The organism is Rothia sp. P5766, from assembly GCF_048513555.1.
Lineage (GTDB): Bacteria > Actinomycetota > Actinomycetes > Actinomycetales > Micrococcaceae > Rothia.
This window is the reverse complement of record NZ_JBLXXS010000005.1, coordinates 57458-115128: the sequence shown is the minus strand read 5'-3', so window position 1 is coordinate 115128 and position 57671 is coordinate 57458. Positions and strand designations below refer to the sequence as shown.

The 57671-nt window shown below is 58.7% G+C and carries 44 protein-coding genes and 1 tRNA gene (2 of these 45 running past the window's edge); 29 read left to right on the top strand and 16 right to left on the bottom strand.

Translation table 11 applies throughout. The features are described from left to right. Together ACN08V_RS03985 and ACN08V_RS03980 are read right to left on the bottom strand one after the other, a co-directional pair. On the bottom strand, positions 1-855 hold the 5' portion of the coding sequence (locus ACN08V_RS03985; RefSeq protein WP_419100575.1) for a threonine/serine ThrE exporter family protein. The gene continues 483 nt to the left of window position 1, outside the view; 855 of the gene's 1338 nt are visible here — the first part of the coding sequence; it begins with the start codon at positions 853-855; its stop codon lies off the left edge, out of view. Positions 856-1048: 193 nt separating this feature from the next. Further along, positions 1049-1738: a 3'-5' exonuclease gene (locus tag ACN08V_RS03980; protein WP_419104625.1), complete on the bottom strand. Its 690-nt coding sequence runs from the start codon at positions 1736-1738 to the stop codon at positions 1049-1051. 144 nt (positions 1739-1882) lie between these two features. Here ACN08V_RS03980 and ACN08V_RS03975 point away from each other — a divergent pair, with 144 nt between their 5' ends. Together ACN08V_RS03975 and ACN08V_RS03970 are read left to right on the top strand one after the other, a co-directional pair. Further along, the gene (locus ACN08V_RS03975) at positions 1883-5473 is read left to right on the top strand and encodes a PD-(D/E)XK nuclease family protein (protein WP_419104624.1); all 3591 of its coding nucleotides are present in this window, start codon (positions 1883-1885) and stop codon (positions 5471-5473) included. Positions 5474-5487: 14 nt separating this feature from the next. Further along, on the top strand, positions 5488-9153 hold the full coding sequence (locus tag ACN08V_RS03970) for a UvrD-helicase domain-containing protein (protein ID WP_419104623.1): 3666 nt from the start codon (positions 5488-5490) through the stop codon (positions 9151-9153). Between the two features lie 2 nt (positions 9154-9155). Here ACN08V_RS03970 and ACN08V_RS03965 read toward each other — a convergent pair whose 3' ends face one another. Further along, positions 9156-10139: a phosphotransferase gene (locus ACN08V_RS03965; RefSeq protein WP_419104622.1), complete on the bottom strand. Its 984-nt coding sequence runs from the start codon at positions 10137-10139 to the stop codon at positions 9156-9158. A 38-nt stretch (positions 10140-10177) separates the two neighbouring features. Here ACN08V_RS03965 and nudC point away from each other — a divergent pair, with 38 nt between their 5' ends. The 3 genes from nudC (at position 10178) to ACN08V_RS03950 (ending at position 13875) form a co-directional block, all read left to right on the top strand. Further along, entirely contained in the window at positions 10178-11404 is a 1227-nt protein-coding gene (nudC, locus tag ACN08V_RS03960) for an NAD(+) diphosphatase (protein ID WP_419104621.1), read from the top strand. A gap of 62 nt (positions 11405-11466) precedes the next feature. Next, positions 11467-13293 (top strand): ATP-dependent helicase, encoded by a 1827-nt coding sequence (locus ACN08V_RS03955; RefSeq protein ID WP_419104620.1) that lies wholly within the window; start codon positions 11467-11469, stop codon positions 13291-13293. Beyond that, complete coding sequence (locus tag ACN08V_RS03950) at positions 13294-13875, top strand: M48 family metallopeptidase (protein WP_419104619.1); 582 nt, start codon at positions 13294-13296, stop codon at positions 13873-13875. Between the two features lie 100 nt (positions 13876-13975). On the opposite strand, the gene ACN08V_RS03945 is transcribed toward ACN08V_RS03950, so the two are convergent. Next, complete coding sequence (locus ACN08V_RS03945) at positions 13976-15382, bottom strand: zinc-dependent metalloprotease (RefSeq protein ID WP_419104618.1); 1407 nt, start codon at positions 15380-15382, stop codon at positions 13976-13978. Between the two features lie 191 nt (positions 15383-15573). Between ACN08V_RS03945 and ACN08V_RS03940 the strand changes: the two genes are divergently transcribed. The 3 genes from ACN08V_RS03940 to ACN08V_RS03930 all read left to right on the top strand — a co-directional run bounded on the left by ACN08V_RS03940 (position 15574) and on the right by ACN08V_RS03930 (position 20181). Further along, positions 15574-16659, top strand: coding sequence for a PDZ domain-containing protein (locus ACN08V_RS03940; protein WP_419104617.1), 1086 nt, complete (start codon positions 15574-15576; stop codon positions 16657-16659). A gap of 138 nt (positions 16660-16797) precedes the next feature. Continuing rightward, a complete protein-coding gene (locus ACN08V_RS03935; RefSeq protein ID WP_419100563.1) occupies positions 16798-19839 on the top strand; it encodes a UPF0182 family protein in 3042 nt (1013 codons plus the stop codon). 265 nt (positions 19840-20104) lie between these two features. After that, positions 20105-20181, top strand: a tRNA-Met gene (locus tag ACN08V_RS03930). 105 nt (positions 20182-20286) lie between these two features. Here ACN08V_RS03930 and ACN08V_RS03925 read toward each other — a convergent pair. Beyond that, a complete protein-coding gene (locus ACN08V_RS03925) occupies positions 20287-20883 on the bottom strand; it encodes a class I SAM-dependent methyltransferase (RefSeq protein ID WP_419104616.1) in 597 nt (198 codons plus the stop codon). 246 nt (positions 20884-21129) lie between these two features. On the opposite strand from ACN08V_RS03925, the gene ACN08V_RS03920 reads away from it, so the two are divergent. Both ACN08V_RS03920 and ACN08V_RS03915 read left to right on the top strand, forming a co-directional pair. Next, positions 21130-21558: a LexA family protein gene (locus ACN08V_RS03920; protein ID WP_419104615.1), complete on the top strand. Its 429-nt coding sequence runs from the start codon at positions 21130-21132 to the stop codon at positions 21556-21558. Further along, positions 21551-22828 carry a Y-family DNA polymerase gene (locus ACN08V_RS03915; protein WP_419104614.1) on the top strand — a complete coding sequence of 426 codons (1278 nt, stop codon included), beginning with the start codon at positions 21551-21553 and terminating at the stop codon, positions 22826-22828. The genes ACN08V_RS03920 and ACN08V_RS03915 overlap by 8 nt, the downstream gene beginning before the upstream one ends. Positions 22829-22903: 75 nt before the next feature. Here the strand turns inward: ACN08V_RS03915 and ACN08V_RS03910 are convergent, their stop codons facing one another. Then, positions 22904-23326 (bottom strand): hypothetical protein, encoded by a 423-nt coding sequence (locus tag ACN08V_RS03910; RefSeq protein ID WP_419104613.1) that lies wholly within the window; start codon positions 23324-23326, stop codon positions 22904-22906. Between the two features lie 381 nt (positions 23327-23707). Here ACN08V_RS03910 and udk point away from each other — a divergent pair, with 381 nt between their 5' ends. Further along, positions 23708-24325, top strand: coding sequence for a uridine kinase (udk, locus tag ACN08V_RS03905; RefSeq protein ID WP_419100558.1), 618 nt, complete (start codon positions 23708-23710; stop codon positions 24323-24325). 116 nt (positions 24326-24441) lie between these two features. Here the strand turns inward: udk and ACN08V_RS03900 are convergent, their stop codons facing one another. Beyond that, entirely contained in the window at positions 24442-25155 is a 714-nt protein-coding gene (locus ACN08V_RS03900; RefSeq protein ID WP_419104612.1) for a PspA/IM30 family protein, read from the bottom strand. Between the two features lie 155 nt (positions 25156-25310). Then, on the bottom strand, positions 25311-27308 hold the full coding sequence (locus ACN08V_RS03895; protein ID WP_419104611.1) for a TPM domain-containing protein: 1998 nt from the start codon (positions 27306-27308) through the stop codon (positions 25311-25313). A 247-nt stretch (positions 27309-27555) separates the two neighbouring features. Here ACN08V_RS03895 and ACN08V_RS03890 point away from each other — a divergent pair, with 247 nt between their 5' ends. Further along, positions 27556-29079, top strand: a complete 1524-nt coding sequence (locus ACN08V_RS03890) for a S1C family serine protease (protein ID WP_419104610.1) — start codon at positions 27556-27558, stop codon at positions 29077-29079. Here the strand turns inward: ACN08V_RS03890 and ACN08V_RS03885 are convergent. Next, positions 29076-29543: a tRNA (cytidine(34)-2'-O)-methyltransferase gene (locus ACN08V_RS03885; protein WP_419100554.1), complete on the bottom strand. Its 468-nt coding sequence runs from the start codon at positions 29541-29543 to the stop codon at positions 29076-29078. The two genes, ACN08V_RS03890 and ACN08V_RS03885, sit on opposite strands and share 4 nt — an antisense overlap. A gap of 119 nt (positions 29544-29662) precedes the next feature. On the opposite strand from ACN08V_RS03885, the gene ACN08V_RS03880 reads away from it, so the two are divergent. The 10 genes from ACN08V_RS03880 (at position 29663) to secA (ending at position 42453) form a co-directional block, all read left to right on the top strand. Beyond that, a complete protein-coding gene (locus ACN08V_RS03880) occupies positions 29663-30895 on the top strand; it encodes a cysteine desulfurase family protein (protein ID WP_419104609.1) in 1233 nt (410 codons plus the stop codon). A gap of 32 nt (positions 30896-30927) precedes the next feature. Further along, positions 30928-32121, top strand: a complete 1194-nt coding sequence (gene mnmA / locus ACN08V_RS03875; RefSeq protein WP_419100552.1) for a tRNA 2-thiouridine(34) synthase MnmA — start codon at positions 30928-30930, stop codon at positions 32119-32121. A 74-nt stretch (positions 32122-32195) separates the two neighbouring features. Beyond that, positions 32196-32588 carry a chorismate mutase gene (locus ACN08V_RS03870; RefSeq protein WP_419104608.1) on the top strand — a complete coding sequence of 131 codons (393 nt, stop codon included), beginning with the start codon at positions 32196-32198 and terminating at the stop codon, positions 32586-32588. 15 nt (positions 32589-32603) lie between these two features. Then, positions 32604-33701, top strand: a complete 1098-nt coding sequence (locus ACN08V_RS03865; RefSeq protein WP_419104607.1) for a hypothetical protein — start codon at positions 32604-32606, stop codon at positions 33699-33701. Positions 33702-33797: 96 nt separating this feature from the next. Further along, on the top strand, positions 33798-34484 hold the full coding sequence (mtrA, locus tag ACN08V_RS03860; protein ID WP_419100549.1) for an MtrAB system response regulator MtrA: 687 nt from the start codon (positions 33798-33800) through the stop codon (positions 34482-34484). Positions 34485-34497: 13 nt separating this feature from the next. Further along, positions 34498-36189, top strand: coding sequence for an MtrAB system histidine kinase MtrB (gene mtrB / locus ACN08V_RS03855; RefSeq protein WP_419100548.1), 1692 nt, complete (start codon positions 34498-34500; stop codon positions 36187-36189). Further along, positions 36182-37873, top strand: coding sequence for an LpqB family beta-propeller domain-containing protein (locus ACN08V_RS03850; RefSeq protein WP_419104606.1), 1692 nt, complete (start codon positions 36182-36184; stop codon positions 37871-37873). The genes mtrB and ACN08V_RS03850 overlap by 8 nt, the downstream gene beginning before the upstream one ends. A gap of 186 nt (positions 37874-38059) precedes the next feature. Next, positions 38060-38749, top strand: a complete 690-nt coding sequence (locus ACN08V_RS03845) for a ComF family protein (protein ID WP_419104605.1) — start codon at positions 38060-38062, stop codon at positions 38747-38749. Between the two features lie 176 nt (positions 38750-38925). Continuing rightward, complete coding sequence (hpf, locus tag ACN08V_RS03840) at positions 38926-39570, top strand: ribosome hibernation-promoting factor, HPF/YfiA family (protein WP_419100545.1); 645 nt, start codon at positions 38926-38928, stop codon at positions 39568-39570. Positions 39571-39804: 234 nt separating this feature from the next. Then, the gene (secA, locus tag ACN08V_RS03835; protein WP_419104604.1) at positions 39805-42453 is read left to right on the top strand and encodes a preprotein translocase subunit SecA; all 2649 of its coding nucleotides are present in this window, start codon (positions 39805-39807) and stop codon (positions 42451-42453) included. Between the two features lie 149 nt (positions 42454-42602). Here the strand turns inward: secA and hisN are convergent, their stop codons facing one another. The 4 genes from hisN to ACN08V_RS03815 form a co-directional block, all read right to left on the bottom strand. Next, on the bottom strand, positions 42603-43397 hold the full coding sequence (gene hisN, locus ACN08V_RS03830) for a histidinol-phosphatase (protein WP_419104603.1): 795 nt from the start codon (positions 43395-43397) through the stop codon (positions 42603-42605). Between the two features lie 27 nt (positions 43398-43424). After that, positions 43425-44513 carry a ribosome small subunit-dependent GTPase A gene (gene rsgA / locus ACN08V_RS03825; RefSeq protein WP_419100542.1) on the bottom strand — a complete coding sequence of 363 codons (1089 nt, stop codon included), beginning with the start codon at positions 44511-44513 and terminating at the stop codon, positions 43425-43427. Beyond that, positions 44513-45880 (bottom strand): 3-phosphoshikimate 1-carboxyvinyltransferase, encoded by a 1368-nt coding sequence (gene aroA / locus ACN08V_RS03820; RefSeq protein WP_419104602.1) that lies wholly within the window; start codon positions 45878-45880, stop codon positions 44513-44515. Before aroA ends, rsgA begins: the two co-directional genes overlap by 1 nt. Positions 45881-46005: 125 nt before the next feature. After that, positions 46006-46539 carry a DoxX family protein gene (locus ACN08V_RS03815; RefSeq protein WP_419104601.1) on the bottom strand — a complete coding sequence of 178 codons (534 nt, stop codon included), beginning with the start codon at positions 46537-46539 and terminating at the stop codon, positions 46006-46008. Between the two features lie 252 nt (positions 46540-46791). Here ACN08V_RS03815 and ACN08V_RS03810 point away from each other — a divergent pair, with 252 nt between their 5' ends. Both ACN08V_RS03810 and rsrA read left to right on the top strand, forming a co-directional pair. After that, positions 46792-47406 carry a sigma-70 family RNA polymerase sigma factor gene (locus ACN08V_RS03810; protein WP_419104646.1) on the top strand — a complete coding sequence of 205 codons (615 nt, stop codon included), beginning with the start codon at positions 46792-46794 and terminating at the stop codon, positions 47404-47406. 13 nt (positions 47407-47419) lie between these two features. Further along, positions 47420-47698, top strand: coding sequence for a mycothiol system anti-sigma-R factor (rsrA, locus tag ACN08V_RS03805; protein ID WP_419100539.1), 279 nt, complete (start codon positions 47420-47422; stop codon positions 47696-47698). Between the two features lie 61 nt (positions 47699-47759). On the opposite strand, the gene ACN08V_RS03800 is transcribed toward rsrA, so the two are convergent. From ACN08V_RS03800 to ACN08V_RS03790, 3 genes are all read right to left on the bottom strand, one after another. Further along, positions 47760-47834 (bottom strand): 50S ribosomal protein bL37, encoded by a 75-nt coding sequence (locus ACN08V_RS03800; RefSeq protein WP_377129465.1) that lies wholly within the window; start codon positions 47832-47834, stop codon positions 47760-47762. Between the two features lie 150 nt (positions 47835-47984). After that, on the bottom strand, positions 47985-48584 hold the full coding sequence (locus ACN08V_RS03795) for a GDSL-type esterase/lipase family protein (protein WP_419100538.1): 600 nt from the start codon (positions 48582-48584) through the stop codon (positions 47985-47987). Positions 48585-48785: 201 nt separating this feature from the next. Next, entirely contained in the window at positions 48786-52502 is a 3717-nt protein-coding gene (locus ACN08V_RS03790; protein ID WP_419104600.1) for a multifunctional oxoglutarate decarboxylase/oxoglutarate dehydrogenase thiamine pyrophosphate-binding subunit/dihydrolipoyllysine-residue succinyltransferase subunit, read from the bottom strand. Positions 52503-53063: 561 nt separating this feature from the next. Here ACN08V_RS03790 and ACN08V_RS03785 point away from each other — a divergent pair. The 5 genes from ACN08V_RS03785 to ACN08V_RS03765 all read left to right on the top strand — a co-directional run. Beyond that, positions 53064-54413 (top strand): hemolysin family protein, encoded by a 1350-nt coding sequence (locus tag ACN08V_RS03785; protein ID WP_419100536.1) that lies wholly within the window; start codon positions 53064-53066, stop codon positions 54411-54413. Continuing rightward, a complete protein-coding gene (locus ACN08V_RS03780; protein ID WP_419100535.1) occupies positions 54410-55498 on the top strand; it encodes a hemolysin family protein in 1089 nt (362 codons plus the stop codon). The genes ACN08V_RS03785 and ACN08V_RS03780 overlap by 4 nt, the downstream gene beginning before the upstream one ends. Positions 55499-55677: 179 nt before the next feature. Beyond that, the gene (locus ACN08V_RS03775; protein ID WP_419104599.1) at positions 55678-56706 is read left to right on the top strand and encodes a metal ABC transporter solute-binding protein, Zn/Mn family; all 1029 of its coding nucleotides are present in this window, start codon (positions 55678-55680) and stop codon (positions 56704-56706) included. Between the two features lie 5 nt (positions 56707-56711). Then, positions 56712-57569, top strand: coding sequence for a metal ABC transporter ATP-binding protein (locus tag ACN08V_RS03770; protein WP_419104598.1), 858 nt, complete (start codon positions 56712-56714; stop codon positions 57567-57569). Further along, positions 57566-57671, top strand: the 5' portion of a protein-coding gene (locus tag ACN08V_RS03765) for a metal ABC transporter permease (RefSeq protein ID WP_419100532.1). 782 nt of this gene lie beyond the right edge of the window; the window shows 106 of its 888 coding nt (coding positions 1-106); it begins with the start codon at positions 57566-57568; its stop codon lies off the right edge, out of view. The genes ACN08V_RS03770 and ACN08V_RS03765 overlap by 4 nt, the downstream gene beginning before the upstream one ends.

Genomic DNA, 57671 nt, shown 5'->3' with positions numbered 1-57671 from the left:
CAGGGGCAGATGAGGTGGCGGAGCCTGTTCCAGGGGCAGACTAAAGAGTAGAGCCACCAGCCAGACTGCACCCGAGGCACTGGTGAGTAGCAGAGTGACGTAGGTGAGCCTAGAGATGCCCGAGGCGAAATCCATGCGGGCTATATCCAAGAGGCCCGTGACCAGGGGGAAGCCCGGAACCAGGTAGAGGACCGAGGAGATAAAGCCGACCAGGTGGTTATCGGCTATCAGCCCCGGCAGAATCAGGGCGTTCATGGTTGCCACATACAGACCAGCCGAGAGTAGGCCGCACAGGAGCCAGACCGCCATATGGTTCATACCCTTGTGCACGAGTTTGGAGCGTAGCAACTGCCCCGCGAAGGCTGAAAGTAGGACCACTGCGCACTCAATGGGCCCGCCCCGGTTAAGGAAGGCGAAGCCGGCACAGGCCAGGCCAGCGGCCAGGGCGAGAAGCCAAGGCGCGTAGAGGGGCTTTTTCTTCTCAATACGGGTCAGTGTGGCTGCGGCTACGGCGGGGTCAATCTGCTCGGGTAGGGAGGACACAAAATCCCCGAGTAGGTCAATCTTGTAGGCGTTGATGCCCTTGGTGCGGGTTTCGGCGATTTCGGTGCGAAAGTGCTCACCGGCGTAGGCGGTGGTGGAGATTTCGGTGAAGGTGATGTGGGCGTGGTGCTCATCCAGCCCCACCGCTTTGGCCAGGCGGGCCATTGAGGCCTTAACCCGGTAAGCGCTAGCGCCCGATTTCATCAAGAGAAGACCTAGCTGCATGACTACCGCCGATTGGGCAACAAGGCGCTGGTGGGCGGTAGGGTTAGCCCCCATATAGATGCCGCCGGTGGGTGCTGGCTCGTTCACGGTCGTCCTTTGGGCTAGTTTGTGGGGTATTTCTCCTCTATCTAATCTAGTTGAGTCCTCCCCCTAAATGGCCTCTCGAAGAGCGTGACGGTGCTTATTTTATGCCCTTGTGCGGGATAGACGGAGGGTGCCGGTGCCCCACATGATCCCGGTAAGGATGAGCAGGCAACCTAGCCCCTGGAGCTGGAAGAGGCTAGGCGTAGGTGCGCACCGGCCATTGGCCGGAAACCTCGGCCTGCTTGCCGATGCGGTTGAAGTAGTCCTGAAGCTCAGCGGCCTGCTCAGCAGCCCAGGTCACCTGGAGCTCGTGCAAGGCGGTTGCGGCTTGCTCAATCTCCGGGTACTCAAGGCTCATAGCGGTCAGGAGACGCTCGGCAGCCAGCGCGTCGTCCTTAGATGTATGCGCGTTTTCCAGGTCCACCCCGTACTCACCGGCCAGCACCTCCAGGGTGCGCTTACCCTTCTTAAACTTGTGAACCCGCTTATTAATAACCAGGGGATCAAGAACCGGGTAGCAGGTCAGAGCTGGGTAGCCGTAGCGGGCCAGCTCCTGGTTAAGGACCGAAAAATCGTAGGAGGCGTTAAAAGCAATCACGGGGACACCATCGGCAAAGAGACCACCAAGTGCCATAGCCACCTCGTAGGCTACTTTTTGGGCGGGTTGGCCGTGCTCACGGGCGTACTCGGTGGTGATGCCGTGGACCGCCGCCGCCTGCTCTGGGATCTCAACCCCGGGGTCAGCTAGCCACTCACCGGCGCGCAGAACCTCGCCCTCCGGGTCAACCAGCACCAAGGAAGCGGTGACGATGCGGGCAGTCTGCGGGTCAACGCCCGTGGTTTCAAGGTCAAAGGTGGCGCGGGGAAGCACGGTCCAAGAAGTCATACTACCGATAGTAGCCGCTCAGCCCGCTCCGGCTAAATATTGGAGGGCACAATAGACGGCATGCTTAAAGTGTCAGCCACCTATGATGGTATGGAAGAAGAATATTCACAGAGCAAGAACCCGCCCGGCCCCAGAAAGACCCCTATGAGTGATAACCTCCCCCCGTCAGGCTCCGCGACCCTGATTTTGGGTGCCCCGGGCACCGGCAAAACCCATAGCTTGCTCGCCCAGGCTGTTGAACATATTGAGTCGGGGGCTGACCCCGCCCGCCTGCTCGTTCTCACCCCAACCCGTGTGAGCGCAACCCGCTTCCGTGAGGCTCTTTCCGCCCGTATCACCGCCACCGTTTCCAGCGCTCCGGTACGCGCCTGGCAGGCCTACGCTTTTGACCTACTCCGCCGCGCCCACATCCAGGGCTACCTGCCCGGGGTTGAGTTTTCTCCCAAGCTCCTGAGCGGGCCGGAACAAGATGTCTTGCTCAAAGAACTTTTGGAGGGGCACCGCCAGGGGCAGGGGAGCGCCCTCACCTGGCCCCATGACCTGCGTGAGGCTCTGGATACTCGGGGCTTCCGCCACGAGATCCGTGACTTCTTTGACCGCATGGCCGAATATGACCTCACCGCTGAGCGGGTGCGGGAACTCGGGGAGAGCCTGAACCGGCCCGAATGGGTGGCGCTTGCCGCTCTCTACACCGAATACCGCCAGGTCCGTGCCCTGCGCGCACCCCACGCCTACGACCCTGCCGGGCTGATCCACGAGGCAGTCAAAGCCCTGGTCGCCAACCCGGCCCTGCTGACCGCTGAGCGGGCGAGGTTTGACCTGGTGCTCATCGACGATATCCAGGAGCTGACCCCCTCAATTTACCGCCTGCTCACGGTGCTGGTGGGGCACGATGCCGCCGGTTTCCTGGCAGAGAGCGCCGGTGCCACGGCTGAGCTAGCCCGCCAACAGGCAGACGACATAACCGCTGCCTTTGCCCACCGGCCAGCCGTCACCCTCACCTCTTGCACGGACACCGTGGTGCAGGGCTTCCGTGGGGCCAGCCCCCACTTAGCCAGCACCCTGCCAGGGGTCTTTGCCGGTCGGCTTGAAACCTGTCACCTAAGCACCAGCTGGCGCATGGCCCCCGAGCTTGCCCAGCGCTGGCAGGCCGTGGCTCAGCGCCTTCCCCTGCTGGCTCATGCCGCCCACACCCGCCAGCTTGACCCGGCACCGCAAGCACCCAGTGAGCAGGCCCTGCTACCCCTGGGCGATGACGGCTCCCTGCTCAACCCCGAAAAGGCGGGCGATAGCCGTCCATCGGTCATGGGCCTGGTGGTGGAGAACCCGCAGCAGGAAAACCAGCTGATTGCCCAAATGATTCTGGAAGACCACCTGTTCAGGGGCAGAGCCTTCAAGCGGAGCGCCATTATTGTGCGTAAGGGCTCCGACGTCACCCGCCTCAAACGAGCTTTGAGTAATCTTGGTATTCCCGTGGCGACCGCCGCTTCGCTGACTCCCGTGCGTGACGAACCGGCGGTACGCCCCTTCCTGGACGCGCTGAGCCTGATTTTGCATACCCGCTCCCTGCGAGAAGCCGAAGCGGAAAACAGCGGGGGCACCGAACCGCAGAGCCCAGATAGCATGGAAACTCCCAGCACAGAAAACTCTGACACCGAGAGACCGCAGGCTGAGGGCCTACCGGCTGGTGCACAACCCACCGGAGCCGGGACCACAGATGCTCTTGCCCGCTGGGGCCTGGGGGCTGACACTGCTGTTGCCCTGCTGACCTCCCGCCTGGGCGGGGCATCCACCATGGAAATCCGTAGGCTCCGCCAGCGGCTTCGTGCCGATGAACTGCGAGCCGGTGGCAACCGCGATAGCGACGCCCTACTGGTAGAAGCCCTGGTCAATCCGCACCTTCTTCCTAGCACAGGGGCCGGGCCGGCCGCCCGCAGACTGGCCGCCGTGCTGACCGCTGGTGATCGCGCTCTTGACCAGGCCGGTGCTACCGCCGAGACCGTGCTGTGGGCACTCTGGGAGGCATCGGGGCTGGGGCCCCTGTGGCAAGAGCAGTCCACCACCGGGGGCAGTGGTGCCGACCGAGCCAGCCGCGACATCGACGCCATGATCGGCCTCTTCGAAGCCGCCGAACGCTACACCGACCAGATGCCCGGCGCTACCGCCGAACAGTTCCTGGCCTACATCGATGCCCAAGACCTGCCCATGGATACCCTGGCCGAGCGCACCAGCTACCGGGACGCACTGGAAATCATGACACCCGCCCTGGCCGCTGGCCGCCAGTGGGACACCGTCTATGTAGCTGGGCTCCAAGACGGCACCTGGCCCAACACCACCGTGCGCGGCTCACTACTGGGCAGTCTTGACCTGGTCGATGCGGCCATCGGCTCCCTGGCAGGTAACCAGCAGAGCGGCGGCCCCCAGCCAGCGCAGGGCGTCAGCCGTGGCCAGCTCCTGACCGAACGCCTGCGCGCCACCCGCTACGACGAAATCCGCATGTTCTCCACCGCCATCTCCCGCGCCAGCGACCGGGTGGTGTGCACCGCCGTCTCGTCCCCGGACCAGGCACCCAGCGAACTGCTCGATATCTTCGCCCCGGCCCCCGGCGGTGAACGGGAACTCACCGAGGTTCGCAGGCCCATGACCCTGCGCTCGCTGATTGCTGAGCTCCGCCAGTGGGCTGAGGCCCAGCATCTTTCACCGGCCAAGGCTGAGGCCGCCGCCCGGCTCCTGCACCGGCTGGCTGACCCCGACCAGACCGCTGGCTTCACCCTACCCGGTGCTTCACCGGCCTCCTGGTGGGGCATGCTCCCGCTGTCCTCGACCAGCCCGGCTTTTGATGGTTCAGGGCCGGTCCCGGTGTCGCCCTCACAGATTGAGAAGATTCACCGGTCGCCCCTGGACTGGTTTGTGGCCGCCTCCCGCGCTGAAGCGGCCACCGACACCTCCCGCTCCCTGGGTACCCTGATTCATGCCATCTGCGAAGAGATGCCCGATGCCAACGGCACCGATTTGCGCGATGAACTGCACCGCCGCCTGCCCCAGCTGGGTCTGCCCGACACCTGGGAGAGTCAGAAACTGGTGGAGCGGGCAGAGAAGATGATTCAGCGCTTTGCCGACTATGTGCGTGAACTCAAATCCAAGGGCCGTTCCCTGGTGGGTGTAGAAGGCTCCTTCAGCGTGCTGGTGCCCGGACCTGCCCGGGACGCCCTGCTCTCGGGCCGCGTGGACCGTATTGAGGTGGACCAGCTGGGGCGTTTCCTGATTCTTGATATAAAGACCGGCAAGCAGAAGCCCACCCGGGCCGAGCTGGAACGCCACCCTCAACTGGCGGCCTACCAGGTCGCCCTCGAAGCCGGTGCCGGTGCCCTCATGCGCCAGGCCCTTGCCCCCGACCGGGAACAAGCCCAGTCCGCTAGCTTGGATCTTCCCACTCAGGAGGTTGGGGGCCGCCAGGTACCGGTGCTAACCGGCCTGCAGGAGCTCTCCGGCGGTGCCCTGCTGCTACAGCTAGGTGGCTCAACTGCCAGCTACAGCGAGCAGGAGCAGGCACCTCTCACCGCAGAGAGCACCTGGGCCGTAGAGCTCATCAACCGGGCCGCCGTCCTGATTGCGGGTCGGGAGCTCCAAGCTCGCCATACCGCCGGTGGCCCCTTCGGCATCGGCTGTGCCCTGCCCGATATCTGCCCGCTGTGTTCACGGGGACGCACCATTACCCACCGCCCTGCCCAGTAAGTTTCAGGAGAATCATGACCAGCTACGACCCCACCGCTGCCCAGCCCTTCCTGACCCCTGAGCAGATAGCCCAAGCCCTGGGGCGGCCAGAACCCACACCTGAACAATCCGCTATCATTTCTTCCCCGCTGGTGCCCCGCCTAGTGGTGGCCGGTGCCGGGTCCGGCAAAACGGCCACCATGGTAGACCGCGTGGTCTGGTTGGTAGCCAACGGCCTGGTGCGGGCTGACCAGGTGCTGGGCGTGACCTTTACCCGCAAGGCCGCCGGTGAGCTACGCGAGCGTATGCGCTCCCGCCTTGAAGAACTGCGCAGACAGGGGCTGGTTCGCCAGGTGCCGGGGGAGCGGGGCGAGAACATGACCTCCGACCCCACCATTTCCACCTACCACTCCTACGCCAATACGCTAGTTTCCCAGTACGGTTTGCGCCTGGGCATTGAGGACGACGCCCAGATGCTCGGCGGGGCGCAGACCTGGCAGCTAGTGGCTCAAATTGTGGAGCACTATGACGGTAAGCTCCCCGAGAAAGAGGTGGCTAAATCCACTATGGTGAAGGCTGTCATTGAGCTTTCGGGCGAGTGCGCCGAGCACCTGGTCAGCCCCGACCAAGTCATTGAGTGGTGCCTGAAGACCCGGGCCTCCATTGCGCCCCTGGGCAAGCCCACAGTCAAAGGGGCTACCGGTGAGCAGAGAGAAATCGTCCAGAACCTTGACCTGCGAATATTCTACGCAGACCTGGTCAAACGCTACTCTGCCATCAAGGCAGGTATGCAGGTCATGGACTACGGTGATCTCATTGCCTACGCCGCCAGGATTGCCCGCGAGGTTCCCCTGGCCGCTGAGACTGAGCGCGAGCGCTACCGGGTTGTTCTGCTTGATGAGTTCCAGGACACCTCCCACGCTCAGATGCAGTTGTTCTCTGACCTTTTTAGTGCTTCTAAGGGGCGTGAGGCCCACCCGGTCATGGCGGTGGGCGACCCCAAACAGTCTATTTATGGTTTCCGTGGGGCATCGGACGGTCAGCTCTTTAGCTTCTACGATTATTTCCCTGCCCAGGACTGCAGCGCCAGCTACCTGACGGTGGCTTGGCGTAACGACCGGGCGATTTTGGATGTGGCCAACTACAGCGCCGCCCCGCTGAGTTCTCAGCCGGAGTGGGTACGTTCGGCCCACCGCATCGAGGTGCCCGCTCTAAAGCCCCGTGAGCAGGCCGACGCTGGCCGTGTGCTGGTGGGCAACTATCCGACCGACCAGCACGAGGCTCGTGCCCTGGCTCAGCAGATCGCCTCAGAACGTGCTCGCTGGGCCCCTGAACCGCTGAGCCAGATGCCCACCATGGCGGTGCTCTGCAAGAAGCGGGCCATGATGGAGCCTATCCGTGAGGCCTTGGACGAGCTGGGCCTTCCCTACCAGGTGGTGGGCCTGGGCGGTCTGCTCGATACCCCCGAGATCGTCGATACGGTAGCCGTCCTGCGCGTGCTCAGTGACCCGGGACGGTCGGATGCGCTCATGCGCCTACTGGCCGGTGCCCGCTGGCGACTGGGTGTTTCTGACCTGCTGGCTTTTGCTGAGTGGTCGGGGGTTCTCAAACGCCAGCGTGAGCTGGAAATCCGCTACGGTATGGCCGCTGAGTATGCCCAGGTGCGGGCTGAACAGGAAATCCTGGACGGCCTGGATAGGGCCCCAAGCCCTGCTACCCAGGGGAAGGAGGAAGAACTAGCACCGGAAGAGGCCTACCGCAGGCTCCTGCAGGCGGCGGCCCCCGATGTCACCGATGGCTCCTCCCTGGTTGAGGCCCTGGAGAATCTGCCCGAGCCGGGGTGGGTATCACCGCGCACCGGGCGGAGTATCACCGATGAGGGCCTGCACCGCCTGCACCTGCTTGCCCAGGAGTTAGAGCACCTGCGCCAGTTCACTGCTGATGACCTGGGCACCCTGCTGACTGAAATTGAGCGCACCCTGCTGCTTGATATTGAGTTGGCCGCCCGCCCCGGCACCCGTTCGGCCCTTGCCCGCCGCCACCTGGACGCTTTCCAGGAGGTCGCGGCCTCCTATGAGGCCAGCGCCCCCCGCGTGAACGCCCTGCTTCTGGCCGCAGCTAAGGGTCTGGAGGCGGAGGAGGGCGAAAACACCGTGCGCTTCTCGCTGAGTTCTAGCGCTTCGTCAGCCTCAGGCATCAGCGGTTTTTTGGCTTGGTTGGATGCCGCCGCTCAGGAAGAGTCCGGGCTGGATATGGCCGCTGAGGCTCCCCGGCACGATGCCGTCCAGCTTCTGACCGTCCACGCTTCTAAGGGCCTGGAATGGGATCAGGTCTATGTGCCCGGTTTGGCGGTCGGAGAGTTCCCCGATGCTAAGGATGAGCGGTGGACTAAGAAGAGTAGTACCCTGCCCTGGCCCCTGCGCGGGGACGCAAACTATCTGCCCGGTTGGCGCGAGGACTTTGAAAACCTGCGTGACCTGGGCGAGTTTACCGCCCTGCTCTCGGAGCAGGCTGTGGAGCACCGCATCGGTGAAGAGCGCCGTTTAGCCTATGTGGGTTTTACCCGTGCGCGTTCCCTGCTTACCCTGACTAGTTCGGCCTGGAAGGGTACCGCAACTAAGCCCCGTGCATTCTCGGAGTTTGTGGAAGAACTTATCCAGGCCCCCACCCCGCTGGTGGAGGTAATCGCCAGGGTGGATGAGGACCAGGTGGGTGTTGCCAACCCGCAGTCGGCTAGCATCACCACCGCCGCCTGGCCTTTTGACCCCTTTGACGGGCCGCAGGTGCGCACCTGGCAGAGCCTAGAAGAACTTGAATCCGCCACCGATGCTCCCCCGCAGGTGGAGCCGGTAGCAGTCGGGTCTGCTACGGGGCTAACTCCCCGGCAGGTGGTGGAGCGGGCGGCCCGGAACGTGGTGCGTGGCGGTCTTGACCCGCAGGAGGGGCCCAGTTCCGAGCAGGCCCTTGCTGAGCTGAGTGCGGAGCAGAGAGCGCAGACCCTTAAAACCCTCGAGGACTGGCAGGAGGAAACCGAGCTTTTGCTGGCTCTGCTTGCTGCACCACCTGCCGAGAGTGACTTTGAACTACCGGGGCATCTTTCTGCCTCCTTGCTGGTGAACCTGGTGGCTTCACCCGAGCAGGTGCTGGCCCAGATTCGCAGGCCCATGCCGCAGAGGCCGGGTATTGCCGCCCGCCAGGGTACCCTCTTCCATAGCTGGGTGGAGGAGCATTTTGGGCAGACCGGCATGCTGGATGTGGATGAAGATTTTGACGATGATTCCGCTGATCAAGAGCTGAACCTTCCCCAGCTTCAAGAGAACTTCTTGGGCAGTGAGTGGGCGGACCGAACCCCTTGGGCGCTGGAGTATCCCCTAGAAACTCCACTGGGTGCTGTGACGGTGCGTGGCCGTATTGACGCGGTCTTTACCACCGTTGATGAGCAGGGGCAGACTGTCTGGGAACTGGTGGACTGGAAGACCGGTCGGCCCCCGCGTACGGAGAAGGAACTTAAAAAGCGGTCGGTTCAGCTTTCGCTTTACCGGCTGGGTTTTGCTCGCCTGCAGGGGATTGCACCGGAGCAGGTCCGGGCCTACTTCTTCTATGCCTCAACGGGCCAAACTAAAGAAATTACCCGTTTTAGTAGTCTGCAAGAGCTGGAGAAGGCCCTAGCCCGGGCCGAGAAGCTGGGGCGGGAAGGCTAGAGCTAGTCCAGGGGCTGGGGTTTTTCCTCGTCCAGGGCCGGGGCAAGCGCCTTGACAGCAAGCAGTTCGGCTTCAAGGTGATTGAGCATGGAGACCGCCTCAGAGATCATGACGCGGTCTTCAAGCTCGGTGCCCCGAATAAGCCACTGAGCCAGGCCGAACTCTGCGTAGAGGCTGGCGCGGGCTTCTAGGTTGCGGTCGGGCTCCTGGGGCATTTCTTTGCGGTAGGTTTCAAAGATCCGCTCCCTAAAGAGGGGGTCTTCGCAGGCGTAGAGCCAGGCAAAGTCTTGGGCAGGGTCGCCTACACAGACCTCGGACCAGCCGGTAATTTCGACGACCTTTTTCTGGTCGAGTACTAGGTTGTCTTCGTTGAGGTCGCCGTGAATCACGCGGGGGCGGAATTGCCACATGGCGGAGTTATTGAGTTGCTGTTCCCAGCGGGTGAGCAGACCTGAGGGGACTTTGCCGGTAGCTACGGCGCGGTCAAGCTCGGCTAGGCGGCGTTCCCGGATCTGTTCGCCGGTGTAGACCGGCAGGTCGGCTTCTTCAACGATGGTGGTGGGGAAGACGTGAATGGTGGCGATGTAGTGGGCGATCTCATCGGCGATGTTGGTCTTGCCATCGCGGGTGGAGTAGGAGATATCGGCTAGCTCGTCGATGTCGCAGTGCTTACCCGGGATATGGGTGTAGATGAAGGCTTGGCGGCCATCGAGCGGTACGGTTCCTACGATGGTGGGTACCAAAAAGGGCAGACGGGCGCGGATACCGGGCGAGAAAGACTGGAGGATAACGTGTTCGGCTTCAAGGCGCACGCTGGCTTCGGGGTGTTTGGGTGCACGCACGCGCCAGCGTTTATCGGCTGAGTCGATGATGATAGCTGAGTCGAAGTCGAGGGCATCGTCGGCTGAGGGCAGTGCGGCTACGGGGTAGAGCCCGGGTACGCCTGCTGATACGATGGCGGCAAGTTGAAGGGGAGTTGAAGTCACACTTCCAAGGGTACAAGAGAAGACGGGATGAATTGGAGATGAACGCTGAGAATTTAACCAATCTCTTAGCCGATGGGGCGGGTAGGGGCCTTGCTCCCGGTGTGCTGAGGCCTTTGGGGCCGCTACCGCTGGTGGCTGATGGGGTGCCTGCCTGTGCAAGGGCGCGGGAGGTCGAGGGCTTTTTCGCAGGTTTGGGGCGGGCACTGGCCGGTGAGCTTGACCCGGCTTTACCTACCTGCTGGCGGGAGCTTTACCCCTGGGCGCAACGGCCCTACCTGGTTGCCGTGGATTCTGGTCGCGTTTTGGTGGGGGAGGGTGAGCGCCCGGTGCCCCTGAATCTAGCAGAGATTTTTGAGCTGAATACTGCTGCCCTGCTGGATTACACGGCAGTGGATAGACACCGGCAGGTTAGTCTGCTCTACGCCGGCAGTCTATGCTCCCGCGCGCAGAACACGAGCGCATCACAGGGGCCGGGTCAACCCCAGCTAGGGCAGGCCCCCGTTCTTGCGCTGACTGATCGGTTTGAAGATTTCTTGTGCCTTGGCCCGATAGTGGCCCAGGGCTTTGAGAACCAAGAAGCAGGCATCGCCCAGGTGCTGGCGGCCCGTGCCGGTGGTCGCTGGGTGGGCATCCGTGACTATGCGGCTTACGGTTACGGCGGGTCGAGCCTGGCCTATGCCTGGGGTCGGGTGCTAGCTTCGGCTGCCTCCTTGACCGCCTGGCACGCTTCGGCAGGTTTTGACCCGGCTACCGGGCAGGCTACATTCGCTACCCGGGCCGGCTGGGTGCGGGTCAGTGAATCGGGCCGCGAGATTTTCCCCCGCACCGATCCGGCGGTGATTAGCGCAGTGACCGCTCGCTGGGAGGGAGCAGAGAAAATTCTGCTGGGCCAGGCCCGCGCCTGGGGGCCGGGGCGCTACTCAACCTTCGCTGGGTTTGTGGAGGGCGGGGAAGCCCTCGAAAGCGCGGTCCTGCGGGAAGTCTACGAAGAGTGCGGCGGTCAGGTAAGCGCCATGCGCTACCTGGGGTCACAGCCCTGGCCTTTTCCGCGCTCGCTCATGTGCGGTTTTATGGCTGAGATTTCTAACCCGCAGGCAGTCAAACCCGACGGCCTGGAAATCGAAAGAATCCGCTGGTTTACCCGCCAGGAGCTGGTCCGGGCCTATAGCTCGGGCGAGGTTCAGCTCCCGGGTACCGGTTCAATCTCCCGCCACCTCATAGAATACTGGCTGGGCGCTCCGCTCCCGGTTAAAGGAGAGCTGTAGACTAGATAACCGGCCCTGCTCGGGGCCCAATGATACACAGCGAGGGCAAGGGGAGTAGCACCATGAACCAGGACAAACTACGGGCACACCCCATTAGCCTGACCGCCCCCGCCGCTGACAGTATTCTGGAGGGCCTTGACCCCGAACAGCGCCGGGTGGCGACCGAGTTGTCTGGCCCCATGTGTGTTATGGCCGGTGCTGGCACTGGTAAGACCCGGGCTATTACCCACCGCATTGCCTACGGCATCGCTATTGGTCGCTACAACCCACGCGCGGTACTGGCCCTAACCTTTACTAACCGGGCCGCCGAAGAGATGAAGGTGCGCCTGCGCCAGCTCGGTGCTACCGGAGTGGTGGCCCGTACCTTCCACTCTGCCGCCCTAAGCCAGCTCCGTTACTTCTGGCCCCAGGCCATTGGGGGGAGCCTGCCCGAAATCATCAAAAACAAGGCCCAGTACATTATTGAGTCGGCCCGCAGGCTGGGCCTGGCAACTGACCGCGCTATCGTCCGCGACCTTGCCAGTGAAATTGAGTGGGCCAAAGTCTCCATGCTGACCGCAGAGACCCTCATGCCCCATCTGGCCCACCGGGAACTACCCGCCGATATCAGCCCTATCGACATGGTCCGCCTGCTGCGCACCTACGAGGAACTCAAAGACGAACGCAACGTCATCGACTTTGAAGATATCCTTCTGCTGACCGTGGCAATTATCGAAGAGAACCCCGAAATCGCCGCCCAGATTCACCAGCAGTACCGGCACTTTGTGGTTGATGAATACCAGGACGTCTCGCCCCTCCAACAGCGGCTTCTGGATGCCTGGCTGGGTGCCCGCGACGACCTGTGCGTGGTGGGCGATGCCTCCCAGACCATCTACTCCTTTGCTGGTGCAACCAGCCGCCACCTGCTGGAATTCCGCAGCCGTTTTGAGCAGGCCACGGTGGTCAAACTGGTGCGCGACTACCGTTCCAGCCCGCAGGTGGTCGGCCTAGCCAACCGCCTGCTGGCCGCCCGCAAACAGCGCCCTGACTCCACCCGCTACTCCTGGGCGCCCCCGCTTCAACTTATTTCCCAGCGTGCGGAAGGGCCGGCGCCCCAGTGGTTCGAGTATGCTGACGATGAGCAAGAAGCGATCGGTATAGCCGAAGACATTAAAGACCTGATAGAAAAGGACGGCATTCCCGCCGCTGACATTGCTGTGCTCTACCGCACCAACTCCCAGTCAGCCGCCCTGGAACAGGCCCTTAACGACCTTGGCATCAACTACCAGTTGCGCGGTGCTGAACAGTTCTTTGACCGGGCTGAGGTGCGCGCCGCTATCAGCATGCTTCAGGGTGCCGCCAAGGGCGCAGAAGAGACCGACTCTATACCCCAGCTGGTACGCGATAACCTCAAAAACTTAGGCTGGTCACCCAAAGCGCCCCAGCGCTCAGGCCAGGAACGCGCCCGCTGGGAGTCCTTGGAAACACTGGTTTCCCTGGCCGACCGGCTGGTTGCTGAGCGCACCTTGGCGCGTGAACAGGCCCAAGCCAACGGTGCAAGCGAACTGCCCCCGGAGCTCACCCTCTACGAGCTAGTAGCTGTCCTCATTCAACGCTCCCAGCACCGCGACGCGCCCTCCCTCAACGGTGTCACCCTGGCCTCTCTGCACTCAGCCAAGGGCTTGGAATGGGAGGCTGTTTTCCTCTGTGGCCTCAATGAGGGGCTCATGCCTATCTCCTTTGCCCAGAGCAGTGACGAGGTGGACGAAGAACGCCGCCTACTCTATGTGGGCATCACTCGCGCCCGCTCCTACCTAACCCTCACCTGGTCGCGCTCGCGTACCCCCGGCGGTAGGGCTGGGCGTAAGCGCTCACGATTCTTGGACGACATCGCCCCTCAGGGAGTTTAAATGGCTAGCATCCGAGAGGTACTGCCGGCCACCGCGCACCGCCCGGAGATTGAGGTGGTGCGCTCCACCCGCCGCAGGCGCACCGTCCAGGCTCAGCCACTTGAGGGCGGGCGGATTCGCCTGATGGTTCCTGCATCCAGCACACCAGAGGACCTTGAGATTTACATAGAGAACCTGCTCCCCAAAATACAGCGCCGCGCGGCTCGAAAGAAACAGAGCCACCGCAGAGCTATTTCCGATGAGCTTTTGGCTCAAAGAGCTGAGAAACTTCGCCGGGCCTACCTCCCGCAGGCACCGTCTGCCTCATCTATCCGCTGGGTCACCAACCAGAAGCACCGCTGGGGGTCAGCAACACCGGCTGAGCGCACTATCCGCATCTCCCACACCTTGCAAGGTGCTCCTGGCTACGTGCTTGATTCCGTGATTTTTCACGAGCTTTGCCACTTTCTAGAACCCAACCACAGCCCGCAATTTAGGGAACTAGAAGCCCTCTACCCGGAACAGGAGAAGGCGCGTGCCTTTCTGGAAGGAGTGACCTTCGGTCAGCGCGTGCCTGGCACCCCACCCCCATCAGGGGAATAAATAAGGAGGATTATTCATAAGGTAGGCCAGCCCCGGCCAGCAAATTCGCTATGAGCCTGCCTTACCTGCCTCGGATCAAATAAACCCCAAGGTTGAGGGCCTAAGCCTTGGGGGAGCCACCACCTTCTGAGCCTTCACCGGGTTCTTCATCGGGCTGGTCGTAGCCACCGGCCAGGAGCTTTTCGAGAGCCGCATCGAACTCATCTTGGCTAGCTGTCAGCAGAGCACGGCGGTAGGCAAAGCCTTCGGGATCATCGAGGTCTTCACTGGTGGGCAGAGTCTCAGGGCCCTGCCAGAGCTGATCACGGGCTTCAAAGCCATGCTGCTCTTCGTAATGCCGCCAGAAAGCCAGGGCTTCGCGCATCTTGCGGGGGCGCAGCTCCAGGCCGACGAGCTGGGCGAAAGCGTGTTCGGCTGGGCCACCGGTTGCACGACGGCGGGCCATAGACTCAGAAAGCTGGGGCGCCATCGGCAGATTCTTGGTGGCCTGCTCGGTAATGAGAGATACCCAGCCCTCAATGAGAGCAAGCAGGGTTTCCAAACGGTCCAGGGCCAGCTGCTGGTCCTCGGTGTGCTGGGGAGCGAACATGTCCCCGGCAAAGACCTCCATCATGGCCTCGGGGTTAGCTGGATCAAAATCAATCTCTTGGGCTGATGCCTGCATACGCTCAATATCAACGCGAATACCGCGTGAGAAGCGCTGAATCAGGCCTATGATGTCCTCGCGTAACCAGGGGTTAGCCTTGTGCAGGCGAATCAGAGTGGCCTCACGCACTGCCAGGTAGAGGATAACCTCCTGGGCCGGGATTTCAAGGCCCTCACTAAAAGCGGCAACACCGCCGGGGAGCAGAGCAGAACGCCCTTGAGCCAGGGGGATCCCGATGTCGGTGGACGAGACAATCTCTTCAGCAAGCTTGCCGATAGCCTGCCCCATTTGCATACCGAACATCATGCCGCCCAGGCCCGCAAAAATATTGCCGCCACCGAGCATGCCGGAAAGTTCTTCGGGCAGCTGCTGCTGTATCGAAGCGTTCATAGCCGAAGTGACCTCAGTAGCTACCGGGCCAGCAATTTCTTTCCAAGTAGCAAACGAGTTCTCCACCCATTCAGCCTTAGACCAGGCTTCGACGCTAAAGGCCGGACGCTCAAAAATGGTGACAGGGTCAAGCCACAAGTCAGCCAGAGCTGCGGCATCTCGTACCGCACCGGTCTGGCTAGAAGTTATCGAAGGGTCCTTGCCCAGGGCCAGTACCTGGCGGGCGTTCTGCTGGGCAAGATCCCAGTTGACCGGCTCATCACTGCTCTGAGCGTTCATCATAGAATTCACCTGGGCAAAAATACCCGAGAACATGGCGGGGTCAAGGGGAAGACCCATCTTGCGCAGGGCATCGGCATCAAAAGCCTGGGCACCGTTCATGGCATTGGGGTCAAAACCCTGCTCACGGAGTTTTTTCAGGAACTCTTCTAGGGGGTCATGACCTGAAGAATCAAAGGGGTGATTCGACACTGCTTGCCTCATTTCCAGAACACGCGGTGGGGCAACAGGAGCGCCGCCCCGCTTTCCCTCTAGCCTACTGGTCTACCTGCCGCAAAAAGTGGCTTTTAGCCCACAGCCAAGTGGGAGTTTGCTGGGTTGAGGGACGGAGCGAATTTTTTACTTGTAATCTTGTTCCTATGGGTTTTTTATCGAGGGAACAGATGGGCCGCCTTGCGCGCAAGCCCCGCATAAATCTATACACGGTAAGCGCAACAGGCCTTACGGGCCTCTCCCTACTATCTTTAGTTATCCCCGTGAACTTTGTCACGGAGTCCCCGGGGCCTACCTTCAACACCATCGGCGAATTCAATAAGAAGCCGCTGATTGAGATTGAGGGCGCAGAGACCTACCCTGTAACCGGCTACCTGGACATGACCACCGTGCAAGTAGCCGGTGGACCCAACTCAACCCTCGGTTCCCTGGGTGCCTTGTCGACCTGGCTGGAGGAATCAACCACGGTGCTCCCCAGCGACCTGGTCTATGACCCCACCGTCACCAGTGAAGAGGTCAGCGCTCGCAATAGCGCCGATATGACCAACTCCCAGGAGGTTGCTCAGGCAGCGGCTCTGACTCAGCTGGGTATCGACTACACCGAGACACTGAATGTTTCTGGCGCGGTGGAGGGTGGCCCGAGTGAAGGCCTGGTTCAGGAGGGCGATATCATCACGGACATCAACGATGAACCCCTCACCAAATATTCCGACTTGACTGACCGGGTTAATGCCTCCGGCGGCCAACCTGTCACCGTGACCCTGAAGCGTGATGCTCAGACTCAGCAGGTAACGGTCACCCCCGTATATAACGATAAGAGCGGTCGCTATGTTCTTGGCCTCTATCTTTCCCGCACTTTTAATTTCCCACTGACCGTCAAGTACGGGCTAGAAGAAGTGGGCGGGCCCTCGGCGGGCATGATGTTCGCGCTAGGTATTATTGACGAGTTGACCGAGGGCGATATGACCGGTGGCGAGCACTTTGCTGGCACCGGCACCATTGAATCTGACGGCACGGTAGGCCCTATCGGCGGCATTGAGCAGAAGATGAAGGGTGCCGCCGATGCCGGTGCCACCGTCTTCCTGGCCCCCGCCAGTAACTGCGATGAGGTGGTGGGCAAGGTCCCCAGCCGCCTGTCGGTGGTTAAGGTGGAGACTCTGGATGAAGCGGTCGAGGCGGTGACGCGTATTGGTCAGGGCCAAGACCCCGCTAACTTCCCGACCTGCACTGCCCCTAAAGTCGGTGCTGAGAGCTGAAAAGGTAAGCCAGCTCTCGTAAGTCACCCTGTTCTTTGGCAAAATGGTTTCTTATTACACAGCGTCCCCGTATTGATTGTGGCGCTGTGGGACCGAGCCGTTCGCGCGGCAGACACACAAGACAACTAAAGGACATCCGTGAGTACCGGAAACACCCCTCCCCGTTCTCCATCACGCAGGCCCCAAGGTAAGAACAAGCCCCTGGGCATGACCGTTGCAATCGTGGCGGTTCTCGTCATTGCTTTTGTTGGGGCCACCCAGATTTACACCGACGTCCTCTGGTATGACCAGTTGGGCTACCTGCAGGTGTTCATTACCCAGAACCTGACTAAGGGTGCTGTCTTCCTAGGCTCAACCTTACTTGCCGGTCTGGCTATCTGGGCTAGTATGCGCTACGCCTACAAACACGGTGTACCGCAGACCCCCGCCCCCCGGCGGGCATCGGCTCCGCGCATTGACGCTAACGGTGACCCTGTTCCTGATCCTTACGCAGATATCCAGGAAGTGTTCAACCAGAACATGGAGCGCTACCGTAAGAGCATCGATAAGATGCGTAAGCTCATGCTCCTGGTGGTTCCCCTGGTGCTGGGTGCCTTTGTGGGCGCGGGTGCTACCAGCCAGTGGGAGTCTGTGCTCCTGTTTATGAACGGTGAGAGCTTCGGCCAGACCGACCCCGAGTTCGGTCTTGATCTGGGGTTCTTCCTTTTTACTCTGCCTTTCCTTAATTTTGGGACCGGTCTGTTGAGCACCTTTATCCTGTTCTCGGCCATGGCTGGCCTGGTGGTGCATTACTTCTACGGTGGAATCATCGTGGGTGAAAAGGGCATCACCACCACAGTCTTCTTCCGCCGTCATCTGGCTCTGCTGGGTGCCGTCTTCATTCTGGTGCGGGCGGCGAGCCTGTGGCTGGCCCGCTATAACGCTACCCAGGATCAGAGCGGTTCGTGGGCCGGTGCCATGTACACCGACGTGAACGCAATCATCCCGGTTAACGCCATTTTGGCTGTTGCCTCACTTCTGGTGGCTGCGCTCTTTGCCGTGGCAATTCTTAAGGGCAATTTCCGCCTGCCCCTTATTGGCACCGTGGTGCTGGTTGTGACCTCTCTGGTGGCAGGCAGTATTTACCCTTGGGTTATTCAGCGTTTCCAGGTTGTGCCCAACGAGCAGGCGACTGAGGCCCCTTACATTCAGCGCAATATTGATGCCACTCGCGCCGCCTATGGCCTTGACGCTATCGAGGTCAAGAACTACGATGCTACGACCTCCACTGCCGCAGGTGCCCTGCGGGGGGAGAGCGAAACGATTTCTAACATTCGCCTGCTTGACCCCAACGTGGTCTCGGGTGCCTTCGCCCAGCTTCAGCAGTTCCGCCCCTACTACCAGTTCGGCAAGAATCTTTCGGTGGACCGCTACTCCATTAACGGGGTAGAAACCGATACCGTGATTGCGGCCCGTGAGCTGAACCCAGCGCAGAACGCCAACTCATCCTGGGTGAACCAGCACGTTGTCTACACGCACGGCTACGGTGTGATTGCCGCCTACGGCAACCAGGTTGAGGCTGACGGTAAGCCCAAGTTTATTCAGTCCGGTATCCGCGCGACCGGTGCTATTAGCGAGGACTATGAGCCGCGCATTTACTTTGGTCAGAGCTCCCCGGAATACTCTATTGTGGGAGGTAGCGCTGAGGACGAGCCACTGGAACTGGACCGCCCACAGACCACCGACGACGCCAGCGGGAATGACGCCAAGTACACCTTTACTGGCAAGGGCGGCCCCAATATCGGTAACGCTTTTAACCGTCTGTCCTACGCTATTAAGTTCCAGTCTTCTGACATTCTGCTTTCAGATGCGGTACGTTCTGAGTCCCAGATCCTCTACGACCGTGACCCGTCAGCCCGGGTTAAGAAGGTCGCCCCCTACCTGACGGTGGATGGGAACCCCTACCCGGCGATTATCGATGGTCAGGTCCAGTGGGTCGTGGATGCCTATACCACCAGTAATCAGTACCCCTACTCGCAGGCAGCTAGCCTTGAGAGCGCTACCGCTGACTCAGAGACAGCTACCGGTGTCGCGCAGGCTCTGCCCAACAAGCAGGTCAACTACATTCGTAACTCCGTCAAGGCTACTGTGAATGCCTACGACGGTTCGGTGACCCTTTACGCCTGGGATGACCAGGACCCGGTTCTGAAGACCTGGCAGAAGGTCTACCCCGGGACGGTGCGCCCCTACAGCGAGATGAGCGCATCACTGATTGGGCATGTGCGCTACCCGCAGGACCTCTTCAAGGTTCAGCGTGAGGTGCTCAACGCCTACCATGTGACCGATGCCTCAAGCCTGTACGCGCGGGATGATATGTGGTCAATCCCGAACGACCCCACCAACAATAGCGGTAAGCCGCTCCCGCCCTATTACCTGTCCCTGCAGATGCCCGGCGAGGATTCCGCTAAGTTCTCGCTGACCACCTCCTTTATCCCTCAGCAGTCGGATAGCAACACCCGTAACGTCATGTACGGCTTCCTCTCTGCTAACGGTGACGCGGGGACCGGTAAGGACGGCGAGAAGGCCGCAGGCTACGGCAAACTGACCCTGCTGGAACTGCCGCGTTCATCGGTGGTTCCTGGCCCCGGCCAGGCGCAGAACGTCTTTAACTCTGATACTGCGGTTTCGACCGAGCTGAACCTGCTCCGCCAGGGCGCTTCGGACGTTATCAACGGCAACCTGCTGACCCTGCCCGTGGGCGGCGGTATTCTCTATGTCCAGCCGGTCTATGTTCAGTCCTCCGGTGATGCGGCCTATCCGTCGCTACGCCGCGTGCTGGTGGGCTTTGGTGAGCAGGTTGGCTTTGCCCCCACCCTGGAGGAGGCCCTGAACGAGCTCTTTAGTGGCTCCTCAGGTGCTCAGACAGCCGCCGACGCCGGTGTCGATGAGTCCGAGGCCACTCAGGCCACCGGCGGCACCGCAAGTGGTGACAGTGGCACCCTGCAGAGCGCGCTACAGGATGCCCGTAAGGCTATGCAGGATTCCGATGCCGCTATGAAGGCCGGTGACTGGACTGCCTACGGTGAAGCTCAGAAGCGTTTGAACGATGCCCTCCAGCGCGCGATTGAGGCTGAGGGTATCGAAGGTCAGGTTTCTGGCGCTAGTCCTTCGGCTAGCCCCTCAGCATCAGCTGGCAACTAGCCTGCTCTAGCTGCCCGGTTTCTTGGGCTAGCTATCCTGGCTTCACCTGAGGGCGCGGTACTCTCCCCTGCGGAGGAGGGCACCGCGCCTTTTGTGCTGGCTAGGTTTCTGGGGGGGGCTGGTTGCCCAGCAGTATGACTGGGCAGATCAGAGAGCCAGGGGCAGGTGAGTTAAGTTTTTGCGGAACTACAAATGTACTCTCACTCACAAATAGTCTTTTCAACTTGCACTGAGGAGTAGGGGTGCGTATAGTTATATGAGTCGCCGCGGGGTGGAGCAGTTCGGTAGCTCGCCGGGCTCATAACCCGGAGGTCACAGGTTCAAATCCTGTCCCCGCAACCAAGACGAAAAGCGTCTCACGGAAGTGAGGCGCTTTTCTTTTTGTCCTTTATCGCGGGAATCCAGCGGGAGAGGGCCTTTTGGGTTATGAACACCCTCCCTATGCAGTTATTCTTTAGTTGCAATAACTGCCCCGTGCGCCCTTGTGCCTGGGTATACCCGGTGCTCTTGTTTGAGGATGCTGAACTCGGTTTCTGTCAGTAGGTTGGTGATGAAGCTATCCGGCCAGTACCAGGCTTGAGTTACTGCGTGATCGAATGGCTCCAAGGCTTCTCCTCGGAAATAGCCAATGAGTAAGCTACCCTTCTTGGGGAGGGCCCAGTGAATCAGCTTGAGTTCCTTCTTGAGGTCATCAGGGGAACAATGAATCAACGAGTACCAAGCGAGAATTCCCTGGTAGTCCCCTGAACAAGTGTCGGCAATGGTTCCTACTTCAAAATTATCGTGAGGATATTTTGCCGAAGCGAGTTCTATAAACAGGGGAGTAGGGTCTACCCCTAGTACAGTTTTGCCCTGAGCTGCAATATAGTGCGTCCAATGTCCTGGGCCGCACCCTAAATCAAGAATTTTCCCTGAGAAAGATCCACACCATTCCGTGATGAGGTCCCTGTCTGGCTCCTGGGTAGCCCTCATGTCTCCAAGGGCTTTAGCATACTCTTTTGCTCTCATTGAGTAGTCGAAAGTAACTTGATCAAGTGATGCCATGATGTGTCTCCGGGGGCGCTGGGGGCGGACTAAAGGTAAGCGCACACCCAGCATGACACAGGGTAGGTAAATCTTGGAATATTCTCTCTAGCTGTCTCTCCGTTTGGTTATGCTCTCTCGACCCACCTTCCAGGAATGATCTGTTCCTGTAGGGCTTATTTAATGCTCCCTGAACAACCCAGCCCAACCTCAATAACTAGTACATATATTCTATAAAACATAGAATATATGTACTATTCTAGGGGTATGAAAGTTACCCTCCTTGCTCGGCTTTGCGCGAGTAGCCCCCTGCTGGTTCCCAGCCCCGATGTTGCTGTGCCAGCCGGCTTTCCCTCACCCGCCCAGGACTACCGGGCCACCAGCATCGACCTCAACGACATCCTAATTAGGGACCGCGCGGCCACCTATATTTTGCGCGTCACCGGCTCCTCTATGGTCGATGCGGGGATCGCAGACGGTGACGAAATTATCGTGGATCGCTCCCTCGAACCGGCAGAAGGCTCCATCGTCGTAGCCGCTATCGATGGCGAGTTCACCATCAAACGTTTCCACACCGACCGGGCAGGTCGCGGCTGGCTGCTGCCCGAGAACCCCGCCTACCCACCCATCCCTATCCCGCAAGAATCTGACTTCCTGATTTTTGGGGTTGTGACCCGCTGCCTGCACCATGTCTAACCTGATCTTTCATATCGATATCAACACCTGCTACGTCTCCTGCGAACGCCTGCTCGACCCTTCCTTGGTGGGCCGGCCGGTACTGGTGCTCTCCAACAACGACGGCTGTGTCATCTCTCTTTCGGCTGAGGCCAAGGCGCTGGGCTATCTTATGGGAACTCCCTGGTATCAGGTGCAAGAGCGCGCAGAAAGCCAAGGGGTCGCTGTGCGCTCCTCAAACTATGAGCTTTATGGCGATATCTCCCAACGGGTTATGTCCGTCCTCCAAGAGCACGCAGCCGACTTTGAGCAGTACTCCATTGATGAGGCCTTCCTGACCGCGCCCGTGACCCAAGACCAGGCGCACCATCTGGCACACGCTATCAAAGCGGATTTAGCCCGCCGGGTGGGCGTCCCCGTGTGTGTTGGGGTAGCCCCCTCCAAAACGCTGGCTAAGCTGGCCAATAAGACCGCTAAAAAGGTGCCTGCCCTCAACGGTGTGTGCGTCTGGGGTCTGCTGCCTGCTGCGCGCAGGCAGGCCCTTCTGGCTGCTCTGCCGGTCTCCGAAGTATGGGGGGTGGGTAGGCGCACAACGGTGCGGCTCGAGAAGATGGGGGTTGCTTCCATCGCAGATCTTGCACAGTCGCCCCCAGAACTCATCCGCAAACGGTTTAGTGTGGTGCTCATGCGTACGGTTCTGGAACTGAATGGGGTCAAGGCTATCGAGCTTGAGCCGGAACGAGCCTTCAAAGAGCAACTGATCTATTCGCGTTCCTTTTCCACCCCCATAACAACCCGTGACCAGATGCACCAGGTACTCAGTATTTACGCTCAGCGGGGTGCTGAACGCCTGGTTGGCCACAGCCAGTTAGCAGGCCTACTCACGGCCTACTGCGGTACAAGCCCCTTTAGGGTGGGTCAGGCTCACTACCCCTCAGTGCAGGTCAAGCTCCCGGGAAAAACCGCTGACCCGCTGGTTCTTACCCGCGCCGCCCTCCGCCTGTTGGAACAGGTAGATACAGGGTATGCCTCCTATGTCCGGGCGGGAATTGTACTCAGTGACCTCGTGCCAGCGGGCCTTAACCTGCCGCTTGAAGGGCTGGCCTATCAGCATGAGGCCCAGGATATCGCCGGCTTAATGAATCGCATACGAGAGCGGTGCGGCCAGGCTGCCGTGGGTCTGGGCCTAGCTGGATTTTCCGCACCCGCAGGCTGGGAAATGAAGCGCGACATGCTCTCACCGCGCGGGACAACTCACTGGGGTGAGTTAGTCCCTGCCAAAATCACCTAAACATGCGGTAGGCACACAACCGGCCCCGCAGGTAAAGGGCGGGGCCGGTTTGAAAATTGCTGTGGGGAAGCCTGGTTAGGCAGCTACTGCCCAGTGTTCTGAGAGCTTTGCAGTCAGCAGGTTGCGCAGAACAGCGACAAAGGGTGCTGGGATACGGCTGAGTCGGTGACCATTAAGGGTGAGAGTATGACCTAGCAACGGGAAATAGCTGAGCTTGGCCTGATCCAGCGTTTGAAGATCAAACGAAAGGCTCTGCCCGGTCTGGAAAGTGTTACGGAGCAGAAGTACACGTTCGTTGGTGATCACCATCAGCGTATCGCCCAAGCCACTGTATTTGCCGACAACAAAGTCCACAACAGTCTCACCGCGAACCATACTGTCCGCCATGTGCAGGGCCTTGTGGAATTTCTTGAGCCCACCGTGAGATGAATGACGCTTGACAGCGGAGCTGAGCGAGACGTTTGAGTACCTGTCGGTAACCCAACTTTCAAAATGCATAGCGGGCTTCCTTGTCTGAGGTGTACGTGTTGTTAGTCCTCTAGACACTATACACACATTATGTCCCCTAAAAGGTGGGTTTTTCTTATTTTTTGTCCCCAAAAGCGAGAGTTTGGTCTAGGTCCTGGGTTATTTTGTGGGGTAGGTAGCCGGGGTGGGTTCCATATGTTTTAGGGTGGGGGTGGCTACTGACAAGGAGATATATATTCAGAATTCTTGGTCAGATTCAGCTAAACCAGCGGCAAATGTCTCTTCTTGGCCTGATGAAAGGTCCCGTAAAAATATGATCAAGCGCTTGACTGTACGGTGTGTAGATAGAGGCAGAACCATGCCACAATAGAAGGCGATGGCAACCTCTCACTTCTAGGGCTGGGCAGATTCATGAAACCACTGATTATCGGTATTGCTGGTGGCACCGGTTCGGGTAAAACAACCCTCACCAACTCCTTACTAGAGCGTTTTGACGGCCAAGTAGGGGTAATCTACCACGATAACTACTACAAGAGGAATGACCACCTCACCTACGATGAACGATGCCTGCTGAACTACGATGCACCGGAGGCTTTCGATAACGACCTGCTGGTGCAGCACCTCAAAACACTGCTGACCGGTCAGAGGATTGAGACGCCGGTCTATGACTTTGCTACCCACAACCGCTCCGATGAGACCATGGAAGTGGCTCCCCAGCCTATCCTTATTCTCGAAGGGATCCTGATTTTTGTGGAGCCCGAAATCAGGGAACTGTGCGATATCAAGATTTTTGTGGACACCGATGCCGATGTTCGCATTCTGCGCAGGCTTCGCCGAGATGTCATCGAGCGTGGCCGCACCATCGAATCGGTCGAGAGCCAGTACCTCACCACGGTCAAGCCTATGCATGAGCTCTACGTGGAGCCGTCCAAGAAGCATGTGGACATGATCATTCCAGAGGGCGTGAACATGGTAGCGCTCGATATGCTCTACCACCGGATTACCGGCCAGATCGAATCTGCACCCTAGAACCAGCGGGGGAGGAGCAACCCAGTACCTGACCCGCCCCGAACACCGAGGGGCCCGGCGGCTCGCACACACGCGAAACCACCGGGCCCCTCTTCACAGCTTGTTATTGTTTAGGCCTACTTGCCTGCCTTGAGGGCAGCCAGACGAGCCTCTAGTTCGGTCTGCTTACCCAAATCTTCAAGGTCATTGAACTGGGCATCAAGTGAGGAAGCCGCCAGTTCCTGCTCACCGCGTACACGAGCTTCTTCGCGGCGAACTTTCTCTTCAAAGCGGGAAATCTCGCTGGTAGGATCCATGACGCTGAAAGACTTGAGCGCGTCATTGACCTGGGTTTGAGCCGCTGCGGACTTCTGACGGGCAGCGAGCTCATCACGCTTACGGGTGATCTCGCTAAGCTTTTCCTTCATCTGGGTCAGACCGGTCTTGAGCTGCTCCACGACCTGGGTCTGAGAGTCAATCTGCGGCTTGATAGAAGAGGCCGTGTTCTCTGCCTGGAGCTGGCGGCCCAGAGCCATCTTGGCCAGATTATCGAACTTATCGGCGTTAACGGTGTCGCCTGCGGCGCGGAACTCATCGGCCTTGTTGGAAGCGGCCAGAGCCTTTGAGCCCCATTCGGCTGCTTCACGGAGGTCTTCGGCGTGGTCCTCTTCCAGCAGGCGCAGGTTGCCGATGGTCTGAGCGACAGCCTGCTCGGCTTCAGCGATATTGTTGCTGTAGTCACGAACCATCTGGTCCAGCATCTTCTGGGGATCTTCAGCCGCATCAATGAGGGAGTTGATGTTTGCTTTGGTGAGCTGGGCGATACGGCTAAAAATGGTTTGCTTGGCCATGGAGTATCTACCTTTCGGTGGAGGGGTAAGCGAGAGCAGGCTTGCTACGCTCTAGTTTCTATTGTGTCAATAACGGTGCCTATTTGGGCCCTGGTGGGTGTGGGTTTTGCTACGTCCTGAGCGAAAACGGGCTGAGCCCGGCGGTGGCAGGAGAGCTAGAAATTACCGCCAGCACCGCCACCGCTACCGAAGCCACCGCCACTGCTAAAGCCGCCGCCGCCGAAGCCGCCGCCGAATGACCCGCCACCCCAGCTACTGCCGGAGCTACCCTGGCTACTTCCACCGCCTAGCAGAGTTCCCAGAAGAATACCGCCCAGCATTGCTGAGTTGGAGGTGTTGCCCCTGTAGCCCCTATTGTTTTGGCTAAAGACATTAACGTCGTTTTCAGCAATACGCTGGGCATCTGTTGCCAGGCGGATCGCATCATTGGCATGGGAGAGGGCTGTGACAGGGTCTGAGGACTGAAGTTCTTGGGCTTCAGCCAGATGACGTTCAGCTTCCCGTAGACGGGTCCGGGCTTCTGCCTTGACCCCGCCCCGGCGAGCCCACACGTATTCACCGGCTGAAGATACCCGAGCCTGGGCGGAGAGAAGCGTATGAGCTAGCTTCTCACGGGCGTTTTGCTCCTGCTCGTGAACCTGACGGACACCTGCTAGGGCCGCATCAAGTTCTGAGCGTACCTCGTGCAGGCGCTGATTGAGCAGGTAGGGGTCAATCAGGCCACCCGCGCGCTCAGCACGAATCTGACCGAGCACAGCCTGCACACCTGCGGCGGCACCCGATAGTTGGCTACTGCTTCCCGCGCCCGTACGAGCTAACTCTTGAGCCTGAGCAACGTCGCGCTCAGCCAGAATGAGGGCATCGTCGAGGGAGGCTGCCATCTTAGCTAGGTCAGTTTCGGCGTGGTGCACAGATTCAAGGAGCCCCTTGGCCTGGCCCAGAGACTCTTCGCCAGCACGGAGCTCCAAGATCGCTTGGCTCCTATCGGTTGCCAAAAGCTCCTGGGCCTTCTGAGCTGAGCTACGGGCAAACTCAAGGCGTGACTGTGCTTCTTCGATGTTGTCGGCTATAGCCCCGTAAGCGCTGGGGGCGTAGAGGCCTTTGAGCCTGCCCAGAGCTGCTTGAGCGGGGGCGAAGAGCGGGTCAGCTGCCCTGATCTGCTCCTTGAGAGTGGTAAGCACCTGGGGCGCATTTTCTTCGAGCTTTCGCAGCTTGGTAAAGTTCTCGACCTGCTCGTTGAGAGAGGCCTGGGCTTGCTGGGTTCTGCTGATAATCTCTGTCAACCAGGCTCGCTGGTCGGCCTCGGTATCGGGGATATCGTCTTCAAGCTGTTTCTGGAGCTGGAAAGACTGCTGCATATGCTCTTTGGCGGCCTTAATAGCGTTCAGGAAGGGCGCTACTTCCTCCTCCCCGTACTGGAGGCGCGCGAATTCAACTTCTTGTAAGGAGTGGGCAATAGCGTCATCGGTGCTCACAAGTTGCTGACCGGCCTGGGTTCGTAGCTCTGCTAGGGAGGGCAGGGGGGCCTGCGGTGCCGCGGTGCCACTTGGCTGACCTGCATGAGGGGTTTTAGACGAACGTTTTCTGCTCCACAGCAGTGCTCCTGCACCGCCCAGAACACCAACGCTAATCAGTGTGGTTGCTCCCACCGCTACAGCCCCGGTGGAGGTGCCCGCGGCCCCGGATCCAAGCTGGGACTTTATCCCGGTGACTGCGGCCTGGGCGGCGGCCTTGTAATCAGATTTTGCTAGCTCAGGGTAGATGTAGTCCTGATAAATTTTTTCTTGCTCTTTGGCGGAGAGTAGCGAAGTTGAGCCTGCTAGGAAGTAGGCTTGGCGGTCCTCAGTAGCGATGACCAGGACAACATCGTTGGTTCCCATGTTGTTGAGAGATGCAAATTTTTCAACCCACTGGCCCGATGAGGTTGGGCTTTCAAAAGCATCAATTGTTACGACGAAAAGGTTGACCTGGTCATCGGTGGCAAGTTGCTGGATAGATTCTTTGAGGGCGGAGGTGTCCCCCAGGGATGAGGTGGTGTCGCTGACTCTTACCCCCGCATCCAAATCGTAGGGGGCGGCTGCGAAAGCGGCGGGCATAATACCTAACCCAAGGGAAGAAACCAGCAGGGCTGTGGCAAGGTGCTTGCGGGGCATGGGAACTCTTTTCCGGGGAACAGGCAAACGGTATGGACTATATTCTATCCTTGGGGCTGCCATCTTGGGCAGAGTTCTGGCTGAGGCTCACAGATGGTACACGGCCCCGCTCTTAGGTTTTCTCTATGGAACCCTGCAGTCAACATACAGCTTAGTTACATCTCTATCCCAGAACTGTGAAGCATAGTAGAAGCAGTTGAAAAATATGCGAGTAAGTAATTCGCACTAAAGAAAGTTGTTAACTGCCATGTCGAATAACCCTTGGGAACAGGAAAACTTGCAGTCTGCTGATGACCGTACTATGCCACTTAACAGCGAGCACATTCAAGCGGTGGGTGCGCAGCAAGCACAGCCCCATAATGCGCAGAACCCGATTCAAGGCCAGGTAGATCCGAGCTCGGGAGCTTCCTACCAGCAGCCGGCACCGGCTAGGGGCGCACAACCTGCACATAATCATCAGGGTGCATCAACAGCCGGAAGTTATAACTATGCACATGCAGTGCAGGGACAGCCCCCTTCCGCACAGGCCTACCCGCAGAACTACTATGCGCAGGTGGCCCCTGCTAAGAAACACTCCACTACGGCTCTCATTTCTGCGGCCGCTATTGCGGCTCTGATTGGCGGTGGCGTGGGCGGCGGGGTAGCGGCTACTCTGGGAGCACTGGATTCGGCAAGCATCACCAGGACCAGCGCCGGAACCACTATCGTCAATAACACCGACTCGGTGAACGCCGTAACCGCTGCTGCCGCAAAGGCTATCCCCTCGGTGGTGACTATTTCCGCAAACACTAGGAGCGAAGCGGGATCAGGCTCCGGGATCATCCTGGATGACCAGGGGCATATTCTCACCAACACCCACGTGGTCACACTGGACGGGGCAACTTCTAAGGCAAACCTAGAAGTCCAGCTCTCAGATGGTAACGTTCGTGCGGCCACGGTGGTAGGAACTGACCCGACCAGTGACCTAGCGGTCATCAAGATAAGTGATACTAGCGGGCTGAACCTGACACCTGCAAGCCTCGGGGACTCGGGGGCACTGAACGTGGGTGATACGACCGTTGCTATCGGTGCGCCCCTAGGGCTTTCAAACACGGTGACCACCGGTATTGTGTCCAACATGGTGCGAACCATCGAGGTGGCATCCTCAGCCGCCAAGGACTCCAACAGTGACTCGGACAGTAGCGACCCCTTTGGCGGATCCCCTTTCCAATTTGAAATGCCAGGCCAGCAACGCTATTCCAGCTCAAATAACTCCAGTATCTCGCTTAATGTCATCCAGACCGATGCTGCAGTTAATCCCGGCAACTCTGGTGGTGCGCTGGTTAACTCTGCCGGTGAGGTTATTGGCGTGAATGTGGCTATCGCTTCAACCGATACCAGCACTACTTCTAGCAGCGGCAATATTGGTGTGGGTTTCGCAATCCCTATTAACTATGCCAAGCGTGTAGCCAACGAAATTATTGAGAGCGGCTCAGCTAGCCACGGCATGCTGGGGGCTTCTGTCACTACATCACCGGCCAATAAGGACGCTTCAGAGTCCTTTGGCGATGGTGCCCTGATCAAGGAGGTTACCAGCGGAGGTGCCGCTGAGAAAGCCGGGCTGGAAAAGGGCGATGTAGTTACTGCAGTTGATGGGCGAACCATTAGCGAAGCAACCGAGCTGACAGCCGCAGTCCGTGAGGCCGCTGCCGGTCAGACTGTTACCCTCACCGTTGAGCGTAAAGGGTCTTCCCAGCAGGTTGAGGTGACCCTGGGGCAGGCTACCTCCTAGAGGGTTCCTCCGGCGTAGCCGTGCTGGCGCCAGGCCTCAAACACCGCGATAGATGCGCTGTTAGCCAGGTTCAGTGAACGGCGGCCCGGGACCATAGGGATTTTGACACGCTCGGTGATGTGCTCATCGTCCTGAACATACTGGGGGAGACCCACAGATTCAGGGCCGAACATGAGCACGTCACCGGGCTTGTAGTCTATCTCGGCGTAGTTTGTTGATGCCGTTGTGGTGAATGCAAAAACTCGGGCGGGGGCCAGCACTTCCCAGGCATCTTCAAGGGTTTCGTGGACGGTCATGACCGCTAGATCGTGGTAGTCCAGGCCCGCGCGGCGCAGATGAGCATCCTCAAAGTTAAAGCCTAGGGGCTTGACCAGGTGCAGTTCGGCGCCTGTGATGGCAGCTAGTCGGATAGCGTTACCGGTATTGCCGGGAATTTCGGGGGCATAAAAAAGAATTTTAAACACCCCACCAGTGTACGTGCCCCCAATACCTTCCACCGTGAACCACCCCATAGAGGTCAGAGCCCGGCGGGGAGTATGATGGAGGGCTGATACTTTTCGCCCACGCTTTGAGAGGCAGGCCTATGCCCCGGGTCTACATGGACCACGCCGCCACTACCAATGTTCTTCCCGAAACCGTACAAGCGGTGACCGAACAAATGTTCACAGGCGGTAATCCGTCATCTCTCCACTCAGCTGGCCGCCGTGCCCGTGCGGCAGTGGAACAGGCTCGTGATCGTGTTGCCCGTGCCCTCAACTGTGACTCTGCGGAGGTTATTTTTACCTCGGGCGGGACCGAAGCCGATAACCTAGCGGTCAAGGGCCTCTACTGGTCGAGGACCAAGGCTAACCGAGCCGCCTGCAGGATTATTGTCTCGGCGATTGAACATCACGCGGTAGGTGATGCTGTGGAATGGCTAGAGACCCACGAAGGTGCTGAACCCGTGTGGATTTCTCCCAACTCAGAGGGCATCATTACCCCCGAGGCTGTTGCCCAGGCTGTGGGGGAGAGCCCCGATACGGTTGCGCTGATCACGGTCATGTGGGCTAACAACGAGATGGGAGCAGTCCAGCCTATTGCTGAGATCGCCCAGCTGGCCGAAAGCCACGGTATTCCTTTCCATACCGATGCGGTCCAGGCTTTTGGTGCCCTAGATATTGACTTCCGGGCTTGCGGTGCCACGACCCTGGCTATTTCCGGGCACAAGATTGGTGGCCCCATGGGTGTGGGTGCCCTGATTGCTACCCGCACTGCGCCCCTGGCTCCTCTGCTTCACGGTGGCGGGCAGGAGCGCTCTGTGCGCTCCGGTACCATCGATGCCCCCGCTATCGCAGGTTTTGGTGTGGCCGCTCAGTCCGTGACTAACCACCGCGCAGAAGAAAGCCGCCGACTGGCGAATCTGCGGAACCTGCTTATTGAGGGTGTGCGTCATGCTATCCCCGAAGCCACCCTCAACGGCCCCGAACCCGAAAATTCTGAGCAAATCGCTGACGGTGCTTTCCGCCGGCTCCCGGGAAATGCACACTTTACTTTCCCCGGGTGTGAGGGCGACTCTCTGCTCTTCTTGCTCGATATGGCCGGTATTGAATCATCGACAGGTTCCGCCTGTAACGCCGGTGTGCCTCGACCCTCCCACGTTCTTTTGGCTATGGGAGTGGATGAGGGAATTGCACGGGGGGCCCAGCGGTTTACCTTAGGGCACACCAGCTCAGAAGCCGACGTGCAAGCCCTGCTTGGGGCTCTGCCCGCGGCTTGGGAACAGGCTAAAAAAGCAGGCATGGCCGCCCAGGCCCCTGACTCCCAGCGCTGGAACTAAAGACTTTTTGACAACCTATAAGGAATGACCCCATGAAAATACTTGCTGCTATGAGTGGCGGCGTAGACTCAGCCGTAGCCGCCGCGCGCGCTGTTGAAGCGGGCCACGATGTGGTAGGCGTACACCTGGCGCTTTCTCGTATGCCCGGAACCCTCCGCACCGGCTCACGCGGCTGCTGCACTATTGAAGACTCTATGGATGCCCGCCGGGTCTGCGACCAGCTCGGCATCCCCTTCTATGTCTGGGACTTCTCCGAGCGCTTCAAAGAAGATGTTGTCGATGACTTCATCAGCGAATATGAACAGGGGCGGACCCCCAACCCCTGCATGCGGTGCAACGAGAAGATTAAGTTTGCTGCCCTGCTCGAGAAGGCTGTGGCCCTGGGCTTTGATGCCGTTGTGACCGGCCACTACGCCAAGGTCATTACTACCGAGGGCGGCAACCGCGAACTGCACCGTGCTGCGACCTGGGCCAAGGACCAGTCCTATGTTCTGGGTGTGCTGACCCACGAACAGCTCAAGCATGCCTGGTTCCCCTTAGCCGATACTCCCTCCAAGGATCTGGTGCGTGCTGAGGCCGCCGAACGCGGGTTCTCCGTGGCCAAGAAGCCGGACTCCTACGATATTTGTTTTATCCCCGAGGGCGATACTCGCGAGTGGCTCGAAGAGCACATTGAAATGACCGAGGGCGCTATTAAGGACACCGAGGGGCGAGTCCTGGGTACCCACCGAGGTGCTCAGGCCTTTACCGTGGGCCAGCGCAAGGGCCTGGCTATTGGTCACCCTGCTGCAGACGGTAAGCCCCGCTTTGTGCTTGAAATCCGCCCCAAAACTAATGAGGTTATCGTGGGGGGCAAGGACCTGCTTGAAATTGACGAGATTCGCGGTATCCGCGAAACCTGGGCAGGCCTACCCGTCCAACAAGCCGCACACTTTTTGGCCCTTGACCCTGTGGAGGGCGCACAGAGTGGGTCTTTTGAAGTGACCGCCCAGGTGCGGGCACACGCAGATCCGGTGCCCTCCACCGCCCACCTAGAATGGGTTGCCGATGATGAAGCCGCTGAGCCTGGTGCCCTGCGCCTAGAGACCGTGGTGCGCCTGCACGATAAGCTTCGCGGCGTTGCCCCCGGGCAGACCATGGTGCTCTACCAGGGCACCCGGGTATTGGGCCAGTCCACTATCGCTCGGGCCTACTCCCTGGACCGCGCGGACATCACTGCTCCCTAAATTCACGTTCCATACCGTGAAATGATGGGAGTCACTCCTGCACCCAAGGCCCACCCGCGCCCTAGACTAAAGACATGAGCCCAAGAGAAACTTCTGATGACGTGCAAGCCCACGCAGATTTTAATCCCCGAGCAACATCCATGGAGGGGGTTGATCCTGCCGTCTTGGACAAGCTTTTGACTATGCGCCAGACTATCGACAATATGGACGCTGCCCTGGTCCATATCCTGGCAGAGCGTTTCCGCGCCACCCAGCGAGTAGGGCACCTTAAAGCCGCCCATAGCCTGCCGGCAGGGGACCCTGGGAGGGAAGAAGCCCAGATTAGGCGCTTGCGCGGCCTGGCCGAGGCTGCTGATCTGGACCCGGAATTTGCAGAAAAGTTCCTAAACTTCATCATCTCCGAAGTTATCCGCCACCATGAAAAGATAGCGGCTGAGACTGAAATTCAGCACCCCAATCACCCCTAGAAAGGTCAACCGTCCGTGCATCGTGCCGCACCAGCCCTCTACCTGCCAACCGATGCAGAAATGCTCGCAATCCGTAAGGACAGCGAAAAACCCCTCACTTTCGAGAAACATCTCACGGTCAGAGCGAGCGGTCTGGGTAGCTGGGCAGGGGAGAACATCTTTGACGCAGTCACCAGGATCCGAGGGGAGCTGGGGGAGCCTCACATTAGCTATCTGCCTGACCTACCCGGTAGGGGCTACCGGGCCAGCCTGCTGGCCAGAACCATCGCGGTACTTGAGGGGTTGAGCGCCGATGCTACAGCCAGTGGCTGGCGGATAACCAGCGGTTTTGCCGCTGAGGGGAGCTCAGCCCGGAGCCTGCTGGAGTCGGATATTAATGTGCTTGCCGATGTGGTCGGAAGGGAATCTGGGCTGTCGGTCTCACCGCTCAAGATAGGCTTGTTGGGGCCACTGAGCCTGGCAGCTAGCACCTACCTCACCAATGGCGAGCGACTGATCTCGGATCCAGGTGCGCGCACCGATCTAGCGCAGTCGCTGATGGCGGGGCTGGATTACCTCACCCGCCAGCTGCGGCAGGCTGTTCCTGGCGCGCCACTAGTGATTCAGTTTGATGAGCCGCTTCTCACCCCTGTGGCAGCTGGAACTATCCCTACCTCGAGCGGCTACCGTACCTTGCGGTCGGTGCCCCGGCATGAGCTGGTTGCTACTCTGAACGAGCTTCACGGGGCTACAGCGGCCTTGGAAGCTCAGCCCCTTGTACGTACTGATCTGTTGGCACTTGACCCCGAAGTCCAAAGGGTTATTGCCACCCCTGTCGTCGATATGACAGGGAGTAAGACAGCTGACTGGGAGCCGCTTGCCGCGCGGCTTGAAGCCGGTGGCGGTCTTTACCTTGAAACCGCTGATCCAATCACTCGCACTGCCAGTGGGGATCTGGCCCGTAGCCTGTGGAAAACCTGGCGTGATTTGGGTCTTCACAAGGCGCTTCTGAATCAGATGATTTTGACTGAACGCGGTGATTTAGCGACCACCGACCCTGCTCGTGCCACTACCGTTTTGGGGCATCTGACCGATACCGCCCGCGCTCTCTCCGAAATTGCCCAGGAAGCCTAAGCCTCCCCCTGAACCTGAGCTCACACTCACCGGGGGACAAACCGGTTACACTAGGGAAAGGCCTGCATCACACCCCCTCTATCCAGGAGAACACCCGTGAAAGAAACCATCCTTGTAGTCGATGACGATGACGCCCTCTCAGAGATGGTCGGTATTGTGCTTGCTCAAGAAGGCTACGAGACGGTCTTCTGCGATTCCGGTGACCGGGCTTTTGAGGCTTTCGTCAACAATCACCCCGACCTGATTTTGCTCGATTTTATGCTCCCCGGTATGGACGGTATCGAGGTGTGCACCCAGATTCGTAGTGAGTCTGAGGTTCCTATCATTATGCTGACCGCCAAGGGCGACACCGAGGACGTCGTCAAGGGTCTTGAGGCTGGTGCCGATGACTACATGACTAAGCCTTTTAAGCCAGCTGAACTGCTGGCGCGTGTGCGTGCCCGCCTGCGCCCCCGCGAGGAGCGTCATAATGAACCCTTGCGTATTGGCAACCTGGTCATCGACCTAGCAGGGCATACAGTGACCCGTGATGGGCAGGGTATTCCGCTGACACCGCTGGAATTTGAGCTTCTGGCTAACCTGGCCCGCCAGCCAGGCCAGGTTATGACCCGTGAGGCCCTATTGGGCAATGTATGGGGCTACGAAAAGACTGTGGACTCCCGTCTGGTGAACGTTCATATTCAGCGTCTTCGAGCCAAGATTGAGCGTGACCCGGAGAATCCCGAAATTGTTCTTACTGTGCGTGGGGTGGGCTATAAGGCTGCCTCCGACGGGCACCGCTAGGCAGTGACTTTCCTTGTCTGTTACCTCTGAACCGCAGTCAGTAGAGCCTCCCGCTCGTTCACACCGTTTGAGGCTTCTCCATACTGTTCGCAGGTTGTGGCAGCAGTCGCTACAGTTCCGTGCAGTGGTGGCTTCAGCCTCGCTCCTGCTGGTGGCCTTCATCTTTGTGGGTTCGTTTATTTCTCACCAAATAGCGAACTCACTTTTCCGGGGAAATCTGGCCCAGGCTCTTGAAGAGTCAGCTGCGGGTTTCAGTAGTGTGCAGACCCTCATGAACGGTTCTGATGCAACCGGCCGTACCGAGATCCAGCGAGATGTGAGGCGCTTTATCACGGTCTTGGAGACCAGCAGCGCTGATAGTAACCGCCATTGGGTTCTTCTCAAAGACCCTAAGGCTCCTACAGATGGTTTTATTACCGAGCAGTCGCAGAGCAAGGAGGTGACGGGGGAAGACATTCCGGCTGACCTGGCTACGAGTGTGAGTGAGGGGTCAGGTATCTACTGGCAGTCCTCACAGGCCACCTGGGATGATGGACATACAGCGCCGGTGCTGGTGGTAGGCACAAAGGTCTCTATACCGCAGAACCCTGATTACGCTATCTACTTGGTCTATGACCTGTCGGCTTCTCAGGCTACCGTGCAGTACATCAATTTGGTGGTCTGGGTCGGGTTCAGTATCTTGCTGGTAGTAGTTTTGACTATCGTGTGGATGATTGCCCGTTTGGTTATTCGACCCATTAGTTCTACCGCTATTACAGCGGAGAAACTGGCTGCGGGGGATCTCGACCAGCGTGTTCTGGTCCGGGGGCAGAACGAAACTGCCCGTTTGGGGCTTTCCTTCAACCGAATGGCTGACTCCCTGCAGGATCAGATTTCCCGGTTGGAAAAGCTTTCGACCATGCAGCAACGTTTTGTGTCGGATGTTTCCCATGAGCTGCGGACCCCATTGACAACGGTTCGCATGGCAGCGGATATGTTGCACGATAACCGTGAGAATATGGAGCCACTCTACAAACGTTCTACCGAGTTGCTCTATAACCAGGTGGACCGCTTCGATTCCCTGCTGGCAGATCTCCTTGAAATTTCGCGTTTTGACGCTGGATCCCAGACCCTAGAAATCGTGTCGGTGGATTTTATGGCTGTGCTTGATGAGGTGCTCAAAGCGGTTGAACCGCATCTGATGCGCACCAATACCGAACTCACAGTTCATACTGACCACACCGAGATCATGGTTGATATGGACCACCGACGGATTGAGCGTGTTCTGCGGAATCTGCTCTTTAACGCGGTAGAGCACTCAGAGGGTAGACCTATTGATGTGTATGTGGATGCCACCGAAACCACCCTGGGCCTTGCTGTCCGTGACCACGGTATCGGTTTGAGCCCCGAGGAAACCGAGCAAGTCTTTAACCGTTTTTGGCGTGCTGATACTTCGCGCAAGCGCACCCTGGGAGGTACCGGGCTGGGGCTGTCCATTGCGGCAGAAGATGTACGTCTTCACCAGGGCCTGCTAGAAGCCTGGGGTATCAAGGGGGAGGGCGCCTGCTTCCGCATGACCATTCCTGTTGACCAGGACCTACCGATGGGTCCATCGCCTGTCTTGCTGAGCGGTGAGCCTCTTGCTCCTGAGCCTTTGGCTCTGGAGGCCCGACCGCTAGAAGGAAGCATCGACGAATACGACCGACCGGAGGCCACCGATGGCTAAGATCTCACGCCGCACCGCCCTTAGCATGACTTTGAGTTCCTTAGTTGCATCTGTAAGCGCCTGCGCTACGATTCCAACTGACGGTGAGGTCAACCATTACGCTGACCCGCAGGCGACGGGCTCAACTGCTGGTACCTCTGCCGGTCCGCAAGGCCCTCAGCCGGGGGCCAGTCCTTCAGAGATTATTGAGGGGTTCTTACACGCTGGAACCGGTGTTAAAGACGATTACAGTGTTGCCCGCCAGTATCTGACTAAAGACCTGGCACAGTCGTGGCGACCCGATGGCAGGACCCTGGTCTATAACTCATCCTTTACAACCAGGGCGACCGGGGAGAATAGCTATGTGGTTGCGGTGCCCACCAGCACTGAGATTGATAACAGGGGGCTGGCTACCTCATACACGACCTTTACCGATACCGAAATCGAGTTCTCTTTGGAGAAAGTGCAGCAGGAATGGCGAATTTCTGCGGTGCCTGACGGAACGGTTCTGAGCCGCACTGAATTTGGTGAGGTGTTCAATCCTTTTACTCTCTACTTTTACGACCCGACTTTCACCTACGCGGTGCCCGATATCCGATGGTTTGCTGAACGCTCGACGATCGCTACATCGCTCATTCGGGTTTTGTTAGAGGGACCGGCTCCCTACCTTGAGGGCGCGGTGGTGACTGCTGTGCCGCAGGAAACTCGCCTGGCCATCAACTCGGTTCCTGTGGAAAACGGGGTAGCTGATATTCAGCTGGCTGGTGGTAATGCTCTGGTCACGGCAAGTGCTTTGGAGACTGAGCGGTTAAGGACTCAGCTCACTCAGGCTCTGTCGAACCTGGCTACGGTTGCCTCGGTTCAGATGAGTATCAATAATCAGGTGGTAGCTGCCCAGAACCTCGAGAACTATAAAGAACCCACCATTAATGCTGTGGTGTCAGGAGCCGTGGTGGGGATTGAGAACAATCGGCTGGTAAGCCGGAGCGCTTTGGTCGATACAGCTAGCCAGCAGACTATTGTCGAGGGCGTAGCCTACGGCGCTATTACACAGCCAGCAATGAACTACACCCGCAACTTTTATGCCTACACAAATGCTGGTCGCAACGAGATATGGCTGGCCAATTCAAACCGGTCTGGTTCTATTCACCGGGGGAATGGCATCTTGCAACCAAGTTTTGATCACCTGAATTGGCTCTGGCTGGGTGAGCAAGGTGGAAGGGTGAGGGCTTACCCGGCTGGCCAGGAAAATGGTGAGCTTCTGACGGTCAAGACATGGCTAACGGAGGAAACCGTGCACAGCCTTGCGATAGCTCGTGACGGTAGCCGTGCCCTTGTGGTGACCTCCGTCGGGGGGAATGACTACGCCGCTTGGGTTTCTGCTATCCGCCGGGCATCTGATGGTACACCGCAGGAGCTCATGGCCCCGGTACGTATTGGCTCGGATATTAATCCAAGGGGCGCTGAATGGCATACCGATGAAGAGGTTTTCCTGTGGAATACCGAAACCACTCAAACCGAAATTGTTTCGCTTTCTGGGCATAGTACCCAGTACGATCCGCTTCAGGGAATTGTGCGTATTGTGACGGGTAACGGGCTTGATCAGGCTGTAGCGATGACTGATGAAAACGGTCTGTATATTGTTGCCGGTAGGAGCTGGACCCGGATCGAGACTAGCCTGAGTGAAGTGAATTACTCTGGCTAAAGGTGTTCCCGATGTACACACCCCTGGCTGGTTTTCATAGACCCAGGAATACTTCAGGGTGTGCATTACCTCTTCCAAAGACATGAGACGAGACCTGCTGATAAAGGCCTTCTGGGGCACCTGAGCCAGACTGCTGAGCTCTTTTTCCCCAGGGTCTGCGCTAGTTGCTGGGCTTATGGCAGGACTATGCAAGGCTCTGGGGCGCTTTGTCCGCTCTGTGACCGATTGTTGCGCCTGGCAACACTGGCGGTTGAGCCCACCACTGTTGCCTATGCGCGCTTACCGATTTATACGGCTGGCCGGTATGAGTACGAGCTGGCACGCTGTATTCTGGCTTTCAAAGACGGTGGCAGAACCGATCTAGCCCCTTACCTTGTGAGTGCGCTCAACCGTTCTCTGCTTGCGCTACTTGCGGGAACTGGAAGCCGGTCTAGCGGCCACCCTCTGCACCTGGTTCCACTGCCGTCCAGTAGAGCCGCAACCCGCCGTCGGGGTTATGCCCCTGCACCTCTTCTTGCCTCGGCTCTGGTGCGTGCTGTGCGAGGGCAAGTGGATGTACGGCTCCTGCCTGTCCTTGAGCCGGTCCCTACCTGGTGCAGGCCAGGGGTGGGGCATCGTACCGGTGCGCAAAAGACCCTGAGTAAGTACGACCGCCAGCGGGCGATGAACGGAAAGCTACGCTTAGGGCAGCCGCTCTTCCACAGCCTGGGGCGTTCATATAAGCTAGCTGGTGCCCGCTGCATACTGGTCGATGATGTGGTCACTACGGGCGCATCCTTAGCAGAAGCCCAGCGTCTCTTGCGCCAGGCCGGGGTGCTGGTGGAAGGGGCTATCGCCGTGGCTCGGGTCCCTCGTGTAGACCTTGCTAACACATGATAGGTTTAGAGCACTTTAGCCCCGTAAAATACGACTGAATTTGCCCGACAAGCTCCCAAGGCAATGACTTGAAACACAAATAGGCGTAAAGTTGCAGTAAGGAATCCACAAGGCAGATTCCCCAATACGAGGCAGTCACAAGGCCCCGTATTCACCCCCTGAGAATGGAGGGAATTGTGGAATTCAAGATCGTCGGTCGCAACGTCAAAGTGGGCCAGCGTTTGCAGGAATACATTGAAAGCAGAATCACCAAGTTTGAAGTTTTGGGTGATAATGTCACCGATATTGAGGTCAAATTCACCAGGGAAAGCGAAAGCGGCCCGGCCTCAATCCGAGCGGAAATAACCGTTATTGGTCGCGGTCCTATCCTGCGTGCAGAATCAACTGGCCAGGACAAGTTCGCTGTGTTTGACGAAACCTACGGCAAGCTCCTTGAGCGCCTGCGTCGCGCACGAGATCGTCGCAAGACCCGTCGCGCCGGTGGCAAGCACCCCGTTTCTGTAGCCGAGGCAACCGGCTCAATGCCTATCATTACCGAAGAGGTTGCGCTCACTGAGATTCGCACCGATGAACTACCGGTTGAAGAAGCCGCATTCGCTGGTGAGTATGACCTGCACGATGAGGTTTCTTCCCCCATCGAAATCAGAAAGAAGAGCTTCCCCGCAGATCATCTGACAGCAGAAGAAGCTGTTGACCGTATGGAGCTGGTTGGCCACGATTTCTTCCTCTTCGTTGACCGCGAAACAGGTGCACCGGCAGCCGTCTACCGGCGTAAGGGTTGGTCCTACGGTGTCATCCTGCTTGAAGATACCGAGAGCTAAGCTCTTCTGAATCGCCCCATGATGGCTCCCTCCCCAATGACGGGGAGGGAGCCATTGTATGGGGCCCTGGTTACTCTCAGGGCTACCTGGGAGCGCCCAATGACCTTAAGAAAAGCTTGTATCACGCCCACAGGTGAAAGAGTCTGAGGGGCTAAAGGACTAAACTACAATAGAGTGAGCATGGTGGGCCTACCCACCTTACGACTATTTCAAATCTACAAGGAGCAAACTTCAGTGGCATCTCTCTTGGAAAAGCTACTCCGCAGCGGAGACAAGAAAGTCCTCAAACAGCTGCGTGCTTACACCGATGCAGTGAACACACTCGAAGACAGCTTTGTCTCTATGACCGATGCTGAACTTCGCGCTGAGACCGACTCCTTCCGCAAACGTGTTGAAGACGGCGAATCCCTGGATCTCTTGCTGCCCGAGGCCTTCGCAGTAGTCCGTGAAGCCTCAAAGCGCACGCTGGGCAAGCGGCACTACGACGTTCAGCTCATGGGCGGCGCCGCCCTGCACCTGGGCAATATCGCCGAAATGAAGACCGGTGAAGGTAAGACCCTGGTCGCTACTGCACCGGCCTACCTGAACGCCCTCTCTGGCAAGGGTGTGCACATTGTTACGGTGAATGACTATCTGGCGGAGTACCAGGCTAACCTCATGGGCCGTGTTTTCCGTTTCTTGGGCATGGAATGCGGCGTCATTTTGGCTAACCAGACCCCCGAAGTCCGCCGTAAGCAATACGAAGCTGACATCACCTACGGCACAAACAATGAGTTCGGCTTTGACTACCTGCGCGATAATATGGCCTGGACCAAGGACGAGCAGGTACAGCGTGGACATAACTTTGCCATTGTCGATGAGGTTGACTCCATCCTGATTGACGAGGCCCGTACCCCGCTGATTATCTCCGGCCCCGCAATGGGGGAGGCCAACCGCTGGTACGGCGAGTTCGCCCGGATTGCCCGCACCCTGGTACCCGGCAAGGACTATGAGGTTGACGAGAAGAAGCGCACTGTGGGCGTCCTGGAAAGCGGTATCGACAAGGTGGAAGATCACCTGGGTATCGATAACCTCTACGAACCCGAGAACACCCCGCTCATCGGCTTCCTCAACAATGCTATTAAGGCCAAAGAACTCTTTAAGGGCAACAAAGACTACGTTGTGATGAACGGTGAGGTGCTGATTGTTGATGAGCACACCGGCCGTATCCTTGCTGGCCGCCGTTACAATGACGGTATTCACCAGGCAATCGAAGCCAAGGAAGAGGTTGAGGTTAAGCCTGAGAACCAGACCATGGCAACCGTGACCTTGCAGAACTACTTCCGCATGTACGATAAGCTCTCGGGCATGACCGGTACCGCCGAAACCGAGGCCGCTGAGTTCATGAACACCTACGAGCTGGGTGTTGTGCCGATTCCCACCAACAAGGACGTTCAGCGTATCGACCAGCCCGATAAGGTCTACAAGAACGAAATCGCTAAGTTCAACGCCGTTGTTAAGGACATTGAGGCCCGCCACGAGTCCGGCCAGCCCGTTCTGGTCGGTACAACCAGCGTTGAGAAGTCTGAGTACCTTTCCAAGCTCCTGTCCAAGGCTGGTATCCGTCATGAGGTTCTGAACGCTAAGAACAATGCCCGTGAAGCGGTAATTGTGGCTCAGGCTGGTCGTAAGGGCGCCGTGACCGTGGCAACCAACATGGCAGGCCGTGGTACTGACATCATGCTCGGTGGTAACCCTGAGTTCGAGGCCGTAGAAACCATGAAGCGTCTGGGCCTGGATCCCAACGATAACCCCGAAGACTACGAGGCCAAGTGGCCCGAGGTCCTCAAGGCCGCTGAGGAAGCGTCAGCCGCTGAACACGATGAGGTCACCGAGCTGGGCGGCCTGTACGTCCTGGGCACCGAGCGCCACGAGTCCCGCCGTATCGATAACCAGCTCCGAGGCCGTTCTGGCCGTCAGGGTGATCCCGGTGAGTCACGCTTCTACCTGTCACTTTCCGATGACCTGATGCGCCTGTTCAACGGTCAGGCTGCCGCCCGCCTGATGGCCGGCGCCCCCGATGACACCGCGCTAGAAGCCAAAATTGTTTCCCGTGTCATTGCCAACGCTCAGGGCCAGGTCGAGGCCCGTAACGCTGAGCAGCGCAAGAACGTGCTCAAGTACGACGATGTTCTCAACCGCCAGCGTGAGGCCATGTACACCGACCGCGCCCAAATTCTTGATGGCGATGATCTGCAAGAGCAGATGAGCAAGTTCCGTACCGAGGTTATTACCTCAACCATTGACGCTCAGGTAGCTGAGGGCCACGCCGAAGACTGGGACTTTGATAAGCTCTGGGAGGCCCTGCGCTCTATCTTCCCCGTGACCATTACACCCGAGGACCTAGACGAAGAAGCGGGGGACCGCACCAAGGTCACCCGTAATCAGATCGTCAAGGAAATCTTGGCTGATGCTGAGCTCCAGTACAAGGAACGCGAAGAGTCAGTGGGGCAAGATGCCATGCGCGAAATTGAACGCCGTGTTGTGCTCTCTGTTATCGGTAAGCGCTGGCCTGAGCACCTCTACGAGATGGACTATCTCAAGGAGGGCATCGGCCTGCGAGCTATGGCTCAGCGGGACCCCCTGGTGGAGTACCAGCGTGAAGGCTACGCCCTGTACCAGGGCATGATGGACGCTATCCGTGAGGAAACCGTTACCATGCTCTATCAGATTGATCTTTCCAAGCAACGTACTCAGCAGACTAACATTCAGCTGAAGATTCCTGCTCAGCCTAAGTTCTTGCAGTACTCGGCACCGTCCGAGAGCGGCCAGACCGAGGTTCATACCGAGGCTGTCAAGGACAGGACCAACGAGCAGATTTCTCTTCTCAAGAAAAAGAAGTAGAAACCCTGCCCCCTAGAAGAAGCCGGCTCCCCGAATATTCGGGGAGCCGGCTTTTTAAGTAGGGAATCCATAAGATTCAGTTAAGGCGCAGGCCCACAGCAAGCGTGAGCCCCTAGGCCTTGTCTATAAATATCGCAGACAGGCAGCACCTAGAGCGTCTTGTCTGTGCCCAGGTACTCCAGCGCGGATCGATGCAGATGCCCGTTGGTTGCCAGGGCGTTGCCGCCGTGGGGGCCGTCCTCACCGGCCAGGGAGGTAAACTTACCGCCAGCTTCGGTGACGATTGGGACCAGGGCCGCCATGTCGTAGAGGCCAAGCTCCGGTTCGGCGGCTATATCGACAGCACCCTCTGCCACCATCATGTAGGACCAGAAGTCGCCGTAGGCACGGGTTCGCCAGACCCTATCGGTCATATCAATGAACTGATCTCGGATGCCCAGTTCCTTCCAGCCACTGAGAGATGAGTAAGAAAGTGAAGCATGGTTCAGAGACCTCACCGATGAAACCGATATGCGGGTGGCCTTAGCCAAGGAACGTCCGGTATAGGCACCGGTGCCTAGAGCTGCCCACCAGCGCCTTTGTAGGGCGGGGGCAGAAACCACGCCAACAACGGGCTGACCGTGATCGAGCAGGGCAATGAGGGTGGCCCATACCGGTACACCACGCACATAGTTTTTGGTGCCGTCGATGGGGTCAATCACCCACTGGCGTGGGGAAGAACCTGTCTCCCCGAATTCCTCGCCCAGAACGGAGTCGCGGGTGCGGACGCGGGAGAGCTGGGAGCGGATATGCTGTTCAGCTTCGCGGTCTACCTCGGTGACAGGGGTGAGATCGGGTTTGGTCTCTACGGTGAAATCCTGCGCGTTGAAACGAGCCAGCGTGAGCCGGTCAACGGAGTCAGCCATGATGTGAGCTAGACGGAGGTCATCGTTGTAGTTGGTCATGTGTCTTTACCCTTGAGTGTGTGGTCGCTAGGAGGCTACGACGCCAAGTTCTTTTTCGGAGTCACCGGTTTCTTCATCGACGCGAAGAAGTTTGCGGAGGGATTCTAAACGCTCTGCACCTGCGGCACCGGCTAGGCCTGCTTCAACGTAGGCCTGGATTCCACAGTTGGGGCTTGCAGAAGCGTGGGTGCACCCTTTGGGGCAGTTGGCTGAGCCGGGGGCTAGGTCGCTAAAAGAAGCAACCAGGGTTTCTGGCTCAACATGGGCTAGGCCAAAGGAACGGATGCCGGGGGTGTCAATAATCCAGGTTCCGGCCTGCTTGTCTTTGGGTTGCAGTGCCAGGGCGGACGATGAGGTGTGCCTGCCGCGCCCGGTGACAGAGTTGACGTGGCCGGTGGCTCTCTCAGCGCCGGTGAGCGCATTGACCAAAGTGGACTTGCCGACACCGGAATGGCCAAGGAGGACCGAGACTGACCCGGTGAGAAGGTCACTGAGCTGGTCGATCAGGGACAGATCAAGGCCCTCGGAGCCCTCTTCGCTGGGGGCTCGACCGTCCCGGGCCTTAGAAAGCACAAGGGTGAGCTCAACGTCTTTATAGTAGTCCAGCAGACGTTGGGGGTATTTCAGGTCGGTCTTGGTAATACAGAGAACCGGGTCAAGGCCGGCATCAAAGGCAGCGGCCAAGGAACGGTCAATGAAGCCGGTGCGGGGCTCGGGGTTTTCTGCGGCCACCACAATAACCAGCTTGTCGGCGTTGGCAACAACGGCCCGCTCGATGGGGTCGGTGTCATCGGCGCTACGGCGCAACAGGTTCGTGCGCTCTTCAATACGGACCAGGCGGGCTAGCGTATCAGGCTTACCGCTGGTGTCACCCACCAGCGCAACCCGATCGCCCACCACAATGGGGCAGCGGCGCAGTTCCCGGGCACGGACGGCTGTTACCCGGCGCTCTGTTGAGAGACCCTCATCGAGTACCGCTGTGTAGCGGCCACGGTCAACAGTAACGATACGACCGATGTGAGCATCAGCATAGGAGGGGCGGTCCTTGGTGCGTGGGCGGGAACCCTTCTTATTGGGGCGAACCCGCACGTCGCTTTCATCCCAGGTGCGGCGCATTAGCGGTCACCAGCCTTGAACTGGTCCAGCATGTTCATCCACAGACCGGTGAAACCGGGCAGGGTTTTAGCAGTGGTTTCAACCTCCTGCACGATGACCTGGGGAAGGTGCAGGCCGATAATGGCGGCGGCTGTTGCCATGCGGTGGTCGGCGTAGGTCAGGAAGAACCCGCCGTGCTGAACCGGAGCTGTAACTTTGATGCCGTCCTCTGTTTCTTCCGCTTGGCCTCCCAAACGGTTGATTTCAGCGGTAAGGGCCGCCAGCCGGTCAGTTTCGTGCCCCCGCAGGTGAGCAATACCTCTGAGAACGCTGGTGGCCGGTGAGAGCGCGATCAGCGCGGCAACTGTAGGTGCCAGCTCGCCGGCTTCTGACAGGTCAAGGTCAAGACCGGGTAGGCCCGCTACGGCACCGCCAGCTGGGCCGGTGACAGTCAGGTTCCCGTCATGTAGCTCAACCTGAGCACCGAGCTGGGGCAGAATAGTGAGCCAGTGATTACCGCCCTGGGTAGTGTGTTCGGGCCAGCCTGCAATAGTGACCTGCGCGCCGGTGACCACTGCTGCGGCCAAAAAGGGCCCAGCGTTAGAGAGGTCGGGTTCTACTGTGACTTCGAAACCGGGGAAGCCGCCGGGTGCTACCGTCCAGGTGTTGGCTCCATCGAACTCGACTGCGATACCGAGCTCCCGCATAGTCTCAACAGTCATCTCAATATGAGGCATGGAGGGCAGCGCCCCGCCCTCATGGTGCAGAATCAGCCCCTGAGGGAGCCGACAGGCGGCTAGAAGCAGGGCAGAAACAAACTGCGAAGACTCAGAAGCGTCAATGGTAAGCTCAGCAACCTGGTGCCTGCCGTCTGAAATCAGGGTAAAGGGAAGAGCCCTATCTCCGCCCTCCTCAAGGGTGGCACCTAGACTGCGCAAGGCATCGATGACCGGGCCCATAGGTCGAATTCGAGCGTGGGGGTCACCGTCAAAAGAAAACCTACCGGGGAGCAGAGCTGCCACCGGGGGAACAAAACGCATGACCGTACCCGCTAGGCCCACATCGATGGAGGCTGTCTTAGGCTGTGGGTGAGAAAAATTCAGGGGAGTAACTCGCAGATCCGGCCCAAAGGGACTGCCTGTTGGAATCTCATCGAACCGGGCACCCAGCTCGCTGAGGGCGGCAATCATCAGAGCTGAATCGCGGGAATGCAGGGGTGCATGGATAATCGAGGGGCTATCGGCAAGGGCCGCTAGCACAAGGTAGCGGTTGGTGAGCGACTTGGAGCCCGGGATCTCAAGGCGGGCTCGAGCGCCTGGTTGCACCGATACGGTGGGGGCGTGCCAGTCACCATCTGCTACTGACACTGTGCTGGGCACATCAACCACGAAAAACCTACCTACCTTTTCTTATAAGGGCATACTGCTACCTATTTTAGGTTGCTAGAAGGGGTAGAAGAAAACCCCGCACCGTTTGGTGCAGGGTTTTCTAGTTTTTGGCCGCCCTTAAAGTCTTAGGCAGACAGCAAATCGCTGACCTTCTTTTGCGCATCGTGGGCTACATCCTGCACCTCAGAGGCAAGCCGTGAAGACTTGTGGGCCACCTTGTCGCTGAGCTTAGATGCACGCCAAACCAGTGAAGGGTTGCCATTGGTGTCTACTGCTGAAATTGCGATAGCACCCAGCAAGGAGCCGTTGGCAAGGGCAACATTGCGGCGGGCTGTTTTTTCGTTCTTAGTGTTGGCCTCAGCGGCACGGTACTCAACGTAGGAGTTGATGGCCCCGGTGATGAAAAGCTGTGTGGCGGCCAAACGGGGGAACTTTCCCAGAGCAAAAAGCGTACCAGCGGCAACCTGAGAACCCGCCAGAACCTTACCGACCAGTTCTTCCTGCCCCTTGAGGGCCTTGAGCTGGGGGCTGATGCTAGCTGCCACATCGACTAGCTTGGTCAGGTGCTTGGATGAACCTGGGGTACGCAGGCGGTCAACACCCGAGACAATAAAGCTAGAAGCCAAGAGGGGGCGAGCAACTTTACGAACCAAAGACATGATTTTCTCCTTTGAGGGGGGTCCCACCGCAGCGCGATAGATTCTTTCAGTTCCCAGCATACAGAGCCGAACAGGTTCAGGGGGCCGGTACACCCTGAGGCAGGCGACAAGAATCAAAAAATTCACGGGAATAAAAGGGGCAGGAGATAGTGTTATACCCTGTGTCGCCCAGGGTACTGTTACCCGCTACTGGCAGGTAGAGTAGGACGATAAGACCCCAGATACGGGAGGGACATGACCACCACAGGCTCCATGGAAACCGCAGGAGACACCGGGCAAAGCCAGAAGGAAGGCCCCGAGCTGAATGCTGGGCAAAAAGCCAGGTTTGAAGGCGAAGCCCTCCAGTACGTGGACCAGCTCTACGCGGCGGCTCTGCGCATGGCCCGCAACCCTCAGGACGCCGAGGACCTGGTGCAGGAAGCCTACATGAAAGCTTTTGCTGCATTCCACCAGTACAAGCCCGGCACCAACCTCAAAGCCTGGCTTTACCGGATTCTGACCAACACCTACATCAATGTCTACCGCAAGCGTCAGCGGGAACCCTACCAGGCCAACACCGATACGGTAGAGGACTGGCAACTGGCGCAGGCAGGTGCCCACGACTCACGTGGCCTGCCCTCCGCCGAATCAGAGGCCCTGGCCCGTCTTCCCGACAGTGACGTCAAAGAAGCCCTCCAAGCAATCCCGGAGGACTTCCGCATGGCGGTCTACTACTCAGATGTTGAGGGTTTTTCCTACAAAGAAATCTCCGAGATTATGGATACCCCTATCGGCACCGTCATGTCCCGCCTGCACCGTGGGCGCAAACTTTTACGTGACAAACTTACAGACTATGCAGCTGAACGCGGCATCAAGACCTCGGTTTAAGAAAGGAGCCATCATGCCCACGGCACACGGCGCAGACGGCGCCCCCAACCCCTGCCAGGAACGACTCACCAGAATTTACGACTACCTGGATGACCCACTGAGTTGCCAGGATCTCGAAGAGCTCCAAGCCCACCTGGCCGAGTGCAAATATTGTGCTCAGGAATACGACCTCGAATGTATTATCCGGCAGGCGGTGCGAAGAACCTGCTCCGAAAGGGCGCCCCAGGATCTCAAGAGCCGTATCCGGGACTGCATCGACACCCTGCACAGCCAGGCCCATACCGAGGCCTAGGTGCGTCAGACATACGAAAGGGCCCTCACTCTGTGAAGAGTGAGGGCCCTTGGTGATTGCCTTATGAATTGGGGCGCTTACCGTGGTTAGCGCCACCCTTACGGCGATCCTTACGCTTGCGACCGCGCTTGCTCATATGAGCCTCCTTGATCAAGGTGGAGTGCCCGCCAGGATAACGGAGCACAAAATGGTCGATAGCACCCGTTAACAGGCACTTCTCACCATTTTGGCATACCTTAGCCCTGATTGCACAATACTGCTTTGAATATCACGCCAGTTTGTTGGCTTAGACCGGCTCAGAAATCTGGAGCCAGTTGTACCAGCCGCGGTGAAGAACCAGCCAGGCAATCAAGCCGTATCCGGACTGGCCCGGGCGGCCGTCGTTAGCGGCAAGGTCGTTGCGCCACTGCTCGTGGTGAAGGAGCGGGTTGAAGGTATCAACGTAGACGTGGTTACGGCGGGTAACCACATCGGCGTAAGCTGCGGAGAGGTCAGCAATCTTGCGGTTGCGCTCGGAGTCCAGGGTGGGGGGAGGGCCAACTACAAGAACCTTGACATTGTTCTGAGAAGCCATATCGACCATGTTCGCTAGGTTCAGGCGTGAACGTGCGCTGGTGATACCCAGGTCAATGTCAAAAGTGGAGGGCGCGATCACCAGGCGGTTATCGTGACCCTGGGCAAAACGGCGGCTGGCTTCTTCAAACCAGCGTGAGTTGAGCTGTTCACTGCCTTCACCGGGGGCTGCCAAGTTATAGGCCGAGATGGAGGCTGAGTTCTGGGGGGTGCGTGCCATAACGCGACCAAACCACCCCAGGGTGCGGGGGTCCCCAACGCCTGCGAGCAGTTCATCGCCAACGGCTACAAGCCGAATTTTTCGCTGATCCACGTGCTTCTTTCTCTAGGCCGTGGGGTAAGTGCCCCACAGCAACGGTTGTCTTATTTCTTTCTTAGTCTAAACCCTGGGAGCCAGCCAACGCACGCTCGCAAGGCCGGTAGCGCCTGTTTTTCAGTCAGCCGGGACTAAAAACAGGTGCTCCACTGTCAAAAACGGTGGAGCACCTGCTTGGTGAGCCAGGGGCTAAGAGAGTTAGCGGTCAAACACCTCGGAAATGAGGTTATTGAGCTCACGCTGGTGGCGCTTGCCGGTACCCGCAGCGGGCGAGGCAGCGGCTGGGCGGGAGACCAGAGCCATCTTGTAGCCAATCTGGGGGAGCAGGTTGACCGCCATGAAGGGCCACTGGCCCTGGTTGGCAGGTTCGTCCTGAGCCCAGATGACCTCGGCATTGGGGTAGGCCGCAATCTGTTCCTTGATCTCCTGGGCAGGGAGCGGGTAGAGCTGCTCTACGCGCACCAGCGCGGTGGTCCTGTCATTGCGCTTAGCTCGCTCAGCCTCGAGGTCGTAGTAGAGGCGGCCGGAGACAAAGACCAGGCGGGTGACCTCGGCCGGGCTCAGATTGGCCTGATCCTCAATCACGGGCTTGAAGCTACCGGTGGTGAAGTCCTCTACCGACGAAGCTGCGGCCTTCAGACGCAGGAGCTGCTTGGGGGTAATCACAATCATCGGCTTGTGGGGGCGTGAGTGCGCCTGGCGGCGTAGCAGGTGGAAGTAGGATGCTGGGGTAGAGGGAACCGCAACAGTCATATTGTTCTCAGCGCACAGCTGCAGGTAGCGCTCCATACGGGCTGATGAGTGGTCCGGGCCCTGGCCCTCAAAGCCGTGGGGCAGGAGCAGAACCAGCGAGGAACGCTGAGCCCACTTCTGCTCAGCGGAAGAGATGAACTCGTCCACAATGGTCTGGGCGCCGTTGGCGAAGTCACCGAACTGGGCCTCCCAGAGCACCAGGGAATCGGGGCTTTCCACGGAGTAGCCGTATTCAAAGCCCATGACACCGTACTCAGAGAGCAGGGAGTTGTAGATAGCGTACTTGCCCTGGGTCTCGGAGAGGTGGGCCAGCGGGTTCCACTCTTGGTCGGTCCTTGAGTCGTGTAGAACCGAGTGACGCTGGACGAAGGTGCCACGCTGGACATCCTGGCCGGTGAGGCGGACATTGCGGCCTTCAAGGAGCAGGGAGGCAAAGGCAGCAAGTTCGCCAAAGCCCCAGTTAATCTCGCCCTCGGTGGACATTTTCACACGCTGATCCAGGAGCTTCTTGAGCTTCTTGTGAACGGTGAAGCCTTGGGGAACCTCTGCAAAGGCCTGGCCAATACGGGCCAGGGTCTCGGGCGAGATAGCGGTTTCACCGGCAACACGAACGGAGTCCTCATTCTGCTGGGCGGCAGGGCGCTCAATGTTCGAAACTGCTGCTGCATCGGCAGTGACCAGGGGAGCAGAGGATGACTGAGCCTCGTGAGTTTCGGTGAAGATCTGCTCCAGGCGGCTCTGATAGTCCTTGAGCGCGCGCTCGGCTTCATCCTGGGTGATGTCGCCACGACCTACCAGCGCCTCGGTGTAAATCTTGCGGGTTGAGGGGAGCTCCTCAATCTGCTGGTACATCTTGGGCTGAGTCATTGAGGGATCATCGGCCTCGTTGTGGCCGCGGCGGCGGTAGCAGACCAGGTCGATAACGACATCCTTGTTAAAGGCCTGGCGGTAGGCAAAAGCGATAGAGCCCGCGCGTACAACGGCCTCGGGGTCATCGGCGTTGACATGCAGGATAGGTGCCTGAATCATGCGGGCAACGTCGGTGGAGTAGGTAGCGGTACGACCATCGCGCGGAGTAGTGGTGAAGCCAACCTGATTATTGACCACAATGTGGACGGTACCGCCGGTGGTGTAACCCTCCAGCTTGGACATCTGCAGGGTTTCCATAACGATGCCCTGGCCAGCAAAGGCGGCATCGCCGTGAACCAGAATGGGCAGGACCGGGTAGTTGATGATGCCCTGGTCAGCGAGGGCATCCTGCTTAGCGCGGACGATTCCCTCAAGTACGGTGTTGACCGCTTCAAGGTGAGAGGGGTTAGCGGCCAGGTAGACCTGGGTCTGGTTGCCGTTGTGGGAAGTGAAGACACCCTCGGTACCCAGGTGGTATTTAACGTCACCAGAACCGCCGGTGAGGCGCGGGTCAAGCTGGCCCTCAAATTCACGGAAAATCTGTGCGTAGGACTTGCCGGCAATGTTGGTCAGTACGTTCAGGCGGCCACGGTGGGCCATGCCGATGCCAACGCCCGAAAGTCCGGCGTCGGCAGCTTCGGAAATGACCGAGTCCAGGAGCGGAATCAGCGACTCGCCGCCCTCTAGGGAGAAGCGCTTCTGGCCCAGGTACTTGGTCTGCAAGAAGGTTTCAAAAGCCTCAGCGGCGTTCAGAGTACCCAGGACGCGGAACTGTTCATCACGGGAAGGCTTGGTGTAGCCGTGTTCGAGGCGGTCCTGGAACCACTGGCGCTCTTGGGGGTTCTCAATGTGCATGTATTCCACGCCCAGGGTACGGGTGTAGGCTTCGCGCAGGAGTTCCAGAATGGTGCGCAGGGGCAAGGATTCCTTATCGCCAAACCCGCCGGTGGGCCAGTGGCGGTCAAGATCCCAGAGGGTGAGCCCGTAGTTTTCCAGCCGCAGGTCCGGGTGGGAGAGCATCTGGTAGCCGATGGGGTTGGTCTGGGCAATCAGATGACCGCGTACACGGAAAGCGTGAATGAGCTGCTGAATGCGCGCGACCTTGGAGACCTCAGCCTCGGGGTTAACCTGGTTATCGCGGGCCCAGCGGACGGGCTCAAAGGGGATGCGCAGGTCCTCAAAAATCTGGTCGTAGAAGTTGTCGCCACCTAACAGGTAGTGCTCCACCAGCTTGAGGAATTCACCAGAACCGGCACCCTGGATAACGCGGTGGTCATAGGTGGAGGTCAGGGTCAGGATCTTGGAGACACCGTTGCGGGCAATGACCTTATCGGAGGTGCCACGGTACTCGGCCGGGTAGTCAAGGGCACCGGCACCGATAATAGCAGCCTGCCCCTTGGAGAGGCGTGGCACGGAGTGAACGGTCCCGATGCCGCCGGGGTTGGTCAGTGAGACGGTGGTTCCCTGGAAATCCTCTACACCGAGCTTGCCTTCGCGGCCGCGCTGAACGATGTCGTTGTAGGCATGCCAGAACTCGGAGAACGACAGCGACTCTGCACCCTTGATATTAGGCACTACCAGGTTGCGGGAGCCGTCAGGGCGAGGTAGATCGATAGCCAGACCAAAATTGACGTGGGCGTGCTGAATAGCGGCGGGCTTACCCTTGGCGTCCTCACCGTAGCTCACGTTCATGGAGGGGAAGTTTGCCAGTGCGCGAATGATGGCGTAGCCAATGATGTGAGTGAAGGAGACCTTACCGCCGCGAGTGCGAGCCAGGTAGCTGTTAATCTCTGTGCGGTTATCGATAAGCAGCTTAGCGGGTACCGCGCGCACGGTGGTGGCGGTGGGAACGCTCAGAGACTGATCCATGTTGGTGGCAACTGCTTTGGCAGGGCCACGGAGGGTGACAATCTGGTCTTCTTCGGGTGCAGTGCTCACAGGTTCTTCTTTCTGAGGAGCTGGGGTGGTTACCTGGGGTGATGAAACAGCGGGCGCAGGACTAGTCGCGGCGGGCTGGGGAGCTGCAGGTTGTTGAGTAGAGCGCTGGGGCGAAGTTGCCTGCTGGGTGACCGGTGCCTTGGCGGGAGTTGCATTAGCTGTGGGGGCACCTTTGCCTACCCACTGTTCGAAGAGGGGCCACCACTTCTGATCGACCGCACTGCGGTCTGCCTCAAACTTCTCAAAGAGTTCTTCAACGAGCCACTCGTTGCCCGCAAATTCTTCAGGCACAGTATGTTCTGGCTGGTTTGGCACTGTCTAACGCCTCTTCCATCTCGTATGGTCATTGGGCACCGCAAGGTTCTTGGGCGCCGGGCTGAATGGTTCATCGCGCACACCCTTGGGCGCGTGATGTATTGCATATCTTTGTCTAGTTTAGGAGTGTTCAGGGCATACGTCCAACACGCCCCACCGGGCAAAGAGCCAGTAAAGGGTCAACCTCTGGTGGGGGTAAAGCTCATACCCCACTGGCTAGGGCTGTGTACTTAGCTGATAAAGCGACATTAAGCCACGGGGAACATGCGTCAATAGATGGTCTTGTGTGGGACTATGTTGGTTCATGTGATGGGCCAGTGCCATATGCTTCTTTCTAAAGAATGAGACAGCTGCCCCTTACAATTTCGCACCCGGTGAAAGCAACCGCGCGCCTCTCTTGAGTTTTCGCTAGAATGGGCGACTATGGAAGACCCTTCTAGTTGTCGCTGCACTCAGCAGCTTTCTAACATACACCTGGGCAAGAGCCCCGTAACATATCGACATGATGCTCCCGCACTTGCCTTAGTGCCAACCTTTGCTAACGGGGCGGTGAATAGCTAAATGGAATGGCTCCTGCTCATAGTTGGCTTCCTCCTTATTCTGGGGACCGGCTTCTTCGTGGCCGTGGAGTTCTCTCTGGTAGCTCTCGACCAGTCCAAGGTCCAGCAAGAGATTGACCGAGGGGACAAGCGGGGCAGGCAAGTCATGTCTTGTCTCAAATCCCTCTCCACCCAGCTCTCAAGCTGCCAGCTAGGTATCACTATCACCACCCTGCTTACCGGCTACACACTCGATAGCAGTATTAACGCTCTGGCTGGTGACACCATTGCCTCCTGGGGGCTGAGCACCGGCGTCGCTTCAGCCCTGACCCTCATTTTCTCTATGGGTATAGCCACCCTGCTCTCCATGATCATTGGTGAGCTGGTCCCTAAGAATCTGGCAATTGCTGAACCCTACCGGGTCGCCCGTTCCCTGGCACCGCTCCAGCTGCTGTTTACCAAGGTCATGGGCCCCATCGTCCGAACCGCCAACGGATCCGCCAACTGGATTCTGCACCGCTTCGGCATGGAAGCCAAGGAAGAACTGTCTGCCGCGCGCTCGCCCGAGGAGTTATCCTCTATGGTCCGCCGCTCCGCTGACCTGGGTACCCTGGACTCAGACACCGCGCGCTTCCTTGACCGCACTCTTTCCTTTGCGGAGCTGACCGCCGCCGACGTCATGACCCCTCGCCGCAAGGTCATCATGCTCGAAGACACCTCCCCGGTCAGCGACGTTATCGAGCTAGCTCGTACCACCGGGCACTCCCGTTTCCCCCTCTACCGTGAAGATCAGGACAACATCGTGGGTGTTGTCCACGTCAAGAAAGCCGTCGGCCTACCCCTAGATAAGCGAGAAACCCTTGAGGCCGGTATTCTCATGGAAGATGTGCTTCAGGTGCCCGAAACCGTGCACCTCGACTCCCTGCTGATTCAGCTTCGCGAAGGCGCTCTTCAACTGGCCGTGGTGCTCGATGAATACGGCGGAACCGCCGGTATCACCACCTTGGAAGACCTGGTCGAAGAAATTGTGGGCGAAGTCTCCGATGAGCATGACGTCCATTCCCCAGACGAACGCCCCCTGCGCGTAGGCAACGGCGATTACATCTTCCCCGGCCTTCTGCGACCCGATGAGGTCAACGACTACATCCAGGTCCTTGAAATCGAGGACGACCCCGCCTACGAAACCATGGGTGGCTTTATGATGGACCGCCTGGGCAGGGTTCCTGAGACCGGGGACGTGGTGCCCCTTGAGGGCGGATACCTGCGGGTAGAGAAGATGGAACAGCGCCGCGTGGACCGAATCCGCTATGTGCACGATACCCCCGCCACCCCTGAGGTTCAGCCCGCTACCGCTAAGGAGGCCCGCCGATGAGTGACTGGGTCGCTATCTCGCTTCTGTTTGTTTTGCTGGCCGGTAATGCTTTCTTCGTGGCCGGTGAGTTTGCGGTTATGTCTACCCGCCGTTCGCAGGTGGAGCCTCTGGCCGAAACCGGCAATAAGCGAGCTATCACGGTCTTGTACGCCCTGGAGAACGTTTCGCTCATGCTGGCTACCTGCCAGCTGGGCATCACTATCTGCTCTCTGCTGATTCTGAACGTATCGGAACCTGCCCTGCACCACCTGGTATCGGCACCCCTGGAAAGCTGGGGCATTCCCTACTCCGTAGCCAGCGCCGTGGGCTTTGCCTTCGCCCTGATCCTGGTCACCTACCTACACGTTATTCTAGGTGAAATGGTGCCCAAGAATATGGCAGTCTCTCTGGCGGCTCGGGGCGTAGCCCTGTGGATCGCTCCGCCGCTGGTTACGATCTCCCGACTGCTCAAACCAATCGTCAGTCTGCTCAACTGGATTGCCGACCACACACTGCGGCTGATGAAAGTGGAGCCTAAAGCCGAAGTCGCCTCCACCTTTACCCTGGATGAGCTACAGAACATCGTGGCCCAGTCCACGGCTGAAGGCACCGTCGATGACGGCTCAGGAGTACTCTCAGGGGCACTGGAATTCAGTACAAAAACGGTAGCTGACATTATGGTGCCCGGTGACAAGCTCATCACCATGGTCTTTCCCTGCACTCCGGCGGAATTAGAAAAGGCGGTGGCCCATACCGGCTACTCCCGCTTCGTCATGGAAGACCGTGAAGGCGGGACCTACATGGGCTACCTGCACATTAAAGACGCTCTGGTCTACGAGGCTGAGCGAATGGACCAGCCCATTGCCTGGGGCAAGCTCCGCCAGATGTCTGTTGTCAAACCCGAAACTGAGATTGATGACGCGCTCGCAGTCATGCAGCGCAACCGCGCCCACGTTTCGCACGTGGTCGATGGTAAGGGTCAGAGCGTGGGCGTGCTCTTCCTGGAAGATATTTTGGAGGAGCTGGTGGGTGAAATTAAGGACACCACCCAGGAGCATGTGCGGCGCCGCCAGGAGGCCGCAGCCCGCTTTACCTCTGAGCCCTAAGGCAAGCCCCGACATCCTACAGGGTTATTGAGTCAACCGCCGCCCCTCCCGTCTAGGGGAGGGGCGGCGGTTCTCTGTTTGGTCGGTGGGAGGAAGCACATTGATATTATTTGCGAACGGTTCGCAAAAGGGGGTAGGCTAATAAAACGAAAACCTGAACCTGGCTAGAAAGATATATCGTGAAAAAAATCCTCCCCGCTACCTCCCTGTTGATGCTCTCGGTGCTTGGCCTTTCGGCTTGCGGCCAGCAAAGCTCCAACAGCGCCGCACCTGATCAAGGCGCAATCAAAGTAGTGGCTACCACCGATGTTTATGCTGACCTGGTTAAAGAAATCGGTGGTGAACGAGTGGAAGCCACCCCGCTGATCGCCTCAACGGCTGTAGATCCCCACTCTTACGAGGCAACCAGCCAGGATCGTCTGGCTGTCAAGGACGCGGATATAGTAGTTGTTAACGGGGGAGGCTACGATGCCTTTCTAACCGATCTGGCTGGAAACGATAACCCCGGCCAGAAGATCGTCAATGCCGTTGAAGTTTCTGGGCTCTTTAGCGCAGATGACCTGGCTCATATGCAAGAAGAGCACCACGGGGAGGCAGATACGGATCATGACCATGAGGGTCACGATCATGAGGGGCACGATCATGAGGGGCACGATCATGAGGGCCACGATCATGAGGGCCACGACCACCACGCCTACAACGAGCATGTCTGGTATGACCTGGACACCATGAAAAAGGTTGCCGACCAGGTGGCAGCTGACCTGGCGGAACTCGATCCCGACCAGGCCGATACCTACCGCAGCGCCGCGCGTGACTTCTCGACCCGCCTGGATGAGCTCATCACCCGCCTCAAAGCCGTAGACAGCAAGAAACGCACCTATCTTGCCACTGAGCCCGTCTCCGGCTACTTACTCCAAGACGCAGGTTTCACGGATGCCACCCCGGCAGACCTAACAGCGGCGGTAGACAGTGAAAGCGACATCGCCCCGCTGACCCTGCAGGAAGCCAAAGATCTTCTCGGCGCCGGGAAGATTGACCTGCTGGCCTTCAACGAACAAACCCAGACCGCACAAACTGCTGAAATCTTTAGTTACGCCCAAAACAAAGATGTACCCAGCGTCTCGTTCACCGAGACCCTTCCCGAAAACACCGGTTACATTGAGTGGATGAACCAGAATATCGACAACCTCGAAAAGGCAGTTGCATAGGAGCTATGTCAGATTCTTCCCCCCAGCTCGCCCCCGCTATAGAGATCACCGGGGGTGGGCTGTCCTTTGGGCACCGCACCCTCTGGAAGGACCTTAGCCTCTCTGTAGAACGCGGCGAATACTTTGCGGTACTCGGCCCCAACGGCTCAGGTAAATCAACCTTTATCAAGGTTATTCTGGGCCTGACCCAGCTTAGCCAAGGTAAGATTGCCGTCTTGGGCGCTGCAGCGGGTCTGGGGAACCCGGCACTAGGCTACATCCCCCAACAAAAAGCCTTGGGGACCGAATTGCCTCTGCGCGCTCGGGACTTTGTAGGTTTAGGGGTGGACGGACACCGCTGGGGCTTCCGCTTCAAAAACCGGGACTACCGGGCCAAGGTTGATAGTCTGCTAGAAGCCGTCGGCGCACAAGACTACGCCAATGTTCCGGTGGGTTTAATCTCCGGCGGGGAACAGCAGCGCCTACGCATCGCCCAGGCCCTAGCCAACGACCCAGCTATTATCCTGGCAGATGAGGCCCTGCTCTCCCTTGACCTTAACCACCAGTATGCGGTTTCGGATTTGATCCACCGTTACAACCGTGAAAATGGGGCTACCGTGGTCTTCGTAACCCACGAAATCAACCCCATCATCGATCATGTGGATCGGGTGCTCTACCTAGCCGGTGGACGCTTTACTGTCGGTACAGTACCCCAGGTCATGCGCTCAGAGGTGCTCACTGATCTCTACCAAACCCCCGTCTCCGTTATTCACACCAAGGGGCGCTATGTGGTGGTGGGCGGGGAGTACCGCGAGGACCACTGCGCCCTAGAAACAGATGATCCGCTTCTACACCTACCTGCCACCCGGGGAGAACAAGGATGAGCCTAGCTGACTTTTGGAGCAAAGTTTTTGTCTTTGACCGCTACGGTGAGCTCCTAGAACTCCTGAGCCAGTCCATTATCGCCGGTGCAGTTTTGGGCCTTA

Excerpts from the sequence above, each read along its gene's own strand:
- ACN08V_RS03980 (WP_419104625.1), bottom strand. The coding sequence starts at position 1,738 with ATGACTTCTTGGACCGTGCTTCCCCGCGCCACCTTTGACCTTGAAACC.
- ACN08V_RS03975 (WP_419104624.1), top strand. The coding sequence starts at position 1,883 with ATGAGTGATAACCTCCCCCCGTCAGGCTCCGCGACCCTGATTTTGGGT.
- ACN08V_RS03970 (WP_419104623.1), top strand. The coding sequence starts at position 5,488 with ATGACCAGCTACGACCCCACCGCTGCCCAGCCCTTCCTGACCCCTGAG.
- nudC (WP_419104621.1), top strand. The coding sequence starts at position 10,178 with ATGAACGCTGAGAATTTAACCAATCTCTTAGCCGATGGGGCGGGTAGG.
- ACN08V_RS03955 (WP_419104620.1), top strand. The coding sequence starts at position 11,467 with ATGAACCAGGACAAACTACGGGCACACCCCATTAGCCTGACCGCCCCC.
- ACN08V_RS03950 (WP_419104619.1), top strand. The coding sequence starts at position 13,294 with ATGGCTAGCATCCGAGAGGTACTGCCGGCCACCGCGCACCGCCCGGAG.
- ACN08V_RS03940 (WP_419104617.1), top strand. The coding sequence starts at position 15,574 with ATGGGCCGCCTTGCGCGCAAGCCCCGCATAAATCTATACACGGTAAGC.
- ACN08V_RS03925 (WP_419104616.1), bottom strand. The coding sequence starts at position 20,883 with ATGGCATCACTTGATCAAGTTACTTTCGACTACTCAATGAGAGCAAAA.
- ACN08V_RS03920 (WP_419104615.1), top strand. The coding sequence starts at position 21,130 with ATGAAAGTTACCCTCCTTGCTCGGCTTTGCGCGAGTAGCCCCCTGCTG.
- ACN08V_RS03915 (WP_419104614.1), top strand. The coding sequence starts at position 21,551 with ATGTCTAACCTGATCTTTCATATCGATATCAACACCTGCTACGTCTCC.
- ACN08V_RS03910 (WP_419104613.1), bottom strand. The coding sequence starts at position 23,326 with ATGCATTTTGAAAGTTGGGTTACCGACAGGTACTCAAACGTCTCGCTC.
- udk (WP_419100558.1), top strand. The coding sequence starts at position 23,708 with ATGAAACCACTGATTATCGGTATTGCTGGTGGCACCGGTTCGGGTAAA.
- ACN08V_RS03900 (WP_419104612.1), bottom strand. The coding sequence starts at position 25,155 with ATGGCCAAGCAAACCATTTTTAGCCGTATCGCCCAGCTCACCAAAGCA.
- ACN08V_RS03895 (WP_419104611.1), bottom strand. The coding sequence starts at position 27,308 with ATGCCCCGCAAGCACCTTGCCACAGCCCTGCTGGTTTCTTCCCTTGGG.
- ACN08V_RS03890 (WP_419104610.1), top strand. The coding sequence starts at position 27,556 with ATGTCGAATAACCCTTGGGAACAGGAAAACTTGCAGTCTGCTGATGAC.
- ACN08V_RS03880 (WP_419104609.1), top strand. The coding sequence starts at position 29,663 with ATGCCCCGGGTCTACATGGACCACGCCGCCACTACCAATGTTCTTCCC.
- mnmA (WP_419100552.1), top strand. The coding sequence starts at position 30,928 with ATGAAAATACTTGCTGCTATGAGTGGCGGCGTAGACTCAGCCGTAGCC.
- ACN08V_RS03870 (WP_419104608.1), top strand. The coding sequence starts at position 32,196 with ATGAGCCCAAGAGAAACTTCTGATGACGTGCAAGCCCACGCAGATTTT.
- ACN08V_RS03850 (WP_419104606.1), top strand. The coding sequence starts at position 36,182 with ATGGCTAAGATCTCACGCCGCACCGCCCTTAGCATGACTTTGAGTTCC.
- ACN08V_RS03845 (WP_419104605.1), top strand. The coding sequence starts at position 38,060 with ATGCAAGGCTCTGGGGCGCTTTGTCCGCTCTGTGACCGATTGTTGCGC.
- hisN (WP_419104603.1), bottom strand. The coding sequence starts at position 43,397 with ATGACCAACTACAACGATGACCTCCGTCTAGCTCACATCATGGCTGAC.
- rsgA (WP_419100542.1), bottom strand. The coding sequence starts at position 44,513 with ATGCGCCGCACCTGGGATGAAAGCGACGTGCGGGTTCGCCCCAATAAG.
- ACN08V_RS03815 (WP_419104601.1), bottom strand. The coding sequence starts at position 46,539 with ATGTCTTTGGTTCGTAAAGTTGCTCGCCCCCTCTTGGCTTCTAGCTTT.
- ACN08V_RS03810 (WP_419104646.1), top strand. The coding sequence starts at position 46,792 with ATGGAAACCGCAGGAGACACCGGGCAAAGCCAGAAGGAAGGCCCCGAG.
- rsrA (WP_419100539.1), top strand. The coding sequence starts at position 47,420 with ATGCCCACGGCACACGGCGCAGACGGCGCCCCCAACCCCTGCCAGGAA.
- ACN08V_RS03785 (WP_419100536.1), top strand. The coding sequence starts at position 53,064 with ATGGAATGGCTCCTGCTCATAGTTGGCTTCCTCCTTATTCTGGGGACC.
- ACN08V_RS03780 (WP_419100535.1), top strand. The coding sequence starts at position 54,410 with ATGAGTGACTGGGTCGCTATCTCGCTTCTGTTTGTTTTGCTGGCCGGT.
- ACN08V_RS03770 (WP_419104598.1), top strand. The coding sequence starts at position 56,712 with ATGTCAGATTCTTCCCCCCAGCTCGCCCCCGCTATAGAGATCACCGGG.